Source organism: Anaeromyxobacter sp. SG17 (assembly GCF_022690695.1).
Lineage (GTDB): Bacteria > Myxococcota > Myxococcia > Myxococcales > Anaeromyxobacteraceae > Anaeromyxobacter > Anaeromyxobacter soli.
On the sequence record NZ_JALCYX010000035.1, the window covers coordinates 1 to 43,213 of the forward strand.

The following is a 43,213-nucleotide window of genomic DNA, read 5'->3' on the forward strand; positions in this document are numbered from 1 at the left end:
CCCGGCGACGGCCGGCCGCGCCCGCGCCCCCTCCCGCCGCGCCGGTCAGCCCGCCCGCAGCTCGCCGTAGGCCCACGCGGCGACGCGAAAAGCGGCGAACGCCACCGCCGCCGTCACGGCGAGCGCCGCGGCGAGCACGCCCGCGACGACGAGCCCGCTCGCGCGGCGCGTCGGCGCGGGCGCCGCGAGCCAGGTCTCGAGGAGCCGCACGTTCCTGAGGTTCGCCTTGAAGCCGGCGTCGAAGAGGTCTCCGAGGAGCGGCACCGCGCCCACGACCGCGTCGACGGCGAGGTTCATCCCCATCCGCGCGACGAGCACCGTCGGGGCCCCGAGCCGCCACGCCACGAGGAGCACGTACGCCGCCGCCACGCTCGTCGCGACGTCGCCCACGCCGGGGAAGAGCCCGATGATGGGGTCGAGGCCGATGCGCAGATCGGTCCCGGGGATGCGGAACGCGGCGTCGAGCCAGCGTGCGACGAGCCGCGCCTCGCGCAGCCTGGGATCGGGCGCCCGGCCGGCGCCGCCGATTTCGAAGTCAGCGCCGTCGAGCACGCGACCGCCCCGAGACCCGGGCGCGCGGCGTGTATACTCCCCCTTCTTTCTCGACGGACGGCCCATGATCCAGATCTACGACACCACGCTGCGCGATGGCACCCAGCGCGAGGGGATCTCCCTCTCGTGCGAGGACAAGCTCCGGATCGCGCGCCGCCTCGACGAGCTCGGCGTGGCCTTCGTGGAGGGCGGCTGGCCGGGCTCGAACCCCAAGGACGCCGAGTTCTTCGCGCGCGCGCGGGACCTGCCGTGGCGGCGGGCGGCGATCGCGGCGTTCGGCTCGACCTGCCGCGTCGGCGGGGTGCCGGAGGACGACGCGAACCTGCGGGCGCTCCTCGACTCGGGCGCGCCGGTGTGCACCGTGGTCGGCAAGACCTGGACGCTGCACGTGACCGACGTGCTGCGCGCGAGCCTCGACGAGAACCTGCGGATCATCGAGCAGAGCCTGGCCTGGCTCCGCGAGCGCGGCCGCCGCGTCATCTACGACGCCGAGCACTTCTTCGACGGCTGGCGCGCCGACTCCGGCTACGCGCTCGCCACGCTCGAGGCCGCCACGCGCGGCGGCGCCGAGACGCTGGTGCTGTGCGACACGAACGGCGGGACGCTGCCGTGGCAGGCCGCCGAGATCATCCGCGCGGTCCGCGCCCGGGTGAAGACGCCGCTCGGCGTCCACGCCCACGACGACTCCGGCACGGCGGTGGCGACCTCGCTCGCCGCGGTGCACGAGGGCGCGATCCAGGTGCAGGGCACGATCAACGGCTACGGCGAGCGCTGCGGCAACGCCGACCTCTGCTCGGTCATCCCCGGGCTCGAGCTGAAGCTCGGGCTGCGGTGCCTGCCCGAGGGCCACCTCCAGTCGCTCACCGAGCTCTCCCACTTCGTCGCCGAGGTCGCGAACCTCGCCCCCGACGAGCACCTCCCGTACGTCGGCCGCTCGGCCTTCGCCCACAAGGGCGGGATCCACGTCGCGGCGATGCGGCGCAACGCGGCCTCGTACCAGCACGTCCTGCCCGAGCTCGTCGGCAACCAGATGCGCGTCGTCGTCTCCGAGCTCTCCGGCCGCGGCAACCTGCTCTCGAAGGCGGAGGAGCTGGGGCTCGGCGCGGGCGAGGGGGTCGCCGACGTGCTCGAGGAGATCAAGACGCTCGAGGCGCGCGGCTTCTCGTTCGAGGCGGCCGAGGCGTCGGTGGCGCTCATGATGAAGCGGCACGATCCGGGGTACCGCGCGCCGTTCGAGCTCGTCGACTTCCTCGTGAACGTCGAGCACCGCGACGGGCGAGGGCTCTTCTCGGAGGCGATGGTGAAGGTGCGCGTCGACGGCGAGCTCCTGCACACCGCCGCCGAGGGCGACGGGCCGGTCGACGCGCTCGACGCGGCGCTGCGCAAGGCGCTCCTGCCGCGCTACCCTCGCATCGCCGAGCTCAAGCTCGTCGACTACAAGGTCCGCATCCTGGACGGCAAGAACGGCACCGCGGCGGTCACGCGCGTGCTCGTGGACACGCAGCACGGCAAGCGCGTCTGGAGCACGGTGGGCGCCTCGCCGAACATCATCGAGGCGAGCTGGCGCGCGATCGTGGACGCCCTGGAGTACGGGATCACGATCGCCGCGGAGAACGGAGGGAGCGAAGCGTGAGGGCGAAGATCGTCGTTCTGCCCGGTGACGGCATCGGGCCTGAGGTGACCGCGGAGGCGATCCGCGTGCTCGAGGCGGTGGCGCGGAAGGGCGGCCACGTCTTCGAGCTGTCCGAGCACCTCATGGGCGGGTGCTCCATCGACCGGCACGGCACCGCGCTCACGCCGGAGGTGCTCGCCGCCTGCCAGGCCTCGAGCGCGGTCCTCCTCGGGGCGGTCGGCGGGCCGAAGTGGGACGACCCGGCGGCCAAGGTCCGGCCGGAGCAGGGGCTCCTCGGGCTGCGCAAGGGGCTCGGCGTCTTCGCGAACCTGCGCCCGGTGCGCGTGCACCCCGCGCTCGTGGACGCGTCGCCGCTCAAGGCGGATCGCCTCGCCGGCGTGGACCTGCTCGTGATCCGCGAGCTCACCGGCGGCCTCTACTTCGGCCAGCCCAAGGGCCGGGAGGAGAAGGACGGTCACGTCCGCGCCGTCGACACGCTCGAGTACCACGACTACGAGGTGCAGCGGGTGGTGGAGCTCGCGTTCAGGCTCGCCCGCGGCCGCCGGCGCAAGGTGACGTCGGTCGACAAGGCGAACGTGCTCGAGTCCTCGCGCCTGTGGCGGCAGGTGACGAGCGCGATCGGCGCGGCGAACCCCGACGTGGCGCTCGACCACATGCTCGTGGACACCGCCGCGATGCGGCTCGTCGCGGCGCCTGCGTCGCTCGACGTCGTCGTCACCGAGAACATGTTCGGCGACATCCTCACCGACGAGGCGTCGGTGCTCGCCGGCTCGATGGGCATGCTCCCGTCGGCGTCCATCGGGGCGGGCGGGCCGGGCCTGTACGAGCCGATCCACGGCTCCGCGCCGGACATCGCCGGCAAGGGGATCGCGAACCCGCTCGGCACCATCCTCTCGGCCGCGATGATGCTCCGCCACTCGCTCGGGCTCGAGGCGGAGGCGGCGGCCGTCGAGAAGGCGGCGGACGCGGCCGTCACCGACGGCGCGCGCACCCGCGATCTCGGCGGCACGCTGTCCACCCGGGCGATGGCGGACGAGGTGCTGCGGCGCCTCGCGAGCTGAACGCCCGGGTCCGGCCCCGCCCGGTCGCCCGCGCGACCGCCTCCATCGGGTCCAGGCGACCGAGGGTGAGGCGCGGAGCAGGAACGGTCCGTAAAATGAATTCGAGGCGTGCCCGTCCGTGATCCTCGGGGCGGGCGCCTTCGACTTTCGACCGTTCGCTCGAGGAGACAGCTCCCATGACCCGTCGCTCCACGGCCGCTCGCTCGCTCATCGCCCTCCCGATCGCCCTCGCGCTCGCCGGCGCGTGCGCGGTGAACCCGGTCACCGGAAAGCGCGAGCTCTCGCTCGTCTCCAAGGATCAGGAGATCGCGCTCGGCAAGCAGAGCGCGGAGCAGGTGAAGCAGCAGATGGGCGTCTACCCGGACGAGAAGGTCCAGGCCTACGTCCGCGAGATCGGGATGCGCATCGCCAAGGCCTCGGAGCGGCCGGATCTCCCGTGGCAGTTCACCGTCCTCGACGACCCCACCGTCAACGCGTTCGCGCTGCCGGGCGGTCCGGTGTTCATCACGCGCGGCATCCTCACGTACCTCGGCTCGGAGGCCGAGCTCGCGAGCGTGCTCGGGCACGAGATCGGGCACATCACGGCGCGCCACTCCGTCGAGCAGCTCTCGAAGCAGCAGCTCGCCCAGCTCGGGCTCGGAGTCGGGATGATCGTCTCTCCGGAGCTCGCGCAGGTGGGGCAGGCGGCCGCCGCGGGGCTCCAGCTCCTGTTCCTCAAGTACGGCCGCGACGCCGAGCGCCAGGCGGATCAGCTCGGCTTCAAGTACATGGCGCAGCAGGGCTACGACGTGCGCGAGATGTCCAAGGTGTTCGTCACCCTCGAGCGCTCCAGCGCGCAGCAGGGGGCGGGGCGCGTCCCGGAGTGGCAGTCGACGCACCCCGACCCGGGCAACCGCGCCGAGACCGCGCGCGAGCGGGCCGCGAAGGCGACGATCCCGCCGGGCGCCAAGGTGGAGCACGATCGCTACGTCCAGCTCGTGTCCGGGATGGTCTTCGGCGACGACCCGCGGCAGGGCTTCTTCAAGGGCGACACGTTCCTGCACCCGGACCTCAAGTTCCAGATGAAGTTCCCGCAGGGCTGGAAGGCGCAGAACGCCCCGAGCGCGGTCGTGGCGGTGAGCCCGAAGCAGGACGCCGCCCTCCAGCTCGCGGCCGCCGGGAAGCTCTCGCCCGAGGAGGCGACGAAGAAGTTCTTCCAGCAGGAAGGGGTGAAGCCGCTGCAGGCGCCGCAGTCCGGGACGCTCGGGGGACAGGCCGCGACGGCGAGCTACTTCCAGGCGCAGACGGACCAGGGCGTGCTGAACGGGATCGTGTCGTTCGTGTCGCACGGCGGCCTCACCTACCAGCTGGTCGGCTACTCCCCGGCCCAGGCGTTCTCCGGCTACGAGGCGACCTTCAAGCAGGCCCTCTCGACCTTCGGCCCGCTCACGGACAAGTCCGCGGAGAACGTCCAGCCCGCCAAGGTGGAGGTCGTCCGCGTCCCGCGCGAGATGACGATCTCGGAGTTCAACCAGCAGTTCCCGTCCACCGTGCCGCTCGACGTCGTCGCCATCGTGAACGGCGTCGACAAGGACGGGAAGCTCCCCGGCGGCACGACGGCGAAGCGCATCACGGGCGGCGTGCCCGCGAAGCAGCTCCAGCAGCAGCCCGGGTCGTGAAGGGCTCCCTCGCGCCGGCCCGCGTCGGGTAACCTCGCGGCCATGGAACTGGATGCGCTCGGCGCGGCGCGGCTCCGCCGCCTCGCCCTCGGCACGGCTGCCATCGGCCGGCCCGCGTACATGACCCTCGGCCACGCCGAGGACCTCGCGGGCGGCCGCTCGCCGGAGCAGCTGGAGCGCCACGCCCACGCGGTCCTCGACGCCGCCCTTGCGGCCGGCGTCCGATGGGTGGACGCGGCGCGCTCGTACGGCCGCGCGGAGGCGTTCGTCCGCTCCTGGCTCGACGCGCGCGGCCTCGCGCCCGGCGAGGTGACCGTCTCGTCGAAGTGGGGCTACCGCTACGTGGGCGGGTGGCGCCTCGACGTGGAGCGGCACGAGGTGAAGGATCACTCCCTCGCCGCGCTCGAGGAGCAGCTCGCCGAGACGCGCGCGATCCTCGGCCCGCACCTCGCCCTCTACCAGATCCACTCCGCGACCCTCGAGACCGGGGTGCTCGACGACGCGGGGGTGCTCGACGCGCTCGCGCGCCTGCGCGACGGCGGGGTCCGCGTGGGCCTCACCGTGACGGGCGTGCGGCAGGCGGAGACGGTCCGGCGCGCGCTCGCGGTGTCGCGCGGCGGGACGCCGCTCTTCGCGAGCGTGCAGGCCACCTGGAACGTGCTGGAGCGCTCCAGCGAGGAGGCGCTCCGCGAGGCGCACGCCGCCGGCCGGACCGTGATGGTGAAGGAGCCGCTCGCGAACGGCCGGCTGACCGCGCGAGGGGACGCGGGCGCGTCGGGCCCGCTCGCGGAGCTCGCGCGCGCCCGGGGCTCGACTCCCGACGCCGTCGCGCTCGCCGCGGCGCTCGCGCAGCCATGGGCCGACGTGGTGCTGCTCGGCCCCACCACCGTGGCGCAGCTCCACTCGAACCTCGCCGCCGCGCACCTCGTGCTCGCTCCCACCGAGCTCGCCACCCTGGCGACGCTGGCGGAGCCCGCCGCCGCGTACTGGGAGCGGCGCGCGCGGCTCGCGTGGACGTGACCCGCGAGTGCCTGTTGGGGCTGGAGTCTCGCCGAGCCCCTCCGCTGAAGGCGTGTGGTGGACCGATGTAGTCCATGTTGACTAAATCGGTCCACTTCGTTGTGCCCGTGGGATATCCCGGGACGCGGGTTGGTGGGCGACGTGATGTAAGTCAAAACACGGCCTGCAACCCCGCGGAATAATTCAACAGGGCGACAAGTTGCCGCATGGCGCGGGTCAACCGGGCCCCGTATCCCGAGTCCAAGCACCTGGACACGGGAGACGCCCATGAGCGAGTCCGAGACCGAGGTCGTCACCATCGCGGCAGAGATTCAAGCGGCGCCCGCAGCTCCCCTCTCGATCGCGAAGCGCCTCCGGGCCTTCGGAGACTTCATCTCGCAGGCCGTGGCGGTCGCCTTCACGGTGGCCCTGGCGGCGGTCACGGCGCTCGCGGCCCTGCTCGCCGTGACGCTGTTCGCCCCGGTGTTCCTCGTCCTGTTCGCCCGGGCGCTGCGGCGCCAGGAGCAGCTCAGGCTCTCGCGCGCGGCGGCCTGACGGGCCGTCGAGGATCGACGCTTCACGGCGCCGTCCGGCCCGAGCGCCGCGGCCGCGGGCCGCTCACGACAGGGCGTCGAACCGGTCGAAGCGCATCGTGAATACCGCCCGGCCCTGGGTGAGCGACCGGAGCTCGGTCGCGTACCCGAACATGCGGCGCAGCGGCGCCTCGCTCTGGATCGCCTTCGTGGCCGCGCCGCGATCCGCCACGTCGAGGATCGTCCCGCTGCGCTGGTCGAGGCTGCCGATCACCGCGCCGAGGTGCTCGCCGGGCGCGACGATCTCCACCCGCATCACGGGCTCGAGGAGCACCGGCCGCGCGCGACCGGCGGCCTCGCGCACCGCGTCGGCCGCGGCGACCTTGTACGCCATCGGCTTCGACCCGCCCTCGCGCCACGTCGCGCCGGTGAGCACCACCTCCACGTCCTGGAGCGGATAGCCCTCGAGCACGCCGGCCTCCGCCGCCTCGCGCGCGCCCTGCTCGACCGCGCCGCGCACCTCGGCGCGCAGGAACGGCAGCGCCGCCGCTGCGGGGTCGACGCGGAAGCGGAACCCGCCGCCCCGCGCGAGCGGGCCCACCCGGACCGTCACCTGGGCGAAGAGCTCGAGCTCCTCGGTCTTCCGCTCGAACGCGGCGGTCGCCTCGCCCTCGGCGGTGAGGGTCTCGCGCATGAGCACCTGCGGCTGGCCGGTCCGGACGGCCAGCCCGAACTCGCGGCGCAGCCGCTCGGCGACGATCTCGAGGTGCAGCTCGCCCATCCCCGACACGATGAGCTGACCCGTGTCCGGGTCCTCGCCGAAGCGGAAGCTCGGGTCCTCGTCCGTGACCCGCGCGAGCGCCTCGAGGAGCGCCTCGCGGTCGGAGAGCGACGCGGCCTCGATCGCCTGCGAGATGACGGGCTCGTACCCGGAGAGCCGCTCGAGCACCACCGGGTGGCCGGGATCGGAGAGCGTGTCGCCGGTGCGCGTCTCCTTGAGGCCGGTGACCGCGAAGATCTGACCCGCCCCGAGCGCGGGCGCCCGCTTCTTCTGCACCGCGTGCATGAGGAGCACGCGCGAGACCTTCTCGTGCCTGCGCAGGCTCGCGTTCCAGACGGTGTCGCCCTCGGCGATCCGCCCCGAGTAGACGCGCACGAAGACGTGCCGCCGCTTCTCGTCCAGGAGCGACACCTTGAAGGCGAGCGCCACGAGCGGCGCGTGCTCGTCGGCCGGACACGCCACCGCCTCGCCCGTGCGAGGGTCCTCGCCTCGCGCCGGCGGGACGTCGAGCGGGGAGGGGAGGTAGTCGCAGACGGCGTCGAGCACCTGCGGCACCCCCTTGTTGCGGAGCGCGGAGCCGCACAGGAGCGGGACGAACCTCCCGGTCAGCGTGGCGCGCCGGATCGCGCTCCGCAGCGCGCCCTCGTCCACCGGGGCGTCGGAGAGGACCGCCTCGGCCATGGCGTCGTCCACGTCCGCGAGCCGCTCGACGAGCGCCTGGCGCTCGGCCTCGCCCTCGCGCGAGATCCCCTCCGACTCGGTGAACGCCCGCGGGTCGTCCACGTCGCCGAAGCGCAGCGTGCGCCGGGAGACGAGGTCCTCGAACCCCTCGAACGCCGCCTCGGCGCCGAGCGGCCGCTGCACGGGCGCGATCACCTGGTCCGGGAAGCGTCGCCGCATCGAGGCGAGCGTCATCGCGAAGTCGGCGCCGACGCGGTCCATCTTGTTCGCGAAGGCGATGCGCGGCACCCGGTAGCGGTCGGCCTGCCGCCACACCGTCTCGCTCTGCGGCTCCACCCCGTGTCCCGCGTCGAAGACCGCGATGGCGCCGTCGAGCACGCGCAGGGAGCGCTCCACCTCGATCGTGAAGTCCACGTGGCCGGGGGTGTCGATGAGGTGCAGCTCGTGCCCGCGCCACTCGAAGCTCGTCACCGCGGAGGTGATGGTGATGCCCCGCTCGCGCTCGAGGTCCATCCAGTCCATCACCGCGAGGCCGTCGTGCACCTCGCCCATCTTGTGCGTGCGCCCGGCGACGAAGAGCAGCCGCTCGGTGAGCGTCGTCTTCCCGGCGTCGATGTGCGCCATGATCCCGATGTTCCGGATGGCGCGGATGCGCCGCTCGCCCGCCGCAGGTCTCGGGCCGTCGCTCGTCATGGCTGCCCCCGGCGCCGCCTCGTCCGCGGCGCGCGAGGAGTATACGGCGGCGCGGCGGGCGGCGGCGCGGGACCGCTGCCCGCGGGCACGGGCGGGCGCCGGGCTCCTCGCGCGCGGGGCCTGGCCCGTGCTCCGACGGGGCCCCGGCGCGCACGACACGCGTCCGGCGCGATGCCGCTCCGTGAAGGGCCTCGACAATTGGTTTCGCTGCGCGCAGCGCCCCCGCCCTCTACAACAGGCTGCTTCACCGGCGCCCGCCGCGGGCGCGTTCGACGGGAGGTGGACATGGGAGTTCGCGGTTCAGCCGTCGCGGGGCTCGCCCTCGCGCTCCTCGCCGCCCGCGCAGAGGCGCGGGAGGTGCCGCCGCATCCGGCGGTGGGGGCGCCGTCCGCGGAGCAGGCGCTGAGCGCCGGCGGCCTCGTGGGGTTCGAGTTCGCGAGCGGCACGACCGGCTTCGGGCTGCGGCTGGACGGCGAGCTGCCCATCCAGGCGATCGGTCCGAAGGTGAACCTGAGCGCCCTGGGCTCGCTCGGGTTCACGCGCTTCTCGGACTCGACCTCGACGGAGTTCGGGGACTACTCGCAGTCCACCAACATCTTCAAGCTCGTGCCGGCGGCGCGCTTCACGCTCCCGCTCGCGCCTCCCGTCGCGGTGTACGGCGACGCGGGGCTCGGGCTGTACTGGGCGAGGTCGAGCATCGACACGCCGTTCGGGAGCTCCTCGAACGGCGCGGTGGGCGTCACGATGCGCTTCGCGGCGGGCGGCCTCTACCACGTGAACGACAAGCTCCGGGTCGGCGTGGAGCTCGGCTGGAACCCGTACTTCGGCGACTTCTCGCACGACACCTTCAGCGTGCTCGCCGCGCTGATGGTCCGGCTGTAGCGCGCGGCGCGCCGCGGCGGCGAGCTCACCCCGCCGCGCGCGCGTCGCCGTCCAGGCCCGCCTCCGCGGTCGCGCCCGCGAGGCCGGCCTCGTCCCCGAACGCGCGCGCGACGCGGGCGGCCTCGGGGGCGCGGCCGAGCACGCTCACCAGCGGCAGGACGGCGAGGGGCACGAGGGTCGCGATCGCGCCGGCGAGCGGGACGCCGTCGGGGCCCCAGGCCGGGAAGAGCAGGAAGGCCGCCGCGAGACCCGCGGCGATCGCGGCCCAGGCCCCCGCCCGCGTCGCGCGCCGCCAGAAGAGGCCGTAGACGAAGGGCGCGAGGAACACCGCCGAGAGCGTGCCCCAGCTCATCACCATGAGGTTCACGATGACGGCGGGCTTCGCGAGCGCGATGGCGAGCGAGAGCCCCACGAACACCGCGCAGAGCCCGCGCAGCACCGCCATCTGGTGCCGCGGCGTGCGCTCCCGGCCGGCGATCGCGCCGTAGAGGTCGATGCCGATCGCCGAGCTGGAGACGAGCACGAGCGACGACAGGCTCGACATCGACGCCGAGAAGACCATGAGCACGATCACCAGCACGAGCGCCTCGGGCAGCCCGGAGGTCGTGATGAAGTGCGGCATGATCTTGTCCCAGATCGGGCCGGACGGCCCCATGAGCTCGGGCGGCAGGCGCGCCCCGTAGCGGAGGTGCGTGAGCGCCCCGCTGTAGTACGCGCCGAAGGCCATGAAGAGGGCGAAGACGCCGGCGATGACGAGCGCGCGGCTGACGTCGGCGCGCGAGCGGATCGAGTAGAACTTCTGGACCATCTGCGGGAGCGCCCAGGGTCCGAGGCTCGTGATGAGCACGAGCGCGGCGAGCGTGAGCCAGCCGGGTACGGCGAGCGCGAGCGGCGTCCCCGCCCCGACGTGCTTGACCGCGACGAGCCCGGGCGCCATCGCGGCGGGATCCCCGAGGAGCCGCCGCGTGGCCTCGACGAACCCCCCGGCCTCCGGGCGGTGCGCGAGCAGCCACACCATGATCATCACGCCGGCGAACTCGACGATGCCGCGCAGGAAGTCGCTCACGGCGACGGCGAAGTAGCCGCCCATCACGAGGTACACGGCGGTGATGGCGGTGAGGAGGTAGAGCGCCGTCTCGTAGCGGATGTGGAGCGTCAGCTCGAACAGGTACGAGAGCCCCATCAGCACGGACGCGGAGTAGGGGACGAGGAACACGAAGACCACGAGCGCCGCGACGACCTGGAGCGCGCGCGAGCCGTACCTCGCGGCCAGGAGCTGCGGCATGGTGATCGCGTCGAGCCGCGCCGTCATCTCGCGCGTGCGGGCGGCGAGGAGCTTCCAGGCGAGGACCGTCCCGACCACGACGTTGCCGAGGACGATCCAGAGCGTGTGGATCCCGAAGCCCCAGCCGAGCTTGCCGGCGTAGCCGATGAACAGCACCGCCGAGAAGTAGGTCGTGCCGTAGGCGAACGCGCTCATCCACGGCCCGAGGCTGCGGCCGCCGATGAAGAAGTCGTGCACGTCCCGCGTGCGGCGCATGGCGAGCCAGCCGACGACGAGCATCGCGACCACGTACGCGACGACGATCCCCACGTAGACCCAGGAAGGCATGCCCCGCATGGTAGTCGGGCGACACTCATCCGTGAACACCCGGTGAGCGGGGGAGGGATGCCGGCGGGAGCTATGCTCCGCGGCGCAGGGGCGCAGCCCCGGCGAAGGGGCGCCGGACGACGGGCCGATTCGCGAATCACGCGGCGAGGTCGTCCAGCTCGGCAGCACACCACGGCGGGAGGTTCATCGCGTGCCACGCACCATCATCGAGCCGTTCCGGATCAAGTCCGTCGAGCCCATCCGCATGACCACGCGGGAGGAGCGGGCGCGCCTGCTCGAGGCGGCGCACCTCAACCCGTTCAACCTGCGGGCCGAGGACGTGCTCCTCGACTTCCTCACCGACTCCGGCACCGGTGCGATGTCGGCGCACCAGTGGGCGGCGCTCGTCGAGGGGGACGAGAGCTACGCCGGGGCCCGGAGCTTCTTCCGCTTCGAGCGGGCGGTGCAGGAGCTCACCGGCTACCCGCACGTCATCCCCACGCACCAGGGCCGCGCGGCGGAGCGGATCCTGTTCTCGGTCGCGACGAAGCCGGGCGACGTCGTCCCGTCGAACACGCACTTCGACACGACCCGCGCGAACCTCGAGTACGACGGCGTCGAGCCGCTCGACCTCGTGGTGCCCGAGGGGCTCGAGCCGAGGAGCCGCCACCCGTTCAAGGGGAACATCGATCTCGGCAAGGTCGAGCGCCTGCTCGCGGAGCGCGCGGACCGGGTGCCGTTCGGCATGATCACCCTCACGAACAACTCGGGCGGCGGACAGCCCGTCTCGCTGGAGAACGTCCGCGCCTACGCGGCGCTGCTCCGCAGGCATGGCAAGCCGCTCGTGCTCGACGCCTGCCGCTTCGCCGAGAACGCCATGTTCGTGAAGCTGCGCGAGCCCGGCCAGGCGGACCGTACGCCCCGCGAGATCGCGCGGGAGATCTTCTCGCTCGCCGACGGCTGCCTCGTGTCGGCCAAGAAGGACGGGCTGGCCAACATCGGCGGCTTCATCGCGCTGCGGGACGAGCGCTGGGTGGAGGCGGCGCGGAACCTCCTCATCCTGACGGAGGGGTTCCCCACCTACGGCGGCCTCGCCGGGCGGGACCTCGAGGCGATCGCCGTCGGGCTCGAGGAGGTCCTGCACGAGGACTACCTCCGCTACCGGCTCCGCACCGCCGAGTACCTCGGCGAGAAGCTCCTCGCCGCCGGCGTCGCCGTCGTGGAGCCCACCGGCGGCCACGCCGTCTACCTCGACGCGCGGAGCTTCCTCCCGCACCTCTCGCCCGCCGACTATCCGGCCTGGTCGCTCTCGGCCGCGCTCTACCTGGAGGGCGGCATCCGCGGCGTGGAGATCGGCTCGGTCATGTTCGGCAAGCGGCTCGACGACGGCTCCGAGACCTACCACCCGCTCGAGTTGGTGCGGCTCGCCTTCCCGCGCCGGGTCTACACCCAGAGTCACTTCGACTACGCGGCCGAGGTGATCTGCGAGCTCAAGGCGAAGGCGCGCGAGGTGCGCGGGGTGCGCTTCACCCACCAGGCGAAGTATCTCCGCCACTTCACGGCGGAGTTTTGCTGGGCGTGAGCCGTGGTAGCTCGAGGCGCTACTTCGGGACCTTCCGGTCGAACTCCCGCACGTCCTCCGCCGTGGGCGCGGCGCTCGCGTCGGTCTCCTGCGCCGGCGCCGCGGCGAGAGCGGGCCTCGCCGGCTCCGCCGCCGCGGCGAGCGGGATCGCCGGCGGGATGAGGCGCGTCTCGGGCTCGCGCGGCTTCGAGCAGGCGGACGCCGCCGCGATGGCGGCGAGCAGGGTGACGGGGACGAGCGGCAGGTAGATGCGGGACATCGGGGCTCCTCGGTGCTGCGGGTTCGAGGCACGCGAGTGCAGCCGGCGTGCCCGCGCGAGGGGCCGCGCGCGGACGGGGGAATCGGCGGCGCGGTGGACGGTGGGACACGGCCGGCGTGTCCTCACGCCCACGGCCGCCGTTCTCCGGGCAGGGCGACGCCGTCGAGGGTGCGGATCGGGTATTCATGGCGCCCTCACGTGTTCCTCTCCCTCTCCAAGCTCCTCGACCTCGCGGTCGCACCACTCACCTGGACCCTGGTCCTGCTCCTCGGCGCGGCCCTCTTCCACCGCCGCCCGCGCGCGCCGTGGGCGCTCGGGCTCGCCGCGGTCGCAGTGCTCGTCGCCCCGTCGCTCGCGCCGGTGGCCAACGGGATCCAGCGCTTCGCGGAGGCGGGCGCCGAGCGCACCTTCCGCCCCGAGGTCGTCTACGACGCCGCCATCGTGCTCGCCGGGCAGGTGGACGCCGACGCGTCGCGGGAGAGCGGCGAGACCGAGCTCCAGGACGCGGTCGACCGCGTCCTGCGCGGGCTCGAGCTCTGGCGGGCGGGGCGGGTCCGGCACCTCCTCCTCTCCGGCAGCCCGGTCGAGCTGGCGCCGGGCGAGCCGTCCGAGGCGGAGCGGCTGCGCGACGCGCTCGTCCGGTGGGGCGTGCCCGCAGCGGCGATCGTGATCGACCCGCGCAGCCGCAACACGCGCGAGAACGCCATCGAGTCCGCGCGCCTCGTGGCGGCCCACGGGTTTCGCTCGCTCCTCCTCGTCACGAGCGCCGCGCACGTGCCTCGCGCGCTCGGCTGCTTCCGCGCCGTCGGCCTGTCACCGGACGTGCTGCCGGTCGACCGGCGCGCGGGGCGGGGCGGGAGCTGGCTGCCGCGGGCGGGCGCGCTCGCGCAGAGCACGAAGGCCCTGCACGAGCTCGCGGGGAGGGTGGTGTACCGCCTCGCCGGCTACAGCCGGGGGGGCGAGCGACCGCGCGCGCGACGCGGCCCGGGCGGCGGCGGCGCCTGCGGTGAGCGCGGGCGCGGCGCGCGAGGGGGCGAGCGAGGCGAGATCGCCGTGCGTGCGGGCGACGTGGATGTCGATCCAGCGCGGCAGCCAGGAGGTGAAGCGGACCTCCTGCAGCGCGACGAGGCCCCGCCGCGTGACGCTGTCCACGAGCTCGTCGAGGTCGGAGAGGAAGCGCTCGTGCTCGTGCGCGTGGCGCGCGAGGCTCCTCGCGCCGGCCTGGCGGAGCTTCGCCTCCTCCTCGATGAACTGGGCCTCGGCGGCGACCCGCAGCAGCTCGAGTCTCGTCACCGCCTCGTCCACGCGTCCGGCGCGCACGGTCTCTACGAGGCGATTGGTGCGGTGCAGGAGATCGCGCTGCTTCGCGTCGATCGAGTCGATCCCAACCGCGTGACCCGAGTGCCACTGAATCCACATGAGGCGCGCCTCCTGCCGTGGGAGCTCCGGTGCGTCGGAGCCGTGTGTCGAGTGGGAAAGGTCTCGCGAATTACCACGTCGGCCCCATGCGGCGCGAGGCCGCACCCGAGATTTCTAGACATCGCGCTCGAACCGCCGTGTTCCCGCGGGTCTCGCGATCTAGACCGCAATACTCGGCAATGCGCTCGATTCGAGAGTCGGTAGAAGACCGCTCCGCTCGATCTCGGAGATCCTGGCGGGCGGCCGAGCGGGCGATCTGGGTGTAGTACGTACGGTGAACCACCTCGCCTCGCCCGTTCATCACGGAGGGTGAGGTGCGCGGCTCACCGCAGTGGGTGCAGGTGGTCGACGACGCCGCGGCCCCGCCCGACGGCGTAGGACCGCCTGAGCCCCTCCGTCAGGTAGGCCTTCGCGGCGCGCACCGCGTCGAGCAGCCCGTCGCCGAGCGCCAGTCGCGCGCAGATCGCCGCGGAGAGGGTGCAGCCGGTGCCGTGCGTGTTCTCGGTCTCGACGCGCGCCGCAGGCAGCTCGACGACGTCCTCGCCGTCGAAGAGCACGTCGACGGGGTCGCCCTCGAGCGCCCCGCCCTTCACGAGCACGGCCCGCGCGCCGAGCGCGGCGAGGTCGCGCGCGGCGGCGCGCATGGCGCGGACGTCTCGAACCGGGCGCCCGAGCAGCGCGGCGGCCTCGTGCAGGTTCGGCGTGACGAGCGTCGCGCGCGGGAACAGGCGCTCGACGTAGGCGCGCTCGGCCGCCGCGTCGAGCAGCGCGTCGCCGCTCTTCGCGACCATCACCGGATCCACCACGAGCGGTCCCAGCGGCAGCCGCGCCGCCGCCTCGGCGACGGCCGCGATGATCCCCGCGTTCGCGAGCATGCCGGTCTTCGTCGCGGCGACCGGCATGTCGGTCGCGACCGCCTCGATCTGCGCCACCACCATGGCGGGCTCGAGCGCCACCCAGGCCGTGACGCCGATCGAGTTCTGCGCGGTGACGGCGGTGAGCGCCGAGGTGCCGTGGAGGCGGTGGGCTGCGAACGTGCGGAGGTCCGCCTGGACGCCGGCGCCGCCTCCGGAGTCGGAGCCGGCGATGGTGAGGGCCACCTTCATGGCGCGGCAACATAACCGAAAGCCCCCGCCCGGGCGGGCCCATGTCGGCGGCCGCCCGCCCGCGGCCCACCGGGGGGCGGGGCCCGGGGTCCCGGCGCGCCTAACATGCAGCGGTGACGCGCCGCTTCCTCTGCCTGCACGGCCACTTCTACCAGCCGCCGCGCGAGAACCCCTGGATCGAGGCCATCGAGGTCCAGGACTCCGCCGAGCCGTTCCACGACTGGAACGAGCGGATCGCCGTCGAGTGCTACGCGCCGAACGGCGCGGCGCGCCTCAAGAGCGCGGAAGACCGCATCGTCGACATCGTCAACAACTACGTCCACCTGTCGTTCAACTTCGGGCCGACCCTGCTCGCGTGGCTCGAGCGCGAGCGGCCGGACGTTCACGCGCGGGTCGTCGAGGCGGATCAGAAGAGCGTCGATCGGCGCGCGCACGGGAACGCGCTCGCGCAGGGCTACAACCACGCGATCCTCCCGCTCGCGTCGCCGCGCGACCGGCGCACGCAGATCCGCTGGGGCATCGCCGACTTCCGCCGCCGCTTCGGGCGGGCGCCCGAGGGCTTCTGGCTGCCCGAGACCGCCGCGGACACGCCCACGCTCGAGGCGCTCGCGGAGGAGGGGATCCGCTACACCGTGCTCTCGCCCTACCAGGCGCGGCGCGTGCGTCCGCCGGGCGGCGAGTGGCTGGACGCGACGGACGCGCGCTTCGATCCCACCCGGCCCTATCGCGTGCGCGCGGGGCAGCGCGAGCTCGCCGTGTTCTTCTACGACGGGCACATCGCCCGCGACCTCGCCTTCGGCGACGCGCTCTCGTCCCCCGACGCCCTCATCCGCCGCCTCGAGGGCGGCTTCGATCCCGGCCGCGGGCACGACGAGATCCTCACCATCGCCTTCGACGGCGAGACGCTCGGCCACCACAAGAAGGGCGGGGACGAGGTCCTGGCGGCGGCGCTGCGCCTCCTCGGCCGGCGCGACGACCTCGAGCTCGTGAACCTCGGGCAGGCGCTCGACCGCATGGAGCCGGAGTGGGAGGCGGAGATCGCGGAGGGCTCGTCCTGGAGCTGCGCGCACGGGATCGAGCGGTGGCGCTCCGACTGCGGTTGCAACGCGGGGGCCGAGCCGGGCTGGACTCAGGCGTGGCGCGCGCCGCTGCTCGCCGCGCTCGAGACGCTGCGCGCAGCGCTCGGCGACGTGTTCGAGCGCGAGGCCACGGGCCTGCTCACCGATCCCTGGGGCGCGCGCGACCGGTACGTCGAGGTAGTGCTCGATCCGGATCGGCGCGAGGCGGACGAGTTCCTGCGCCGCGAGGCCGGGCGGCCGCTCGGGGCCGACGAGACGGTGAAGGCGCTCCGCCTCCTGGAGATGCAGCGGCAGGCGCTCCTCATGTTCACGAGCTGCGGCTGGTTCTTCGCGGAGCTCTCCGGGATCGAGACGGTCCAGGTGATGAAGTACGCGGCGCGCGCGATCCAGCTGGTCCGCGACGCGTCCGGCGTGGACCTCGAGCCCGCGTTCGTCGAGGCGCTCGCGCGCGCCCCGTCCAACGTCCCCGCCCTCGGCGACGGGCGGCGGGTCTACGAGAGCCTCGTCCGCCCCAGCGTCGCGTCGCTCGAGGGCGTCGGCGCGCACCTCGCCATCGCGAGCACGGTGCGCGAGATGCCTCCGGACGGTCAGCTGTTCTGCTTCCGCTACCGGCTCGAGTCCGCGCGCCGGGCGCAGTCCGGGCCCGCGACGCTCGCCGTCGGGCGGATGCACCTCGAGAGCGTCATCACGCGAGAGACCGTCGACGCGCTGTACTGCGTCGTCCACTTCGGCGCGGCGGACTTCCGCTGCGGGCTCGTGCCGTACCCGGGCGCCGAGGCGCAGGCGGAGGTCGAGCGGATCCTCTTCGCGCAGCTCGAGCGCATCTCCTTCGCCCGGCTCCTGCGCGAGGTGGATCGCGCGTTCCCGGGGCGCGACTACGCCCTGCGCGACCTGTTCCTCGACGAGCGCCGCCGCGTGGCGGGCGTGCTGCTCGAGGGGACGATGCGCCGGTACGAGGACGACTACCTGCGGGTGTTCGAGGACAACCGGCGGCTCATGGAGTTCCTGCGGGAGATCGACTCGCCGGTGCCGACGCCGCTCAGGGTCGCCGCGGACGTGACGCTCACCCGCCGCATCCTCGACGTCACGGCCCGCGCGCGGGCGGGCGCGGTGAGCATCGAGGAGGGGATCGCCGAGCTCCTCGCGACCGTCCAGCTCGCCAGCGCGCTGGGCGCGCACTTCGACGTCGTGAGGGTTCGCCGCGAGGTCGAGGAGCTCGTGCGGACGCGCCTCGAGGCGCTCGTCGCGGGGCGCGGCGGTCCGGCGCGCGCAGACGAGCTCATCGCGATCCTCGAGCTCGCGCGGCGCGTCGGGCTCTGGCTCGACCTCTGGGAGCCGCAGAACCGCTTCTGGGAGTGGGCGGGCACGCGCGGGATCACGCTCGACCGGGAGCGGACCGCCCGGCTCGCGCGGCGGCTCTGGTTCGACGAGCGGACGCTCCTCGTCCGCGCCGGGTACGCCCCGCGCCGGACCGAGGCGCCGCCCGCGCTCCGCTGATCCCGCGGCGAGGCCGCTCGCGCCGGCGCCTGGGCGACCACATCGCCTCCGTCCGCCCCACCACGGCGAGCGTCGCGCTCGCGCGGCGCCCCCGTGTAGAATCCGCCGCCCGGCGGCTCCTCGCCGGCGTGAGGAGGCTCGAGGCGCATGACGAAGACGGAGCGGACGGTCGCGCTGTACGTGGCGGCGAGCATCACCGGTGCGCTCGCCCTCGCGCTCCTCCAGGCGATCGCGGGCGGCGTGCTCACCCGGGCGCTGGAGCTGTCCGAGGACTCGATCTGGCGCGGCCTCGGCGTGGCGCGGTTCGGCCTCTTCAAGCTCGGGCTCTTCTTCGCGGTGTTCGGCGTCCTCTGGCTCGTGCTCCGCGGCGAGAGCCTCGCGCGGCGCGTCGGCGCCGGGCTCCTCGCCACCGCCGTGCTCGGGTGGGTCGGGAAGGAGCTGGTGTTCGAGGACCGCGGTCTCGCCGCGCTCTACGTGCTGCTCGGCCTCGCGGCCACGCTCGCGTCCGCGTTCGAGGCCTGGCGCCGGTGGGCGGCGGCGGGTGTCCTCGGGCTCGTGGTCGCCGCGACGGCGCTCGCCTCGCAGGGCGACTCGCTCGTCGAGGGCCGGAACTTCTTCGCTGCGATCGTGGTGGGCGTGCTCTTCTGCGCGCCGGCGATCGCCTGGGTGGCCGCGACGGGCGAGGCGGTCGACCGCGCCGGCGTGGCGCTCGATCGCTGAGGCCCGCTCGCCCGGGACCAACCCACCGTTGATTCCCGGCGTCTTCGGGGAGACGATGCGCGGGCATGACGACGCTCGTCGCGCTGACCGCCGTGCTCCTCGCGTCCGGCCCCGTGCCGGCCGCGCCGATCGAGCCTCCCCCGCCCGCGCCACCGGCTTCTCCGGCGACGCGCGCACCGCCCGCCGTCGTGGTCCACGGCGGCGCGGGGAGCGCGCGCGTCCGGATGGACGCGACGGGAGCGTCCGCGCAGCGCGGCCTCGAGGTGCTGCGCGAGGGCGGCTCCGCGCTCGACGCGGCGATCGCGGCGGTGGTGCGGCTCGAGGACGACTGCCGGTTCAACGCGGGCACCGGCGCGAACCTCAGGATGGACGGGAAGACCGTGCAGATGGACGCGGCGGTGATGGACGGGGCGACGGGTGGGTTCGGGGCGGTGGCGGCCATCGAGCGGGTGAAGAACCCGGTGCTCGTCGCGCGCAAGGTGCTCGAGACGCCGCACCTCCTCATCGTGGGCGACGGCGCGACGCGGTTCGCCCGCGCCATGGGTTTCCGGGATCACGACCCCGTCTGCCCGGAGAGCCGCGCCCGCTACGAGCGGGTCCGCCGGATCCTGTCGGGCAAGGAGCAGGGGACGGTCCCGGCCTGGCGCCGTTACGACTGGCGCAAGGCGTGGAACTTCCCGGGGCCGATCCCGGCGGCGCTGAAGGAGGCGCTCGGGACGCCCGACACCGTCGGCGCGGTGGTGCGCGACGCGGAGGGCCGCTTCGCCGCCGCGATCAGCACCGGGGGCACGACGATCACCTTCGACGGGCGGGTCGGTGACGTCCCCATCTACGCGGCCGGCATCTACGCCGGCCCACACGGCGCCGTCGCGTGCACGGGCAACGGCGAGGACATCGTGAAGCGGCTCGTCGCGAAGACCGTCTACGACGATCTCGCGCGCGGGGCGCCCGCGCAGGAGGCGGTGGAGCGCGCGCTCGAGGCGTTTCCCCCCGAGGTGGACCTCGGGGTCGTCGCCCTGTCCGCGGACGGCGAGGGCGGCGGCTGCAACTACTCGGCGGAGCGGAAGGCGTTCGACCGTCGCTACCGCGAGAACATGGCCTGGAGCGTGGCCCGGTGAGCGCGTCCGCGCAGGCGAGGAACGCGCCGTCACGAAACCGTCACACTTCACGGCCTTTGCCTGGCGCGCCGCGCGGGTCTAGGCTGCGCGCCGTGCCGGGGGGCAAGTCTAGGGGAGACGTCATCGCGACGGCGCTCGCGAGGTGGATCGGGCCAGACACGGCCCGCGCCGTGGTGCGTACGTTCTCCGATCGCGTGCTCGGCCTGAGACCGGACGAGATCGGCCCCGAGGACGTGCCGCGGCTCCTCGAGTCGCTCCGCCCCATGCTGCGAACGCTGCTCGGGCAGGGGCCAGCGGAGCACGTCCTCGCCGAGCTCGAGGAGGCGCTCCGGTGAGCATGCGCTACGGATGGCTCGCCGCGATCCCCGTCGCGGGCGCCCTCGCGGTCGCCGCGCTCGCGCTGACGACCGGCCGGGAACCCGAGCTCTGGTTCGCGACCCAGCTCGTCACCCAGTCGCTCGCGACCGTCGGGTGCCTGGCCGCCGCCGCGGCGTTCGAGCGGCGTGACTTCATGTTCCGCGCCTGGCTCTTGTCGGCCGTGTCGTTCCTCCTGCCGGTGGTGAACAAGCTCACCACGGGCCCGCACGGCGACTGGCTCGTGGGCCCCGAGCCGACCTGGCTTCAGGTCGGGTACATCCTCGCGGTGAACGTCGCCGCCGTCGGCAGCGCGCTCCTCTTCGTCGCCGCCTTCTTCCGCGCGGGGCTCGCGCTCACCGGCTCGCGGGTGCAGGGCGCGCTCGACGGCGCCGCGGTCTTCGTCGTGGGGCTCGGGCTGGGGATCCCCACCCTCCTGCGCGACGCCGCCGACGCGCTCGTCGCGGGCGGCGCCTCGCAGGCGTTCTTCGACGCGGTCTCGGTCGCGGGCGACGTCATCTGCTTCGTGCTGGTCGCGCCGCTGTTCCGGATCGCGCGGCAGTTCCGCGGCGGCGCGCTGCAGTGGCCCTGGGGGCTGCTCGCCGCCTCCAACCTGTGCTGGCTCTTCTACGACGCGGCGGCGACCGGCGCGCGGGTCGCGGGCTCGGACGCGCTTCACTCCGTGAGCGAGGTGGTGCTCGCGCTCGCGAGCCTCAGCGCGCTCTCGGCGGCGCTCGCCCACCGGCAGGTCGTCGCGGACTCCCGCCGCGCTCCCGCGCCCTCGCGCTCCGAGCCGTGACCGGGACGCGGGCGGGAGGCGCCCGTGTCACGGAGCGCACTTTCCTGATAGCGTAAGTCGCCCGATGACGCGCCCCGTTCACCCGGGCGTCGGAGGGGACCCGCCGCCTTCCCAGAACGGCGTCGTCCTCGGCCGCGCCGTCGCCTTCTTCGTCGCGTACCTCCTCCTCTGCAGAGCGGGGGACGCCTTCTCGGCCTACCCGGGCGCGTTCGCGACCTACTGGCCGCCGGTCGGGCTGCTCGCGGGTGCCCTCCTCCTGGGCGGTCGCGGTCGCGAGCGGCTCGCGCTCGCCGGCGCCGCGATCGCGGCCGAGATCGTCGCGAGCGGCGCGACCGGCCGCAGCGCCGCCCTCGTCACCGTCAACGTCGTGGTGGACCTCCTCGACGCCGCCCTCGCGGCGGCGCTCGTGTCGAGGCTCGCCGGACCGCGGCGGCCGACGGCCAGCGTGCGCGGCGTCGCCGCCCTCGTGCTGCTCGGGGCGCTCGCTGCGCCGCTCGCGCCGTCCGCGCTGGGCGCGGCGAGCGCCATGGCGCACTACGGCTGGTCGGGGACGGTGCAGTTCCTCCACGTGTGGCGGGCCTGGTGGACGGGCGACGCGCTCGGGATCCTGGTGTTCGCGCCGCTCGTCGTGTCCTGGATGCCCGGCCGGCGGCGGCTGCGCCCGCTCGCCCTCTCGCGCGCGGTCGAGGCCGCCGTCGTGGCCGCAGCGCTGGGCGGGTCGGCGGTGCTCGTCTTCGCGGGCGGCACGCGGCTCGAGCGGAGCTACCTCCTCCTGCCGCCGCTCGTCTGGGCGGGCTCGCGCTTCGGCGTGCGAGGCGCGTCGGCCGGCGCGGCGATCGTGTCGCTCGTCGGCGCCGGGCTCACCTCCCGGACGCGCTTCCTCGATCCGAGCACCACGATCACGGCGGCGGACGTGCAGGTGCAGCTGCTCGTGTTCATCGCGGTGGCGACCGCCCTCGTGCTCGGCGCAGCGCTCGCGGAGCGAGAGCGCACGCTCTCCGCGCTCGCGGAGAGCGAGGCCCGCTTCGACGCGTTCCTGCGCCACACCCCGGCCGTCATCTTCATCAAGGATGCCCAGGGCCGGGTCGTGACCGGGAACCCGAGCTTCGCCCGGGCGCACGGCCTCGGACTGGACGAGCTCCAGGGCAGGTCGGCCGCGGAGATGTTTTCACCGACCGTCGCGCAGCGGGTGGCGGCCGTGGACCGGGCCGTCCTCGAGAACGGGGAGATCGGGCGCGAGGAGATGGAGCTGTCCGGTCGCTCCTTCGTGGCGCTCAAGTTCCGCATGCCTCGCGGCGAGGAGGCTCCGCTGCTCGGCGGGGTGGCGCTCGACGTGACGGACCTCCGCCGCGCCGAGCGTGCCTTGCGCCTCGCGCAGACGGCGCTCGAGCGCGGCTACGCCCCCGTTCTCATCCTCGATCCGGGGGGCCGCATCACCTACGCGAACGACGCGGCGCAGCGGCTCTTCGGGCGCGGGGCCGCGGAGCTCGTAGGCCGTGCGGTGTGGGACGTGGACGGCGGCTTCGCCGAGGCGGGCTGGCCGGCGCGCTGGGAGGAGATCCGGACGCACGGCGCGGCGGTGCTCGACGGGACGGTCCGCCGGCCGGAGGGCCGCGCCGACGCGGAGGTGGGCCTCTCGCACCTCGCCTTCGACGGCGCGGAGTACGCCATCTACACCGCCCGCGACCTCACGGACCGGCGCCGCGCCGAGGCGGCCGAGCGGCTCGCGGCGGTGGGGACGCTCGCCGCGGGGATGGCGCACGAGATCAACAACCCGCTCACCTTCGTCTCTGCGAACCTCGGCTGCGCGCGCGAGGCCCTCGGGGCGCGCGCGGGCGAGCCGGAGGTGTCCGAGGCGCTCCAGGCGCTCGACGACGCCGCGGAGGGGACGCGACGCATCGCGCGCATCATCCGCGATCTCGGGATCGTCTCCCGCTCGCGGCGGGACGGCCGCCGGCCGATCGACGTGCGCGACGAGATCGCGGGGGCCGCGAAGCTCGCCGAGCACGAGATCCGCCACCGCGCGCGCCTCGTGCTGCGGCTCGATCCGGTGCCGCCGGTCCTCGCGTCCGAGTTCCAGGTGGGTCAGGTGGTGCTGAATCTGCTCGTCAACGCCGCGCACGCGATCCCGGAGGGCGACGCCGCCGCGAACGAGATCCGCGTGACCTGCCGCGCCGGTCCCGGCGGGGAGGCCGTCCTGGAGGTCTCGGACACCGGCGCCGGCATCCCGGCGGAGCTGGGGCGACGGGTGTTCGAGCCGTTCTTCACGACGAAGCCGCCGGGCCAGGGCACCGGGCTCGGCCTCTCCGTCTGCCACGGGATCGTGACCGGGCTCGGCGGGAGGATCGAGCTCGAGAGCGAGCCGGGCAGGGGGGCCCTGTTCCGGGTCGTCCTCCCGGGGGCATCGGAGGCCCGCCCCCCCGAGCCGTCCTCCCCGTCCGCCGGGCACGCCGAGCGCGCGCGCATCCTCGTCGTGGACGACGAGCCGCTCATCGGGAGCACAGTCCGGCGGGTCCTCGCCGGTCACGACGTGGACTGCATGACCGACGCACGCGCCGCCCTCGCGCGCCTCGCGGGCGGCGAGCGCTTCGACGTGGTCCTGTGCGATCTGATGATGCCGGACCTCACCGGCATGGATCTCCACGAGGCGCTGGCGCGCGCGGCGCCCGACGCGGCCACTCGGATGGTGTTCATCACAGGGGGCGCGTTCACGGACCGGGCCCGGCGCTTCCTCGAGGCGAGCGGGCTGCCGCGAGTCGAGAAGCCGTTCGCGCCCGCGGTCCTCCGCGAGGTGGTGGGCGCGCTGCTCGCCCGCGAGCAGGTCCGCCGCGCCGGGTGACCCGCCGCCGGCCCGCGGCGGAAAGGCTCGCGCGGCTCGGGGCGCGGCGGCATGGGTGAGGGTGGGATGGAGCCGATCGTCACGTTTCGTGAAGTGGCCCGGGAGTACCGCACCGCGGGCGGGGCGGTGCTCCGCGCCCTGCGGGGCGTGTCCGGGGAGGTGCCCGCCGGCCGGATCGTGGCGGTCACCGGCCGGAGCGGCTCCGGGAAGTCCACGCTGCTCCACCTCGCCGCCGGCATCGACGCTCCCACCTCGGGCGAGGTCGTCCTGCTCGGCCGGCCGCTCGCTGCGCTGTCCGATCGCGAGCGGACTCGGCTCCGGCGCGACCACGTCGGGCTCGTGTTCCAGTTCTTCCACCTCTTGCCCCACCTCTCGGTGGAGGAGAACGTGCTCGTGCCCGCGCTCGTCGCGGGGGATCCGCTCCGCGAGGCCGCGGCCCGTGCCCGCGGCCTGCTCGCGCGCGTGGGCCTCGAGGCCCGCGCCGGGGACGCGGTCCAGAAGCTCTCCGGCGGGGAGATGCAGCGCGTCGCGCTCTGCCGGGCGCTGCTCCGGCGGCCGCGCCTCCTCCTCGCGGACGAGCCCACGGGGAACCTCGACGAGGAGAGCGGCGAGCGCGTCATGGAGCTCCTGCTCGGGCTCGCCCGCGGCGAGGGGAGCGCCGTGCTCTTCGCGACGCACAGCCGCGAGCTCGCCGCCCGCGCCGACGAGACCTGGACCCTCCACTCCGGCCTCAGGGAGCCCTGAGCCATGAGGCGCTACCTCGTGCGCGCCGTCGGGAAGGAGCTGCGCGCCGCGCGCGCGCTGTTCCTCCTCGCCGTCGCCGGGGTGGCCCTGGGCGTCGGCTCGGTGCTCTCCATCCAGCTCCTCAACCGGAGCGCCCTCGGGGCGTTCGCCGGGTCCGTGCGCGCGGTCTCCGGGGAGGCGGACCTCTCCGTGCTGGGCTGGGCGGGGTTCCTCGACGAGCGGCTCCTCGACGAGGTGCTCGCCGTCCCGGGCGTCGCAGCCGCCATCCCGCTCTGGCGCGCGGAGGCGGCGGTGGACGGCCGCGCGGACGCGAGCCTCGAGCTCGTCGGCGCGGATCTCCTCCAGGCCGCAGTGCGGGCCCCGTGGCGGCTCCCCGAGGGGGAGCTCGGCGAGGCGCTCACGCGGAGGGGTTGGGTGGCCGTCACGCCCGCCCTCGCCGCGGAGCTGGGCTGGCGCGTGGGCGACCGGATCCCGGTGTCGCTCGGCTCGAGGCGCGCGACGCTCGTCGTCGGCGCCCTGGTGGACCTGCAGCGCATCGCGCCGCTCGCCAGCCGGCGGCTCGCGGTGATGGACCTCGCCCAGGCCCAGGCGCTCCTCGGCGAGCGCGGGAGGATCCACCAGCTCGACGTGCGCGCCGCGGAGGGGGTCGCGCCGGAGGCGCTCCGCGCGAGGCTCGAGGCCCGCCTCGGCGGGCGCGCCCGGGTGCTCACGCCCGAGCAGCGCACCGCGGAGGCCGAGGGGCTCCTCGCCGCGTTCCGCCTGAACCTCACGGCCCTCTCGCTCGTCTCGCTCCTCGTGGGCGGCTTCCTCGTCTACGCCTCGGTGCGGGCCTCGCTCGCGCGCCGGCGCGAGGAGCTCGGCGTCCTGCGCGCCGTGGGCGCGACCCGCGCGCAGGTCCTCCGGCTCGTGCTCGCCGAGGCGGCGCTCCTCGGCGTCGCGGGCACCGCGGCGGGCATCCCGCTCGGCTGGCTCGCAGCGCGCGCGAACGTGGCGGCCGTGAGCGGCACCATCCGCAGCCTGTACCTGCTCGAGGGGATCGAGGCCGTGACCGTCGGCCCCGGCCTCGTCCTGCTCGCGGTCGCGACCGGCGTCGCGGGCGCGGTGGCGGGTGCGCTCGGGCCGGCGCTCGACGCGAGCCGGGAGGATCCGCGCGCGCTCCTCGCCTCGATCACGCTCGAGGAGCGGGTGCGCGCCCGCTCCGGCCGCACGCTCGCCGCCGGGCTCGCCGCGCTCGCCGCGGGCGCGGCGGCGCACCTCGCGCTCCGGGGCCGCTGGCCGCCCTCCGCGTTCGTGCTCGCGCTCGGGGTCCTCGTCGCCGTCCCGCTCGCCGCGCCGGCCGCCATCCGGCTCCTCGGCCGCGCCGGGCGGCCCCAGCGGCTCGGGGTCGCGTACGGCGCGCGCACGCTCGGGGCGAGGCTCGGCTCCTCGGCCGTCGCGGCGGGGGCGCTCGCGGTCGCGGTGGCGATGCTCGCCGGGGTCACCGTCATGGTCGGCAGCTTCCGCGGCTCCGTGGAGCGCTGGCTCGACGCGACCCTCCGGGCGGACGTGTTCGTCACGACGCCGTCGTGGCGGCGCGCGCGCAGCGACGCGACGCTCGCGCCGGAGGTGGTCGCGCGGCTCCGGCAGGCGCCGGGGCTCGTCGCGGTCGATCTCCTCCGCCAGGTGCAGGTCCAGGCGGCCGGCAGGCGCATCTCGCTCTCCGGGATCGACGGCGCGCTGCCCGGCGGCGAGCGGCGCTTCGCGCTCCTCGCGGGAGACCCCGCCGCGGTGATGGCGGCGCTGCGGAGGGGCGCCGCGCTCGTCTCCGAGCCGCTCGCGCGGAAGGCCGGCCTCGCGCCCGGGTCGCGGCTCGCGGTGCGCGGCCCCGAGGGCGAGATCGCGCTGCCCGTCGCGGGGGTGTACCGCGACTACGGCACCGAGGGGGGCGCCGCGCTCGTGGACCTCTCCACCTTCGCGCGCCTGTTCGGGCCCGGCGCCCCGTCGAACGCCGCGCTGTACCTCGCTCCCGGCGCGGATGCCGAGGCGACCGTCCTCCGGCTCCGCGCGGCGCTGCGGGACCACGCGCTCCAGATCCGCTCCAACCGGACGCTCCGCGCGGAGGTGCTCGCGCTCTTCGAGCAGACGTTCGCCGTGACCCGGCTCCTCCAGGTGATGGGGCTCGTCATCGCGGCCGCCGGGGTGACGCTCTCGCTCCTGGTTCTCGCCCGCGAGCGGCGCGGCGAGCTCGCCCTGTACCGCGCCCTCGGCGCCACGCGTCCGCAGCTCTTCACGGTGTTCCTCGGACGCGGCCTCGGCATCGGCGTCGTCGGCCTCGCGCTCGGCGCGGCCGGCGGCGCCGCGCTCGCGCTCGTGCTCGTCGAGGTGGTGAACCCTGCGTTCTTCGGGTGGAGCATCGCCCTCCACCCTCCCTGGGCCGCGCTCGCAGGGCAGGCCCTCGCGATCCTCGCCGCCGCCGCCGCGGCGAGCCTCTACCCGGCGCTCACGGCGAGCCGCACCCCGGCGGCGGAGCTCTCTCGCGATGCGCTCTAGCCCCCTCGCCGCGCTCCTCGCCGTCGCGCTGGCCGGCGCGCCGGGGTGGCGTCCGGCGGATCCCGCGCATCGCTGGGAGCTGCCCCGCGATCACCACGCGCACCCGGACCACCGGAACGAGTGGTGGTACTTCACGGGGACGCTCGCCGTCGTGGACGCTCCGGCGCGCCGGCTCGGCTACCAGCTCACCTTCTTCCGAGCCGGGCTCTCCCCGGACCCGCCCGCGCTCGACTCCGCCTGGGCGGCGAGCCAGGCGGTGATGGGCCACGCGGCGGTGACCGACCTGCGCTCCGGGAAGCACGTCTTCTCGGAGGTGCTCTGGCGCGCCGCGCCGCTCCTCGGCGGCTTCGGCGCGCCGTCCGATCCCGTCCTGGCCTGGGCGCGCGCGCCCGCGGGCACTCCGGGGCGCTGGACGCTGCGGCTCGAGGACGGCGCGTTCCACCTCGCCATGCGCGACGACGCGCGCGGCATCGCCTTGGACCTCGTCGCCCGCCCGTCGAAGCCCCTCGTCCTGCAGGGGCCGAACGGCTACAGCCGCAAGGCGGCGCAGGAGGGCTACGCGAGCCTCTACGCCTCGTACACGCGGCTCGCGACCGAGGGGACGGTGACGGTGGGCGCGGAGACGCTGCGCGTGCGCGGCGAGAGCTGGATGGATCAGGAGGTCGGCTCGTCGCAGCTCGCCCCCGCGCAGGTCGGCTGGGACTGGTTCAGCCTCCGGCTCGCGGACGGGCGCGACCTCATGCTGTACGTCCTCAGGCGCGCGGACGGGAGCGTGGACTGGCGGAACGGGACGCTCGTCGCGCCCGGCGGCGCGTCGCGCGTGCTCGCGCCGGAGGAGTGGAGCGTCACCGCGCTCTCGACCTGGCGGAGCCCGCGCGGAGTGACGTACCCGGCCGGCTGGCGGATCGAGGTGCCGCGCGAGGGGCTCCGGCTCGTCGCGGCGCCGGAGGTCGCCGGGGCGGAGAACCGCTCCGCGCTGGCCGGCGGCATCTCGTACTGGGAGGGGCCGGTCCGGCTCACGGGCGCGGACGGGCGCGCGGCGGGCGAGGGGTACGTCGAGCTCACCGGCTACGGCGAGGGTACGCGGCCGCCGCTCTGAACGTCCACGGAGGGTTGCCGCACGCCCCGGCGACGGCTGGCGCGTCGTCGCAGGCGGCTCGCCTCGTCGGCGGGTCGCGGAGCCGGGCGGAACCCCAGAGGGCGCCGCGCCGGGGGGCGACGCCCCGGTTACCGTCCAGGGATATGGCGCAGCCGGACGAACTCGCCACCACGGGCGCCCTCGCCGCAGCCGGCGCCGCCGCCATCGCGGCGAGCTTCGAGGCATATCAGGACGAGCGGGTGCGCATCACCGCCCGGGCGCGCGGCCGGTTCGAGGCGAAGGACTGGGCCGGCGGCCAGGCCGACGCGCGTGAGCGGCTGGATCTCCGCGATCGGCTCGTGAACGCCTGCGTCGGCACGGTGCGCGCCGAGCTCGGCGCGGCGGCGCACGATCACCCCCTCTGGCGGAGCATGAAGGAGCTCTACGAGGCGCGGGTGGCGGCGCGGCCGGACCGGGAGATCGCGCAGTCGTTCTTCAACTCCGTCACCCGGCGTGTGTTCGTCACGGTGGGCGTGGATCCCGCCATCGAGTTCCTGGCGGCCGACGGTCCGGCGGTCCGCGAGGGCGGCGTGCCCGTTCATCGGAGCTTCCGGCGCGAGGTCACGACCGAGGCGCTCCTCCGCACCGTCCTCCGCGCCTACGCCTTCGCGGTCCCCTACGAGGACCTCGAGCGCGACGTGCGCATCGCGGCGGTCGAGCTCGACGCGCACCTGCGCGAGCTCGACGACGGCCAGCCGATCGAGACGGTCGAGCTGGTGACGTCGGTCTTCTACCGCGGGAAGGGCGCCTACCTCGTCGGGCGGCTCCGGCGCGGGCGGTTCACGACCCCGCTCGTCCTGGCCCTGGTCCATGGCGCGGGCGGCGTGGTCCTCGACGCCATCCTCCTCACCGCCGAGGACGTCTCGATCGTGTTCAGCTTCACGCGCTCGTACTTCCACGTGGAGGTGGAGCGACCGCGCGAGCTGGTGGCGTTCCTCTCCACGCTCATCCCGCAGAAGCGGGTGTCGGAGCTCTACATCGCGCTCGGCTTCAACAAGCACGGCAAGACCGAGCTGTACCGGGAGATCGCGCGCCACATCGCCGCCACCGGCGAGTCGTTCGTGCCGGCGCGCGGCGACAAGGGGCTCGTGATGAGCGTGTTCACGATCCCGGGGCTCGACGTCGTCTTCAAGGTCATCAAGGACGAGTTCAAGCCGCCCAAGCAGACGACGCGCCGCGAGGTCATGGACAAGTACCGGCACGTCTTCCGCCACGACCGCGCCGGCCGGCTGGTGGACGCGCAGGAGTACGAGCACCTCGCGTTCCCGGCGGACCGCTTCTCGCCCGAGGTGCTGCGCGAGCTCCGGGAGGAGTGCGCCGGGAGCGTGGAGATCGGGCCGCGCGAGGTCGCCGTGCGGCACCTCTACGTGGAGCGGCGCGTGACGCCGCTCAACCTGTTCATCCGCGAGGCGGACGAGTGGACCGCGCGGCAGGCGGTGCTCGACTTCGGCCGCGCGCTCAAGGATCTCTCCGCGACGAACACCTTCCCGGGCGACCTGCTCCTCAAGAACTTCGGCGTGACGCGGCACGGGCGCGTGATCTTCTACGACTACGACGAGCTCACGCGGGTCACGGACTGCGTGTTCCGCGACCTGCCCACCGCCTCGGGCGACGACGAGGAGACGAGCGGGGAGCCCTGGTTCTACGTGGGGGAGAACGACATCTTCCCCGAGGAGCTGCTCCCCTTCCTCGGCCTGACCGGGCGGCTGCGCGAGGTCTTCCTCCACGCGCACGGGGACCTGCTCACCGGGCGCTACTGGCGCGGCATCCAGGAGCGGATCCGGGAGGGGGAGATCGTGGACATCTACCCGTACCGCGAGGAGCAGCGGCTCGTGCACGGATATGCCTAGCCGTGCTCAGTCCGCGGCGGTCCGCTCCGTCTGTCGCGTCGCCAGGATGGCGCGATCGATCGCGTCGCCCGTGCAGAACCAGGAGAAGAGCCCGCCGGCGCGCCGCGCCGACTCGAGCGCGGGGAGCGCCGCCGGGTCGCGCAGCTCGCCGAGGAGCTCCGCCGCCGCGCGGCGCGAGCCGCAGCTCTGGGCGCCGGCGAGGAGCTTCCGGGCGTTCTCGCGGAGCGCCGCGTCCTCGCGCAGCGCCGGGCGGGCGGCGAGCGCGACGCGGTAGCGCCGCAGGCACTCACCGCTCGCGCCGCGGGCGCACGCGACGTCGCCGCGGAGCTTCTCGACGAGCGGATCGCCCGGCCGGCTCCTCGCGGCCTGGTCGACCCGGGCGCGCGCGTCCGCGAGCCGGCCGCTCCTCAGGAGCGATGCGACGTCGCCTGCGAGCGCCGCCTCGCTCCGGGGCAGGTACAGCGCCGCGAGCGCGAGGGCGGGGAGGGCGAGGAGCGTGAGGCGCCGTGGAGAGGCGACGAAAGCGCGAGCGAGGCCCGGCGCCCGGGTGAGCGCGACGAGGATGGCGGGCGGGAAGGGGCGATGGGCGGGGGTCGGAGATGGGGTCGGGGTCGCGGTCGCGGTCAGGGTCGGGGTCGGGGTCAGGGTCGGGGTCGGGGTCAGGGTCGGGGTCGGGGTCAGGGTCGGGGTCGGGGTCCGGGTCGCAGTCGCGGTCGCGGTCGCGGTCGCGGTCGAGGTCGAGGTCGAGGTGTGCAGCCCCGTCGTCTGCGCGGCCGCAGCCGCCGCCGGGAGCGAGGCCGCGCTCGCGGTCGGCTCCCCGAGCCTCGCGCTGCCCAGCACGACGCGGAGCTCCTCGGCGAGCTGCGCCGCGGTCGTCCGTCTCCACGCGCGCCGGGAGAGCCCGCGGGTGACCGCCGCGGCGAGCCCGGCGGGAAGATCGGGGCGAAGCACGGCGAGCGGGACCGGCTCCTCGTGGAGCACGCGGCGGATGGCCTCGAGCGGCGTCTCGGCCGGGAAGGGCGGACGACGGGTGAGCAGCGCGTAGATCATCGCGGCGAGCGCGAACGCGTCTCCGCCGCGGGACGGCGCGCCGCCGCGGAGGAGCTCGGGGGCTGCGAAGCCGAGGGCGGAGGCGGCGGCGGGATCGGCGGGATCGGGGTGGAACGGCAGCTCGGCGTCGACGAGCGTCACGGACCCGTCCGCCGCGACGACGACGTTGCCCGGGTGCAACCGACCGTGCACGCGGCCGCGCCCGTGCAGAACGAGGACGGCGCGGGCGAGCGCGCCGGCGAGGTCGAGAGCCGCGGCGACCGGCGGCGGGGCGGCGAGCACCTCGGTGAGCGTCCGGCCCGGCACGAACGGGCGGAGGAGGTGTGCGGCGCCCTCGTGCTCCAGCACGGCCGCCGAGGCGCCGGCGCAGGCGCGCGCCCGGCGCTCGAGCTCTCCTCGTCCGACGCCCGCCCGGCGGAGCACGGCGAGCGTCCCGGCCGCCTCCGCCCGCACGAGCAGCGTCCGGCCGGGGCGGAGCACCGAGACGAGGGCGTGGCCGGGCATGGGCAGGGTTCGCGCCGCCGCGCCCCCGCTCGCCGTGATCGCCTCGCGCGCCGGAGTCATGGCCGGCCGCTCAGGGGAAGAGCAGCGACGCGGTGAGCGCCGCCTCGAGCCGCGTGTACACGTCCGCCACCCGCTCCGCGCGCGCCTCGCCGCCGACCCGGAGCCGCTGGCCGACGCGCTGCGCGAACGCGAGCCGGGCGTCGCCGCCGGCGCGGACTCCACCTCCCGCGCCGCCCACGACCTGCAGCGCGGGCCCGGCGTCGAGCGAGAGCCAGCCGCGCGCGCCCGCCTCGCGGGTCACGGACAGGCGTGGCGAGGCCGAGACGAAGAGCGGCGGCGAGAACACGCCCGGAGCGGCGTCCAGCGGGTCGCTCGTCGCGGAGAGATCGCGGGCGTGGTGGAGGGCGTCCGCGGAGACGCCCGCCGCGATCGCGAACCCGCGGGCTCGCGTGAGCGCCCGATCGACGCGGGCGCCCAGGCCCGCCGCGAAGACCGGCGAGATCCGCTCGGCGGAGATGGATCCCGCGCGCGCGGTGAGCTCGACCCGCGTGGCGCTGCCGCCTGCCAGGCGAAGCTCCACGAGGTTGTCGCTCGCCGCCCCCACGCGCGCGTCGCCGGCGCCCTCGCCGGCGTAGGCGCGGAAGGAGTCGAGGCGCGAGGCGCGCCGGAGCTCCAGCGAGGCCCGCCGGTCCTCGGTGGCGCGCTGGAGGGCCACGCCGCCCGACAGTCCGGCGGCCCCGCGGCGCACGCCGTCGAGCGCGCCCCGCAGCTCGAGCCGCGTCCCCGGCGACGGGCGCCACTCGCCCTGCACCCTCACGTCGGCCCCCGAGGCCTCGGCGCCCGCCTCCCCGCGCGCGACGGCGAACCCCGCCTCGACGGCGCTCGAGGTGAATGGCGTCGGCTCCGCGGCGCCGGACACGAAGGCGCCCACCCGCGAGAGCCTCGCGCCGCCCGGCTGCGCGAGCACCCGCGCGCCGCCGCCCGCGGCCGGCTCGCGCCCCACGCGGAGCGAGCGCTCCAGCGCGGCGACGTCCGGGCGCGCCGGGCCGTACCGCTCGGCGAGCTCCCCGTGCGCGAGGGCGCGGTCGGCGTCGCCGTTCCAGGCGAAGGCGTGCGCGAGGCCGCGGTGCGCCTCCGCGTCGTTCGGCGCCTCGGCGAGCACGGTCTCGTAGACCGCGATGGCGTCCTTGCTCGTCTCCCGGCGCGCACCGAGGACCCGAGCGAGGCCGACCCGGGCGCGCCGCGAGCGCGGCCGCTCGCGCAGGACCGCCTCGTACTCGCGGCGGGCGGCGTCGGCCGAGGCGGGATCGGCAGCGAGCACCTCGGCGTACTCGAGCCTCGTCTCGGGGGAGGGCCGGAGCGCGAGCGCGCGCGCGTACTCGCCGCGCGCCTCGTCGCGCCGCCCCGCGCGGGCGAGCGCGCGGGCGCGGCCGAGCCGCAGATCGGGATCGTCGGGGTGGCGCTCGAGGAGCGCCGCGTAGCGCCCGGCCGCCTCTCCCGCCCGGCGCGGATCCTCGGCCGTGATCCGGGCGAGCTCGCGCGCGGCGCGCTCGTCCCCGGGGCTCGCGGCGAGGCGTCGCTCGAGCTCGCGCACGGCCTCGTCGCGGTGGCGGCGATCCCAGAGCAGGAGCTTCAGCCACTCGTCGCGCAGCGCCGCGTCCTCCGGCGCGCCCGAGAGGAGCGTCCGGTACTCCGCGAGCGCCTCGTCGAGGGTGGCGCGGTCGCGCCCCAGGAGCCGCGCGAGCTCGTGGCGGCGCGCGGGATCGTCCCGGCGGCCGAGGCCCATGCGCAGGTACCTCACCGCGTCCTTCGAGCGGTACGCGTACCGGGACCACTGCAGCAGGCGGGCTTGCTCGAACGCGAGCTGCCAGTCGTCGGGGAAGCGCGCGAGGTGGCGATCGAGCTCGGCGACGGCGCGGTCCGTCTCGCCGTTCTGGAGCAGCGCCCTGCACAGCTCGTGGGAGGCCTCGCGGCTGTTCGGGTTCAGCTCGAGCGCCTTGCGCCACGCCTCGATGGCGGCGCCGTAGTTCGCGATCTGCATGTTCGCGCGGCCGCGCGACAGGTACCAGGACTCGGCGAGGCCGGCGCGCGCCGCGGGCGCGAGGGCGAGCGCGGCCGCGATGATCGCGGTGCGGATCGAGGGGCTCATGCTGGATCTCTCTCGGGTCTTTGCGAGGGCTCTCTAGGCGGCAAGGTATTCATGCGCCTCGCCGCCCGGGAGCGGGGCGGGCAGGAAGGCGAGCCCCGCGCGCCACAGCCCCGGGAGCACCCGGCGTGCGTGCGCGACGCGCACCCAGCGCACGCCATCGCGCAGCACGACGGGCAGGGCTTCCGCCGGCGGTCTCCCGAGGAAGAGCGCGCCGAGCCCCCCCGGCGAGGTGTCGAGCACGACGCCCCGGACGCGCCGGGAGGCCCCCACCCACGCGAGCCCGCGCAGCGTCCCGCGGCGGGGCGCCAGGCGACGGCGCGCGCGGAGCGGCAGGAACGCGCGGACGATCCCGGCGAGGAGCTGGAGCGCCATCGCGACCTGGCTGCGGGTGCGCCCGTCGTGGGCGCCCGCGAACGCCTCCTCGGCGGAGAAGGCGATCCGCACGAGCGCGCGGCGCGACTCCGCGGGGAGCCCCTCGAACGCGAGGCCGGCCCGGGCCGTCCCCTGCACCTCCTCGCGCCAGGCGACGCGGGCGCGCACTCGCAGCGGCTCGGGCGTCACGAACGAGAGCTCGACCTCGGCGGGCAGGGTCGCGCCCGCGGGCAGCCGGAGCGCCGCGCCGGTGAGGGAGAGGTCCACCGTCTCCGCGGAGAGCGCGAGCCCCGGCGCCTCGACGCGCACGGGCACGCGCCGCCGCACGCGCTCGTCCTCGCGGCGCTGCGGCCGCTCCCACGCGACGAGGAGCGCCGCGAGCACGGCGGCGAGGTTCGCGCCGGCCCAGAACAGGTTGAACGCGTACGCCTCGACCTCGATCCCGAACGCCAGGAGCTCGAACGCACCCTTCCCGAGCGCGACCGCGGCGAGCGCCGCGGCAGCGATCGTGAGCCGCGAGGAGGACGCGTCGAACCGGCGGCGGTCCGACACGATCCCCTTGGGCGTCACCTTGAACCCGAGGCTCTTCGGCAGGAGCAGGTCGAGGGTCGCCCGGGCGAGCGGGAAGGCCACCGCGGCCTCGTAGACGGTCCCCCACAGCAGCCGGGGCCAGCCGGGGAGGAGCGCGTTCGCGGCGAGCGTGGAGAGCAGGAGGTGGGGGACGAGGTACGCGAGGAGGACGGGGAGGTCCGCGAAGAGCGGGTGGAGGTGGAAGAGCAGGTACCAGAGCGGCGTCAGGAAGAAGGCGACCCGCGCCAGCGGGAAGAAGAAGTACCAGAGCGAGGCGAAGTAGCCGACGCGGTGGCGGAGCGGGAGGCCGCGCTCGAGGAGCGGGTTGTCCTTGAAGAAGATCTGCAGGCACCCCAGCATCCAGCGGCGCCGCTGCACGAGGTAGCTCTGCACGTTCTCGGCGGAGAGCCCGACGGCGAGGTCCTCGTCCACGAACGCCGAGCGCCAGCCACGCGCGTGCAGCTTCTGGCTCGTGTGGATGTCCTCGGTGATGGAGAGCAGGTTGAAGCCGCCCACCGAGGCGATGGCGGCGCGGCGGAACACGGCGCCCGAGCCCACGAAGAACGCGCCCCCCCAGCGATCGCGGCCCGCCTGGATGGCGTGGTTGAAGAGGTCCGCCTCGTTCGGCACGGCGGGGCCCGTCCCGAACGCGCGCTGGAAGACGTCGGGGTTGTAGAAGTGGTGGGGCGTCTGGACGACGCCCATGCGCGCGTCGCGGAAGTGCGGGACCGTGCGCTCGAGGAACGCGGCGCTCGGCACGTGGTCGGTGTCGAACACCACGACGAGCTCTCCCGCCGTGAGCGAGAGCGCGTTGTTGAGGTTCCCCGCCTTGGCGTGCCGCTTCGGCCCGGCGATGTACCGCGCGCCGTGCTCGGCGGCGAGCCGCGCGACCGACTCGCGGTGCGAGTCGTCGCAGACGTGGACGGTCATCCTCGAGTAGCGCATGGCCATGCAGGCGGCGAGCGTCTTGTCGAGGATCTCGAGCGACTCGGAGTAGATGGGGACGAACACGTCCACGGACGGTGCGTTCTCGCCCGGCGCGAGCGCCGCGGGCGCCTCGCGCCGGCGCCGCGAGACGCCGACCTGCACGACGAGGAGGAGGACGGTCGAGAACGCGTACGCCTCCGCGGCGAGGAGCGACAGGCTGATGACCGGCCCGAGCGGCTCGACGAAGTTGAGCGTCTCGCGGGCGCGCCAGCCCAGGTAGCGCGCGGAGAGGGCGACCGCGAGCGCGACGAGCCCCGCGCGAGCCCAGGTGAACCGCCTCGCGAGCGGCGCGAGCGCGAGGGCCGCGAGCACCGGCAGGAGCGGGAAGCGCTCCTCGAACGGGCTCCAGTCGATCCCGAGCAGGAACGCGAGCGGCTCGTCGAAGCGGCGCGTGACGCCGAGCTCGAGCGCGCGCCCGAGCCAGAGCCAGTTGTGCAGGTAGTAAGGGGTCTCCTCGCCCGCGAGCGCCCGCTCGAAGATCGAGTCGAGCTTCCCCTCGCGCAGCCCGGCGGCGAGCGCCGGGTCCTCCACCGCCGCGAGGGCCGCGACGGAGGCCATGTGCGGCTGGCCGTCGAGCTCCGACAGCGCGCGGCCGCCGGGGGTGTAGCGATCGCGGAGCCGCCCCTCGGCGCGGAGGGCCTCGCGCGGGAAGGCGAGCATGCGGGCGCGCAGGTCCGCCTCGCCGCGCCTCCCGAACCAGCGCGCGTCGAGCGCGACGCGCCAGAAGATCGGGACTGCGTCGTAGCCGAAGACCTGGGGCGCGCCGCCCCCGGGCTTCTCGAGGAGCAGGGCGCCGGACCGCGGATCCACCCAGATCCGCTCGGGCGGCAGCACGAGCCCCTTGTCGAAGTAGAGGAAGCGGAGGACCTCGTAGCTCCCGCGCACGAGCTCCTTCCACGGGTGGGCCGGATCGACCTCGGCGAAGACCTCGTAGGCGTAGGGGGCGAGGTAGGCGACGTGGATGGTGGGGTAGCGCTCGCGCGGCGCCCAGTTCCCGCCGGTGGGCAGGAACCTCCCGCCTGCCTGGATCACCTCGCGCGCCCAGACGTCCGCGAGGAGGCGCCTCGCCTCCTCGAGGTAGCGCGCCTCGCCGAACCGGCGCGACGCCAGCACGAGCGCGAGGGCGCTGTCCTGATCCGCGTCGGTCGCGGCGTTCCGATCCTGGACGCCGTCCTTCCACTTCCAGGCGAGGAGCCGGTCGTCGCGGACCTGGAGGTTCTCGCGCGTCCAGCGCCACACCTCGTCGAAGGTGGCGCGATCGCCGGCCCACACGGCGCGGAGGAGCGCGTACGACTGGCCCTCGGAGGTCGTGATGCCGCCCTCGTCGCGCTCCACGACGCGGCCGCGCTCCACGTGCGCGTAGCGATAGAAGCTCCACAGGGCGGAGAGCTCGTCGCGCTCGCGCGCCCGGGCGTCGCGCGCGCGGCCCGCGTCGCCGTGGCCGCAGGCGAGGAGGGCGGAGAGGGGGAGGAGGAGGATCCAGGCGAGGTCCCGCATGCGCCCACGGAGGGTGGGGGCGGGCGATCGTCCGAGGAAGCACCCGCCCGGATCACGGGCGAGCGAGGCGCCGAACGGGGGACGCGTGGCGGGCCGGGATCGGCCCGTCTTCGCCCGAGCTGGCCCCCTAGGGAGCGCCGCCCCGACGGGACCGAAGGGCTCAGCGGCGACGGACGGCGGCCACCACGTTGGGGACCGGCCAGGGCTCGTGGTTATCGGCCTGCGGCAGGTGCTCGAATCCGCCCACCCACTCGTGCTCGCCCCCGCCGCCGCGCACGTAGAGCTGAGCCTCGGGGCCGCCCTCGACGTACATCGCCTGGCGCAGGTCGATCGGGAGCGCGAGGAGCGCGTTCACGAGGTCGTAGACGGGCCAGGGTGTCCGCGCGTGGATGAAGAGGACGCGCCCCTTCCCGTCCATGCCGATCGCCGCCGCCGAGAAGCGCCGCTGCGACGGGGCCCACACGTTCCGCCGGTCGCAGGAGACGAGCCGGATCGATTGCACGAGGGTCCCATACGCCTTCGCGACCGTCTCGAGGTCGTCGCAGTCGCGATCGATGAGCCGGACCGGCGCGGCGCCGCGCTCGAGGGGGTCGAAGGCCAGCACCGAGCGGTCCCTCGAGACGCGCCGCTGGTTCACGTGCTGCCGCGTGCGCATGAGCGAGACGCTCGTGCGGTAGTCCTGCTGGTACATGCTCGCGTTGATGGCGGCGGCCGCCCCGGCGCGCGCCGCCCAGGCGCGAGCGCTGCGCAGGCTGCCCTCGCCGGGCGCGGAGGCGTTGAGCAGCCTGAGCTCGAAGCGCGCGGGGTCGATGCGCACGATCGCGATGGGCTGCGCGCGGCCCTCGGCGGCCGGGCCGGCGAACTGGCCGAGCTCGAGCCCGGGCGCGAGCACCCGGAAGCCCCCCTGCGCCGCGTCGCCGGCGCGGGGAGCGGGCGGCGCAGGCGGCGGCCCCGGCGCGCGCGCGGGCGGCGACGAGAGCGAGAGGAGCAGGGCGGCGACCGCCGCCGGGAGGCGCATCGGTCCATTGTCGGGCCCGTCCGTGACGGTGACAAGACCGGCGGGAGTGCGAGATTTCCGCCATGCCCCATCCCCTCGCCGGCAAGCCCGCCCCGAAGGACCTGCTCGTCGACGTCGCGGACCTCCTGCGCCGCTACGTCTCGGAGCGGCCCGACCCCGCAAATCCAGACGAGCGCGTCGCCTTCGGAACGTCCGGCCACCGCGGCTCGTCCCTGCGCAGGAGCTTCAACGAGGCCCACATCCTCGCCGTGGCGCAGGCCGTGTGCGAGCACCGCGCCCGCGCGGGCGTGACCGGGCCGCTCTTCCTCGGGCGCGACACGCACGCGCTCTCCGAGCCCGCGGAGCGCACCGCGCTGGAGGTGCTCGCCGCGAACGGCGTGGAGGTGGTGATCTCCGAGGGCGGCGCTCCCGTCCCGACGCCGGTCATCTCGCACGCGATCCTCGGCCACAACCGCGGGCGGACGGAGGGGCTCGCCGACGGGATCGTGATCACCCCCTCCCACAACCCGCCCGAGGACGGCGGCATCAAGTACAACCCACCCGACGGCGGGCCGGCCGACACGGCGGTCACCGCGGCCATCGAGGCGCGCGCGAACGCGCTCCTCGAGGCCGGGAACGCCGGGGTGAAGCGGCTCGGCTACGAGGCCGCGCGCCGCGCCGCGAGCGTGCACGTGCGCGACTACGTGCGGCCCTACGTCGAGGAGCTCCGCGCGGCGCTCGACCTCGACGGCGCCCGCGGCCTGCCCCTGCACGTCGGCGTCGACCCGCTGGGCGGCTCGAACGCACACTACTGGAGCGTGATCGCGGCGGAGTACGGCCTCGACCTCACGGTGGTGAACCCGGTGGTGGATCCGACCTTCGGCTTCATGCCGCTCGACCACGACGGCAAGATCCGGATGGACTGCTCGTCGCCGTTCGCGATGGCGAACCTGGTCGCCATGAAGGACCGGTTCGACCTCGCCTTCGGGAACGACGCCGACTCCGACCGGCACGGCATCGTCACGCCCGCGTCCGGGCTCATGAACCCGAACCACTACCTCGCGGTCGCGATCGACTACCTCTTCCGGAACCGCCCGGCCTGGAGCCCCGCCGCCGGGATCGGGAAGACCCTCGTCTCGTCCGCGCTCATCGACCGCGTCGCGGCGCGGCTCCGGCGGCGCCTCGTGGAGGTGCCCGTGGGGTTCAAGTGGTTCGTGCCGGGGCTCCTCGACGGCTCCATCGGCTTCGGCGGCGAGGAGAGCGCGGGGGCGTCGTTCCTCCGCCGCGACGGCACGACCTGGACGACGGACAAGGACGGGATCGTGATGGACCTCCTCGCGGTGGAGATGAGCGCCCGCACCGGCAGGGACCCCGGAGAGCTCTACCAGGCCCTCGCGGCGGATCTCGGCGCGCCGGTCTACGCGCGCGTGGACGCCGCCGCGACCCCCGCGGAGAAGGCGATCCTGAAGAAGCTCGCCCCGGAGTCGGTGAAGGCGCGGACGCTCGCCGGCGAGCCCATCGTGGCGCGGCTCACGCGCGCGCCCGGGAACGGGGCGGAGATCGGCGGGCTCAAGGTGGTCGCCGAGAACGGCTGGTTCGCGGCGCGCCCGTCCGGCACCGAGGACGTCTACAAGATATACGCGGAGAGCTTCCGGGACGAGGCGCACCTCGCGCGCATCCTCGAGGAGGCGAGGGCGATCGTCGCGGCGGCCCTGAAGAGCGGCTGACGAGCGGAACGTGCACGGGGGGCGTGGACGCGCGAGAGGAGCACGGCATGACCGAAGTTCCGCGCTCGGCCGACGCGATTCGGTTCACTGCAATTGCGCAGGCATCCACCAGACGCGCAAGACGGTTCTGCCTTCCGCGCCGTGGATGTCCCAGCGCGGCAGAAGCGCCGGGGTTCGCGATGCTGCGCGTTCGAAAGGGCCGTCGGGGAATCCGACCAAATACACCCCGCCGGGTGGCGCCGTCGCGGGCAATGCGTTCGGCTCGGTGACCAGCAGGTTCGTGCCCTGCGCGAGGAACGCGAGCGGCCAGTAGACCCACCAGCTGTCCGCCACGATGCACGCGCCGCCATTGTGTTCCGCGTCGGCGGCGATGCGACGAAAGGCCTCTTCCTTCGGCTCGACTGGACCCGTCCAGAACGTCTCGTGTGAGCTCGACCCCCGCGTCTGCAGCTGGTGCAGATAGCGCGTCCCGAATCCCGCGAGCGCGAGCGTCGCCATGATCCCTGCGGCGATGGCAGGGACGGCGCCGTTCGCGCGTCCGAGAGCATGCCGCAGCAACACGGTCATCGCGAGAGTCGTGGGAACGAGCAGGCAGACGGCGTATCGCTCGAGGTGCGGGCGCATTGCGTCCGAGCCGACGAGGATGAAGAAACTCGCGACCGACCCCAGCCAGCCCACCACGACCCCGGCTTCACGACCGAATGGCCGCGCACGAAGCGCAAGGCCGCCCATCACCAAGAGAGCAAGGAGGATGGTCCCCACCAGGAGATCGGTGAGCGTCGTGGCCGCACCAAAGCCGGAGCCAACGACATACTGGTAGACGCTGTCGCCCGATAACAGCCTCGAGTAGAGAACCGCTGAGGCCACCCATGCCGATGGATCCACTGCACGCGTCAGCGCGTCGCCCGTGATCGCGCGCGCGTCTCCGGGCGCCGCCGCGAGCCCCAGGACGGCGAGACCGGCGCCCAGGAGCGCAGCGTGAAGTCCAGTGCGAACGAGGGCCCCGCGCCAGCCGATGCGTGCGTGCTCCACTCCGAAGAGAACGGCAACTAGGAACGGTGCGACGAACACATTCGTCGGGTGAACGAGGAGCGCGAACACGAACGCGAGTGCGCTCGCCCATACGTTCCCCGACAGCGCGAAATGAGCTGCAACGATCGCGGCCAGACCGGAGTGACTCGGGTCCCATCCGAACCGCGCATAAGCGATGTTGATTGGAAGCGACGCGGTGAGGAGCAGCGCAATCACTCCCGTCGGCCGGTCGAAGTGCTTCTTCGCGATCGCGTACGTGAGGCCGATCTGCGCGAGCGACGAGATGACGCTCGGCAGCCTGAGCACGGTGAGCGATCGCGGCGAAAAGAGCAGGAGGAGCAGGAGAAGACCCGAGTGCAGCGGCCCGGGGATGTTTCCGTGTGGAGTTCGCCACTCGAAGGGAGCGCCGTCCAGCAACCGCGCCAGCTGTACGCCGTACCACGCCTCGTCGCCATTGATGCCGGGCAGGCGGCCCAGGCCGTACAATCGAAATGCGACGGCAACGCCCAGCACGACGGCGATCCCCGCGAACACTGCGCGCCGGCGCCGCTTCGTCATCCCCGCGGGTTCAGCGACGCTCTTCGCAAATGACCGGCGCGGGTCGTTCCCGTCCTCGCCCGAAGCGCTTCTCCGGTTCTGCATCCGCGCACTATAGCCCTTCGTCAGGCCGCCGAGACCCGAACGGGTCACGGCAGGCTTGCGAGCTCAGGCCGCGCGGTGACGACGAACGCGCCCTCCGGCGCGGCGCGCACCTCGTACGCCGCCGCGAACCCCTCCGCCGGCTCCGGCGCCTCGAGCCGCCTGGCGGTGGCGAAGATCGCGACCTTCGGCACCTGCGCCTTCCCGCTGCGCCCCGCGTTCCGCGCGAGCGAGGCGCGCACGTCCGGCGGGAACCAGTACACCACCGGCCGCAGGCCGAGCGCGCGCGCGAGCTCCACCAGGACGGCGCGATCCTCGCGGCGCGGGTTCGTGTCGTCCACGACGACGGGCAGCCCCGCCGCCGCCGCGGCGTGCACGAGCTCGCGCTGCCTGCGGCGCTTGTCGCGGGCGCTCTGGAAGAGGTCCTTCGACACGTGAGCGTGGGTCGCCGAGAAGCGGGCGCGGAAGAAGCTCGACTTGCCCGCCCCCTGCAGGCCGGCGAGGACGACGAGGGCCGGTCGATCCATGCGCCTCCCCGCGCGCCACGAGAGGAGCGGCTGCACGCGCGCCGCCCTCCGGTCATAATCGGCGCGAACCCTCTCCGCGAGGTGACGCATGCACGTCCTCGTCGCAGGCTGCGGCTGGCTCGGGACGGCGCTCGCGCGCCGCCTCGTCGAGCGAGGCGATCGCGTGACCGGGATCCGCCGCGACCCTGCCCGCGCAGAGGCGCTGCGCGCGCTCGGGGTGGAGCCGCTCGCGGTCGACCTCGCCGCCGGCGGTGCCGCGGCGCGGCTCCCGGAGGTGGACGCGATCGTCGCCTGCCAGGCCGCCGGCGCGGACGGCGTGGAGGCGTACCGGGCGGCGTACGTCGAGGCGAACCGCGCCCTCCTCGCCGCCGCCGCGCGGGGAGGCGCGCGCGCCTTCGTCTACACCGGCTCCACGGGCGTGTTCGGCCAGCGCGACGGGTCGGACGTCGACGAGGGGTCGCCGCCCGCGCCCGCGAGCGCGAGCGCGGAGGTGCTCGTGGAAGCGGAGGCGCTCGTGCGCGGCGCGTCCGCCGGTGCGCTGCGGACGGCGGTGGTCCGCCTCTCCGGACTCTACGGCCCGGGCCGGGCTGGAATCGTCGACCGGGTGCGCACGGGGCGGCTCGCGCTCGGGCCGGGTGACGACGCGTGGATGAACTTCTGCCACCGCGAGGACGCGATCTCGTTCGTCCTCGCGGCGCTGGAGCGCGCCGCTCCCGGGGCCGTCTACCACGGCAGCGACGCCGAGCCCACCCGGCGCCGCGAGGTCGTGGCGTGGATCTGCGGCCGGCTCGGGATCGCGCCGTCCGTCTCGGCGGCCTCGGCCGGCGGCCCGAGCCGCCGCATCCACTCGCAGCGCACGCGCGCCGCGCTCGGCGTCTCGCTCGCCTATCCCTCGTTTCGTGACGGCCTCGCGCCCCTCCTCGGCGGGGGCTAGCGCACAATGCCACTCACTTAGCGACCGGGCGGCTGCGGGCGTAGTTGCTCATCTTCAGCTTCACCGCGCGCGGGTAGCTTCGTTCGCGCCGTGGTGGCAGAACGAATCGAGCGACTGCGGCCCGCAGCTCG

The 43,213-nt window shown here is 74.7% G+C and carries 31 protein-coding genes; 20 read left to right on the top strand and 11 right to left on the bottom strand.

Annotated features, from left to right (window positions below; genetic code table 11):
* Positions 1-45 precede the first annotated feature (45 nt).
* Positions 46-552, bottom strand: a complete 507-nt coding sequence (locus MNY60_RS13860) for a DUF4112 domain-containing protein (RefSeq protein ID WP_242360841.1) — start codon at positions 550-552, stop codon at positions 46-48.
* 64 nt (positions 553-616) lie between these two features.
* Here MNY60_RS13860 and cimA point away from each other — a divergent pair, with 64 nt between their 5' ends.
* From cimA to MNY60_RS13885, 5 genes are all read left to right on the top strand, one after another.
* The gene (cimA, locus tag MNY60_RS13865; protein WP_242360843.1) at positions 617-2,185 is read left to right on the top strand and encodes a citramalate synthase; all 1,569 of its coding nucleotides are present in this window, start codon (positions 617-619) and stop codon (positions 2,183-2,185) included.
* Positions 2,182-3,246, top strand: a complete 1,065-nt coding sequence (gene leuB, locus MNY60_RS13870) for a 3-isopropylmalate dehydrogenase (RefSeq protein WP_242356841.1) — start codon at positions 2,182-2,184, stop codon at positions 3,244-3,246. Before cimA ends, leuB begins: the two co-directional genes overlap by 4 nt.
* A 176-nt stretch (positions 3,247-3,422) precedes the next feature.
* Positions 3,423-4,904 (top strand): M48 family metalloprotease, encoded by a 1,482-nt coding sequence (locus tag MNY60_RS13875; protein WP_242360845.1) that lies wholly within the window; start codon positions 3,423-3,425, stop codon positions 4,902-4,904.
* Positions 4,905-4,946: 42 nt separating this feature from the next.
* A complete protein-coding gene (locus MNY60_RS13880) occupies positions 4,947-5,924 on the top strand; it encodes an aldo/keto reductase (protein ID WP_242360847.1) in 978 nt (325 codons plus the stop codon).
* Positions 5,925-6,191: 267 nt separating this feature from the next.
* Positions 6,192-6,458: a hypothetical protein gene (locus MNY60_RS13885; RefSeq protein WP_242341257.1), complete on the top strand. Its 267-nt coding sequence runs from the start codon at positions 6,192-6,194 to the stop codon at positions 6,456-6,458.
* Positions 6,459-6,521: 63 nt separating this feature from the next.
* Here the strand turns inward: MNY60_RS13885 and fusA are convergent, their stop codons facing one another.
* Positions 6,522-8,591 carry an elongation factor G gene (gene fusA, locus MNY60_RS13890; protein ID WP_242360849.1) on the bottom strand — a complete coding sequence of 690 codons (2,070 nt, stop codon included), beginning with the start codon at positions 8,589-8,591 and terminating at the stop codon, positions 6,522-6,524.
* 285 nt (positions 8,592-8,876) lie between these two features.
* Between fusA and MNY60_RS13895 the strand changes: the two genes are divergently transcribed.
* Positions 8,877-9,473 carry an outer membrane beta-barrel protein gene (locus MNY60_RS13895; protein ID WP_242360851.1) on the top strand — a complete coding sequence of 199 codons (597 nt, stop codon included), beginning with the start codon at positions 8,877-8,879 and terminating at the stop codon, positions 9,471-9,473.
* A gap of 25 nt (positions 9,474-9,498) precedes the next feature.
* Here the strand turns inward: MNY60_RS13895 and MNY60_RS13900 are convergent, their stop codons facing one another.
* Positions 9,499-11,085: a sodium:solute symporter gene (locus MNY60_RS13900; protein WP_242360853.1), complete on the bottom strand. Its 1,587-nt coding sequence runs from the start codon at positions 11,083-11,085 to the stop codon at positions 9,499-9,501.
* A 190-nt stretch (positions 11,086-11,275) separates the two neighbouring features.
* On the opposite strand from MNY60_RS13900, the gene MNY60_RS13905 reads away from it, so the two are divergent.
* A complete protein-coding gene (locus MNY60_RS13905) occupies positions 11,276-12,646 on the top strand; it encodes a tryptophanase (RefSeq protein WP_242360855.1) in 1,371 nt (456 codons plus the stop codon).
* Between the two features lie 19 nt (positions 12,647-12,665).
* Here the strand turns inward: MNY60_RS13905 and MNY60_RS13910 are convergent, their stop codons facing one another.
* Positions 12,666-12,905 carry a hypothetical protein gene (locus MNY60_RS13910; protein ID WP_242360857.1) on the bottom strand — a complete coding sequence of 80 codons (240 nt, stop codon included), beginning with the start codon at positions 12,903-12,905 and terminating at the stop codon, positions 12,666-12,668.
* Positions 12,906-13,103: 198 nt separating this feature from the next.
* On the opposite strand from MNY60_RS13910, the gene MNY60_RS24310 reads away from it, so the two are divergent.
* Positions 13,104-14,528, top strand: coding sequence for a YdcF family protein (locus MNY60_RS24310; protein WP_308197132.1), 1,425 nt, complete (start codon positions 13,104-13,106; stop codon positions 14,526-14,528).
* A 119-nt stretch (positions 14,529-14,647) separates the two neighbouring features.
* On the opposite strand, the gene thiD is transcribed toward MNY60_RS24310, so the two are convergent.
* Positions 14,648-15,430 (bottom strand): bifunctional hydroxymethylpyrimidine kinase/phosphomethylpyrimidine kinase, encoded by a 783-nt coding sequence (gene thiD, locus MNY60_RS13920; protein WP_242340714.1) that lies wholly within the window; start codon positions 15,428-15,430, stop codon positions 14,648-14,650.
* Between the two features lie 113 nt (positions 15,431-15,543).
* On the opposite strand from thiD, the gene MNY60_RS13925 reads away from it, so the two are divergent.
* The 10 genes from MNY60_RS13925 (at position 15,544) to aceK (ending at position 30,097) form a co-directional block, all read left to right on the top strand.
* Positions 15,544-18,006: a DUF3536 domain-containing protein gene (locus MNY60_RS13925; protein WP_242360859.1), complete on the top strand. Its 2,463-nt coding sequence runs from the start codon at positions 15,544-15,546 to the stop codon at positions 18,004-18,006.
* Positions 18,007-18,153: 147 nt separating this feature from the next.
* Positions 18,154-18,726 (top strand): hypothetical protein, encoded by a 573-nt coding sequence (locus MNY60_RS13930; RefSeq protein ID WP_242340712.1) that lies wholly within the window; start codon positions 18,154-18,156, stop codon positions 18,724-18,726.
* 65 nt (positions 18,727-18,791) lie between these two features.
* Positions 18,792-19,844, top strand: coding sequence for an isoaspartyl peptidase/L-asparaginase (locus tag MNY60_RS13935; RefSeq protein WP_242360861.1), 1,053 nt, complete (start codon positions 18,792-18,794; stop codon positions 19,842-19,844).
* Positions 19,845-19,936: 92 nt separating this feature from the next.
* Entirely contained in the window at positions 19,937-20,179 is a 243-nt protein-coding gene (locus MNY60_RS13940) for a hypothetical protein (RefSeq protein ID WP_242340710.1), read from the top strand.
* The gene (locus tag MNY60_RS13945) at positions 20,176-20,997 is read left to right on the top strand and encodes a hypothetical protein (RefSeq protein ID WP_242360863.1); all 822 of its coding nucleotides are present in this window, start codon (positions 20,176-20,178) and stop codon (positions 20,995-20,997) included. The genes MNY60_RS13940 and MNY60_RS13945 overlap by 4 nt, the downstream gene beginning before the upstream one ends.
* Positions 20,998-21,061: 64 nt before the next feature.
* Positions 21,062-23,836, top strand: coding sequence for an MASE1 domain-containing protein (locus MNY60_RS13950; protein WP_242356530.1), 2,775 nt, complete (start codon positions 21,062-21,064; stop codon positions 23,834-23,836).
* A 66-nt stretch (positions 23,837-23,902) separates the two neighbouring features.
* A complete protein-coding gene (locus MNY60_RS13955; RefSeq protein ID WP_242356528.1) occupies positions 23,903-24,580 on the top strand; it encodes an ABC transporter ATP-binding protein in 678 nt (225 codons plus the stop codon).
* A gap of 3 nt (positions 24,581-24,583) precedes the next feature.
* Positions 24,584-27,109 (top strand): FtsX-like permease family protein, encoded by a 2,526-nt coding sequence (locus MNY60_RS13960; protein ID WP_242360865.1) that lies wholly within the window; start codon positions 24,584-24,586, stop codon positions 27,107-27,109.
* The gene (locus MNY60_RS13965) at positions 27,099-28,208 is read left to right on the top strand and encodes a lipocalin-like domain-containing protein (protein ID WP_242341056.1); all 1,110 of its coding nucleotides are present in this window, start codon (positions 27,099-27,101) and stop codon (positions 28,206-28,208) included. Before MNY60_RS13960 ends, MNY60_RS13965 begins: the two co-directional genes overlap by 11 nt.
* Before the next feature lie 143 nt (positions 28,209-28,351).
* Positions 28,352-30,097: a bifunctional isocitrate dehydrogenase kinase/phosphatase gene (aceK, locus tag MNY60_RS13970; RefSeq protein ID WP_242341055.1), complete on the top strand. Its 1,746-nt coding sequence runs from the start codon at positions 28,352-28,354 to the stop codon at positions 30,095-30,097.
* A 6-nt stretch (positions 30,098-30,103) separates the two neighbouring features.
* On the opposite strand, the gene MNY60_RS13975 is transcribed toward aceK, so the two are convergent.
* The 4 genes from MNY60_RS13975 to MNY60_RS13990 form a co-directional block, all read right to left on the bottom strand.
* Positions 30,104-31,711, bottom strand: a complete 1,608-nt coding sequence (locus MNY60_RS13975) for a serine/threonine protein kinase (RefSeq protein WP_242352535.1) — start codon at positions 31,709-31,711, stop codon at positions 30,104-30,106.
* Positions 31,712-31,721: 10 nt separating this feature from the next.
* Positions 31,722-33,800 (bottom strand): tetratricopeptide repeat protein, encoded by a 2,079-nt coding sequence (locus MNY60_RS13980; protein WP_242341053.1) that lies wholly within the window; start codon positions 33,798-33,800, stop codon positions 31,722-31,724.
* Between the two features lie 33 nt (positions 33,801-33,833).
* Positions 33,834-37,226, bottom strand: a complete 3,393-nt coding sequence (locus MNY60_RS13985) for a glycosyl hydrolase family 8 (protein ID WP_242352533.1) — start codon at positions 37,224-37,226, stop codon at positions 33,834-33,836.
* Positions 37,227-37,386: 160 nt separating this feature from the next.
* The gene (locus MNY60_RS13990; RefSeq protein ID WP_242360866.1) at positions 37,387-38,244 is read right to left on the bottom strand and encodes a phosphodiester glycosidase family protein; all 858 of its coding nucleotides are present in this window, start codon (positions 38,242-38,244) and stop codon (positions 37,387-37,389) included.
* A 62-nt stretch (positions 38,245-38,306) separates the two neighbouring features.
* Between MNY60_RS13990 and pgm the strand changes: the two genes are divergently transcribed.
* Positions 38,307-39,950, top strand: coding sequence for a phosphoglucomutase (alpha-D-glucose-1,6-bisphosphate-dependent) (pgm, locus tag MNY60_RS13995; RefSeq protein ID WP_242360868.1), 1,644 nt, complete (start codon positions 38,307-38,309; stop codon positions 39,948-39,950).
* Positions 39,951-40,034: 84 nt separating this feature from the next.
* Here the strand turns inward: pgm and MNY60_RS14000 are convergent, their stop codons facing one another.
* Together MNY60_RS14000 and MNY60_RS14005 are read right to left on the bottom strand one after the other, a co-directional pair.
* Positions 40,035-41,624, bottom strand: a complete 1,590-nt coding sequence (locus tag MNY60_RS14000; RefSeq protein WP_242360870.1) for a glycosyltransferase family 39 protein — start codon at positions 41,622-41,624, stop codon at positions 40,035-40,037.
* 44 nt (positions 41,625-41,668) lie between these two features.
* On the bottom strand, positions 41,669-42,238 hold the full coding sequence (locus MNY60_RS14005; RefSeq protein WP_242360872.1) for an AAA family ATPase: 570 nt from the start codon (positions 42,236-42,238) through the stop codon (positions 41,669-41,671).
* Here MNY60_RS14005 and MNY60_RS14010 point away from each other — a divergent pair.
* A complete protein-coding gene (locus MNY60_RS14010; RefSeq protein ID WP_242360874.1) occupies positions 42,237-43,082 on the top strand; it encodes an NAD-dependent epimerase/dehydratase family protein in 846 nt (281 codons plus the stop codon). The genes MNY60_RS14005 and MNY60_RS14010 overlap by 2 nt on opposite strands.
* Positions 43,083-43,213 lie beyond the last annotated feature (131 nt).

Excerpts from the sequence above, each read along its gene's own strand:
- cimA (WP_242360843.1), top strand. The coding sequence starts at position 617 with ATGATCCAGATCTACGACACCACGCTGCGCGATGGCACCCAGCGCGAG.
- MNY60_RS13875 (WP_242360845.1), top strand. The coding sequence starts at position 3,423 with ATGACCCGTCGCTCCACGGCCGCTCGCTCGCTCATCGCCCTCCCGATC.
- MNY60_RS13880 (WP_242360847.1), top strand. The coding sequence starts at position 4,947 with ATGGAACTGGATGCGCTCGGCGCGGCGCGGCTCCGCCGCCTCGCCCTC.
- MNY60_RS13885 (WP_242341257.1), top strand. The coding sequence starts at position 6,192 with ATGAGCGAGTCCGAGACCGAGGTCGTCACCATCGCGGCAGAGATTCAA.
- fusA (WP_242360849.1), bottom strand. The coding sequence starts at position 8,591 with ATGACGAGCGACGGCCCGAGACCTGCGGCGGGCGAGCGGCGCATCCGC.
- MNY60_RS13895 (WP_242360851.1), top strand. The coding sequence starts at position 8,877 with ATGGGAGTTCGCGGTTCAGCCGTCGCGGGGCTCGCCCTCGCGCTCCTC.
- MNY60_RS13900 (WP_242360853.1), bottom strand. The coding sequence starts at position 11,085 with ATGCCTTCCTGGGTCTACGTGGGGATCGTCGTCGCGTACGTGGTCGCG.
- MNY60_RS13910 (WP_242360857.1), bottom strand. The coding sequence starts at position 12,905 with ATGTCCCGCATCTACCTGCCGCTCGTCCCCGTCACCCTGCTCGCCGCC.
- thiD (WP_242340714.1), bottom strand. The coding sequence starts at position 15,430 with ATGAAGGTGGCCCTCACCATCGCCGGCTCCGACTCCGGAGGCGGCGCC.
- MNY60_RS13930 (WP_242340712.1), top strand. The coding sequence starts at position 18,154 with ATGACGAAGACGGAGCGGACGGTCGCGCTGTACGTGGCGGCGAGCATC.
- MNY60_RS13935 (WP_242360861.1), top strand. The coding sequence starts at position 18,792 with ATGACGACGCTCGTCGCGCTGACCGCCGTGCTCCTCGCGTCCGGCCCC.
- MNY60_RS13950 (WP_242356530.1), top strand. The coding sequence starts at position 21,062 with ATGACGCGCCCCGTTCACCCGGGCGTCGGAGGGGACCCGCCGCCTTCC.
- MNY60_RS13955 (WP_242356528.1), top strand. The coding sequence starts at position 23,903 with ATGGAGCCGATCGTCACGTTTCGTGAAGTGGCCCGGGAGTACCGCACC.
- MNY60_RS13960 (WP_242360865.1), top strand. The coding sequence starts at position 24,584 with ATGAGGCGCTACCTCGTGCGCGCCGTCGGGAAGGAGCTGCGCGCCGCG.
- MNY60_RS13965 (WP_242341056.1), top strand. The coding sequence starts at position 27,099 with ATGCGCTCTAGCCCCCTCGCCGCGCTCCTCGCCGTCGCGCTGGCCGGC.
- aceK (WP_242341055.1), top strand. The coding sequence starts at position 28,352 with ATGGCGCAGCCGGACGAACTCGCCACCACGGGCGCCCTCGCCGCAGCC.
- MNY60_RS13975 (WP_242352535.1), bottom strand. The coding sequence starts at position 31,711 with ATGACTCCGGCGCGCGAGGCGATCACGGCGAGCGGGGGCGCGGCGGCG.
- MNY60_RS13980 (WP_242341053.1), bottom strand. The coding sequence starts at position 33,800 with ATGAGCCCCTCGATCCGCACCGCGATCATCGCGGCCGCGCTCGCCCTC.
- MNY60_RS13985 (WP_242352533.1), bottom strand. The coding sequence starts at position 37,226 with ATGCGGGACCTCGCCTGGATCCTCCTCCTCCCCCTCTCCGCCCTCCTC.
- MNY60_RS13990 (WP_242360866.1), bottom strand. The coding sequence starts at position 38,244 with ATGCGCCTCCCGGCGGCGGTCGCCGCCCTGCTCCTCTCGCTCTCGTCG.
- pgm (WP_242360868.1), top strand. The coding sequence starts at position 38,307 with ATGCCCCATCCCCTCGCCGGCAAGCCCGCCCCGAAGGACCTGCTCGTC.
- MNY60_RS14000 (WP_242360870.1), bottom strand. The coding sequence starts at position 41,624 with ATGCAGAACCGGAGAAGCGCTTCGGGCGAGGACGGGAACGACCCGCGC.
- MNY60_RS14010 (WP_242360874.1), top strand. The coding sequence starts at position 42,237 with ATGCACGTCCTCGTCGCAGGCTGCGGCTGGCTCGGGACGGCGCTCGCG.
- MNY60_RS14005 (WP_242360872.1), bottom strand. The coding sequence starts at position 42,238 with ATGCGTCACCTCGCGGAGAGGGTTCGCGCCGATTATGACCGGAGGGCG.